This is a genomic window from Shewanella aestuarii, from assembly GCF_011765625.1.
Classification (GTDB): Bacteria; Pseudomonadota; Gammaproteobacteria; order Enterobacterales; family Shewanellaceae; genus Shewanella; species Shewanella aestuarii_A.
The window spans coordinates 3,008,403-3,066,073 of the sequence record NZ_CP050313.1 but is presented as its reverse complement, the minus strand read 5'-3'; the positions used below and the strand labels follow the sequence as shown (position 1 = coordinate 3,066,073).

Sequence of the window (57,671 nt, the reverse complement as noted above, 5' to 3'; positions counted from 1 at the left end):
ACAGCAGCAGGTGGTTTTGGTATTGCTGCTAAATCTTTTTTACGTAACTCAACACGTTTATCAAATTCTGTGGTCACTTCACCAATTTCTGATTTGGCTATATCCATTGCATTGATAAGTTCATCAAATATCTTTAAGTAACCTTCATATTTAATTTCAATTGAGTTGATGTTATTTCTAACTTCATCACTTAACTTGTTGGTTAGGCGTTTATAGATATTGATTTCTTGTTCTAATTCGTAAAGGTATGTTTTGGTATATTTTACGCTTTCATCCATATTCATGATGGTTGCGTGTAGCTCTTTACGTTTTTGAGTAAAGTCGGTGATTAACTCTAGTGGAATTTGCGCAGGGGACTCAGGTGGCGGCACTAAAGCTGCAAATTCACTGATATGGCTGACGGGTAACCATTGAGTAAACGATGGATGCCAACCGTAACAATTGGGCTCGTCTTGAAGAAAGTTCCTTGCCTCTACTTCTGATAATGGTCCAGTTACATCGCCATTATGTGAAAAATACCATTTTTTCATAGTCGTTATTCTTATCTAGTGGTTATCAACAGTGGAAATTAATTTTTTACTAACCGTTACGAGGTTGCCGCTCCTGCAAGTTTACGTTGCAGTGCTTCATATTGTTCATTAACACTTCGGATGGTTGTTTTAACTTCTTGGTTTAAGTTCTGAGTAACCGTTTTGGTTCTATTTGTGTCACGATCTAAATCTGACAATGAGTTACTAATTGCTTTAAAGGTACTTTCAATGCGGCCTAATGCTGTATTTAACTCTTTCTCTTTTGCAATAAAACGCTCAATCAATTTCTTAGGAATTTCTTGAGGCGGGGGTGGAGGTGTTACTGTTATGCTGAATTCTTCAACATGACTTACTGGGATCCATTGTGCGTAGGAAGGATGCCATGCGTAACTATTGGGGTTTTGTTCGATAAATTTGTTTGATTCTGTCAGCCCTAGTGGGCCACTAACTTCACCATTATTTGAGAAATACCACTCTTTCATAGTTCCACTCTTATCCTTAATAGTGTGTTGGATGTTATACAACGTCAGGGTTTTAGGTGCATTTTTGCGGTTTTTATCAATTTTTGCTTCTAGAACGCCAGAATCACAATTCGCACCCTTTACAACCTGTTACATTAACTCATATTTTTTAACATGACTAGTGTTGTGAGCGATCGTTTTGTTTTTAGTGTACTTTACACAAAATTTGCTCGGCAATTATTGCGCTTGCGCTTTAGCCTTATCGGTATTTTTTAACATTTTGCTGGTGGGCTTTTACTACTCAAAATCAGCTTGGCTTGAAAACTCAATCCATTGGTTGGTTTCTGGGTGGTGGAAACCTAAAAATTCAGCATGAAGATGTAATCGGTCAGCTTGGGTGCCATATAAATCATCTCCGACTATGGGCATTCCTAATCCTAGATGATGAGCACAATGCATGCGTAATTGATGTGTTCGGCCTGTTTTGGGGTATAAGTGCAGCAACGTTTTAGATGTATATTTTTTATAAATACACCAGTCTGTTTGCGCATGTTTACCATGTTCATAACAGACAACTTGTTTTGGTCGATCGTTTAAATCAACCCTTAATGGTAGGTTTATTGTGCCGCTGTCTTGTGCGGGGCAACCATCAATTAAGGCAATATATCGCTTGGTTACGGTACGATTGATAAATTGTTGCACCAGGGCTTTATTGGCTTGCTGATTAAGTGCGATCACCATTAATCCCGACGTTGACATATCTAGTCGATGAACAATCAATGGACCGGTTGCCTTTGGGAATAGGGTTTTCATGCGAGTCTGCACCGAGTCGGTGATATTTTTACCTGCCACAGATAGCATTTCGGCTGGCTTATTAATAATGGCAATGTGCTGATCTTGATAGATGATGTCGATTGTTTTGTTTGCCGCAGGATTAACAAGTAGAGGATCGGGATCCACCGTCATGCCTTTTAGCATATGGCTTAATATCGGGCGGCACTTACTATGACAGGCCGGATAGAAGTTTTGGTGTTGTTTGATTTCTGATTTAGGTGAGGCACCCCACCAAAATTCGGCCATAGCAATCGGCTGGTAATCATGATTAAACGCATAATTAAGCAATTTGGGCGCAGCACATTCTCCAGCACCAGCGGGCGGTAAATGGTTAGGCGTCTCATTGAAAATATCATTGAGATCGCGTTTGTCGCCTAAAATGTTAGTAAATTGATATTGGCCAAATAGTTTGTGCTGCAAGGCGTTTGATAAGGCCTTACGTTGTGATTTTACCGTATCGATTTGTTGAGTCAGTTGTGCCAGTTGTTCCTTTATTTCTGTGATGCGGTTTTGCCAAGTTTGTTTCAGTGTTGCTAAGGCATTTTTTTGTTGCACGCTTTGGCGGCTTAGCTCTATGGATAAGGCTTTAAAAGCTGATCCATCTAAAGTGGTTTCACCTTGCAGGCGAGCTAATTTTCTTTGTTTACGACTACTGACAATGAGTTGCCTTTGTGCTTCGAGTTGTTGGTCTGCAACTTGTTGTTGCTGCGCTAATGTCAACGTGAGTTCGGCAAGTTTTGGGTTCGTTTCAAGTGCGGTTAATTTTTGGTTCAACGCATTGATTTGTTGGTTTTCAATACTAAAAAAACTGTCTTGGGTTAGCATGTCAAACACAGGCGGTACAAAGGGCGGTAAGATATTTTGTTCCGCTAATTTGCCCGAAAACGCCGCTAAAAAGCCCACTTCGCCTTGTTTATTCTTAACAATTAACACGCCAAACATCTTACCAATAATCATGCCTGAATCGCTGGCTGGGTTTAAACCAAAATTATGTTGCCAAGTATTCGGGATTAACCAGTCATGTTGCAATTGCTCTGCTGCTTGTCGGCAAAGGGCATGTGGCTGGTAGTAAAACGGAAACGTGAAGCTGTTGGGTAAGCTTTTAGTGTCAAAATTGTCTTTAAAAGTAATAAAACAAGGGTCGGTCACTGACATAGCGCTTACTCAAAAATCAAAGGGCGCTTATTTTACCTTGTCGACACCTGAACTGCATCTATCATTGCGCGCTTTTTCAAAAGCAGGTCTTATTGGCGAGCAACAAAAAGCTGGCTTGCGCCAGCTTGAGGTTGACATAAATGATACGATTAAGTGCTTAGCCGCGATGCATTGCGCAGATCTTGTTGCCTGTTGGGTCGCGTAAATAAGCCAGATATAAAGGACCAAATGGGCTATGACGAACACCTGGTGCATCTTCACAGCCCACGCCACCATTAGCCACTCCTGCTGCGTACCAAGCATCTGCTTGTTCAGGGCTTGAGGCTGTAAAGCCAATGGTTCCGCCGTTAGCGTAAGTGGCTGCTTCACCATTAATAGGTTTTGTAAGAGCAAAAATTCCGCTAGATGTCATATAAAAACAGCGACCGTGTTCATCAATTTTCCCTGGGGCATAGCCTAAAGCGCCTAAAATAGCGTCGTAAAATTTTTTTGAAGCGGCAATATCGTTAGCGCCAATCATGATGTGACTAAACATGTAACTCTCCTTGTGAAACTCACTTTGGTTCAGATGAACTCAATATGATGTTTTATTGATTATTATGGGTTTTTATTAACTTTATACTGTGATCAACCAATGTCATGTCACCTGGGGTACCATGACCGGGTACAAGTATTTTTGCTTGATTAAATTGTCTTTTAAGCTGTTCAAGTGTCAGTGGCCATTGGGTCAAATCTGATTCTTTTATATAACCCATTGATTGATTATCTAGACTTTTTACTAAGCAGCCTGCAAAAAGGATCTGTTGTTTAGGTAACCAGACCACTAGATTGTCTTTGGTATGTCCTGGGCCAATAAAATCGACTTCAATCAAGCCAGTTTTTAATTCATAGTGATTAGTGTTAAATGTGCTTGTTGCTGTGGTTTGGCCTGACAGGGCAAGTAATTGCTGGGTTGTTTCAGAAACGACGGTTTTTATGCCAATGCCATTAAGGTAACCAATACCGCCGGATGTGTCTTGATGGGAATGGGTGGAGATACTGGCAATAAGGGTATAGCCTTGTTTTTTAATCCAGCTTACCAGTTGTGCTGTGTCGGTATCTGTCCATGGGGTATCAATAATATAAGCTTGGTTGTTATCTACAACCACTAGACCATTAGCGACAACTAACCCCCAACTGCCAATATTTAGATATGATTTATGCAAATAAACCCCATCACCGATGGCAGTGATTTCTAATTGCCCTTGTTGGTGAGGGTGTTCAAGTGTGTTATCGACTTGAGTTAAGTCTATTGCTTCTTGGGCATTGGCTGAAAATATGCCAAGAGTGAACGGCAATATTAATCCGCAACAAATACGCAGTAAATTTGAAATAAACATGCCTGAGCCCAAAGTTAGTTTAAGTGATGACTTGAAAACAGTGCCCGAACATCAACATTCGCTTTGATTTTTGCCGCTAATAAATAAATGCCCGCAAGTTTTCTGTGAACGAAAATAGCATCCATTGGCGGAGTATGCCATTTATCTTGTTGGGTACTCATGGCTTTTGCTGCCGTGGTGACTCGTTTTGCCAGTTGGCTGCCTGCAAAATCATATTTCCCATCACACCTTAATGGTTCACAGGCTTGATGAAAAATATCAACGATAAGTTTTTGTTGGGCTTCAGTTATGTCTGTTTCAAAGAAACCAATTTGCTTTGCTGCTTGAGTCATTAAATTGTAATCACTGCTCATGGCACCTTGCATCAGCTTTTTGTAACCTGCTGATAAGTTATTGCTAATTGGTCTAGTGGCGCCAAAATCGAGTAAGACAATTTTATTGGTATCAATTTGATAAAGAAAGTTGCCAAAGTTAGGGTCGGTTTGTACTAACTTGAAGGTGAATAATTCGTCTAAAAATAATTTGAGTAAATTGGTCGCCAGTTCATCGCGCACTTCTTGGCTTAGATTGGCTACTGACTCAATCGTTTGGCCTTCGACAAATTCCATACACAAGATGCTATGGTTGCTTAGCTTTGAATAAACTTTTGGCACCACAAAATGAGGGTCTTGGCTCACCCATGTTTGATATTGGGTTAATAATTTGGCTTCGTAAATATAGTCGGCTTCATGGTGTAATTGTCGTTTGGCTTCATTGAGTAGTAAATCCAGTTTGACGTTGTCTGGTACTAAGCCTGACATTTTCAGCAGCGAGGCTACATTATCAATATCGCTGTCGATACTGTCTCTAATGCCGGGGTATTGAATTTTTACCGCGAGTTTTTCACCTGTGGCAAGATAAGCAAGATGCACTTGGCCAATGGATGCAGCAGCAAAAGGGCGTAATTCGAATTGACCAAAGGCGTCTATCCAATCGTTACCCCAGTGGCTTTTTAATACTGAAATTAGCTGTTTGTGAGGCATAAAATTGGCATCGTTTCTAAGTTTTGCCAGTACTTGTGATAATTCCTCTGGTAATAATTCACCCGCGTCCATTGATAGCATTTGGCCTACTTTCATGGCTGCGCCGCGAAGTTGCGCGAGTTTATCTGCAACATGGCCAATGTTAGTCGGGGTTAATACCAGTTGTTGAAGTTTTGGCGTTTGGCCTTGGCTGTATTGCTTAACACCTTCTTTAATCACATTTCCAGCAAGACGAGTGGCTAGGCTACCAAAAGCTGACAACCTGGATAATCGACTACTAGGAACTTTGGTGACATTTTTGCTATCAAGTGATTTATTCATGCTATCTCAAGCTGGTGATTGGCCAATGAAACTATGGACAAGGATACGCCAGTTTAGCAGCATAAGATCATTTAATTAGCTTGAGCAGCGCTTTAAATCTATCGCCTTGAGCTTGGTGTTGTAATTCAAACAGCAGCGATTCTACATTGGTCAACTGAGCGCCTAAATTGAGCATCATTTGAATCCCAAGCACCTTGTTATCGAGTTGTCTTGAAGACATGGCATCAGCAACTATGTGGACGTCAAAGTCATTTTCGAGCAGGTCTTTACAGGTTTGATATACACATACATGCGTTTCAATTCCACACAAGATAACCTGTTTACGCCCTTGTTGTGCGAGAGTGGTTTGCACTTGCACAGATTGCCAGCTACTAAAGTGCTGTTTGGCAATGGGTTGGCAAACTGGACTTAATAGTTGTGCCAACTCTTCTGAGGTGCTGCCGAGTTTATCTGGCAATTGCTCTAACCAAATAATCGGCATATCAAACAGTTTTGCGCCCTCAATGAGCGTGGCTACCCTATGATGAAGCATTGACGATTGCTGCATAACTTGAGCGAGTTTTCCTTGTATATCAACAACCATTAACAGGCAATCTGCTGGATTAATCATTTCGGCTAATTCTCATGTCATTTATATTCAGTTTTAATAGTAGATGATTTTTTAAACAATATGACTATGGGGCTTTAGTCGATACTGAGGAAGATAAAAATGAGCAAAAGGATTGTGATTTGTGCCGATGGCACCTGGAATCGACCTGAACAAGATTTAGCAACCGATTATGCAACAAACGTACTAAAAATAGCTCGAGCGATTGAGCCCATTGCTGTGGATGGTAAGTTGCAGCAGGTTTTTTATGATTGGGGTATTGGTTCTTATCACGATGCTTTTGTGGCTGGCGCAACCGGGCGGGGCTTACACAAAAACATTATGGATGGCTATCGCTATATCGTACAAAACTATGCACCCGGTGATGAAATATGGCTATTTGGCTTTAGCCGTGGTGCTTATACTGTGCGGTGTTTATCAGGATTGATTTATAATTGCGGAATTATTAAACGCCCTGAAGCTAAGTATATTCAGCAAGCGTTTGAGCATTACAAAACGCAAGATAGTAAATACGCACCTGATGGCACTAAATCTGTGGCGTTTAGAGCCAAATATTCCCATCCTTCTAGTGATATCGCATTCATTGGTGTGTGGGATACGGTTGGCGCAATGGGGATCCCGATTTCATTTTTAGGGCTGTTTGAAGATAAAGATGAGTTTTATGATACCAAAATCGGCCCTAACGTTAATGTTGCTCGTCATGCGTTAGCCATTGATGAGCATCGCCAAGACTTTGCTCCGACGATATGGTCACCTCGAAATTCCACCGATATTCAACAAGTTTGGTTTGCAGGCTCCCACAGTAATGTCGGAGGCAGTTATCCACCCGATGAGGATGGCAGTTCATTATCAGACATCCCTTTGCAGTGGATGATGGAGCAAGCAAGATTATTTGGATTAAGTATTGAAAACCATTTGTTGAGTGGTATTGTGCCTAACCCGTTGGCTAAGCTGGTTAACTCACGGCGTAAGTTTTATCGGATCAAAACGAAAACTTATAGGCAATTAACAGCCGTTGAATCTATTTTAGTTCACCCTTCTGTTAAGCTGCGTTGGCAGCAAGATAGTGAATATCGACCTAAAAACTTAGTCGATTATGCTAAACAGCATCATTGGTAATAAATCAGGAGTTTGTGTATTAATGGAGAAGATTATGCGCCATATTGGCATTTTGGGTTTATTAAGTGTGATGCTTTGGCTATTTACGCCTTTAGCGCAGGCTTCAAATAAACAGCCGCTAAAAATTATTGCTTTATCTCCTCATGCGGTTGAAATGCTTTATGCCATTGGCGCTGGCGAGTTGATAGTTGCAACTACAGATCATGCCGATTTTCCCCAAGCGGCTAAACACATCCCGCGGATTGGCGGCTATTATGGCATTCAGATTGAACGTATTATTGAGCTGGAGCCAGATTTAATTGTCGTGTGGCAAAGTGGTAATAAGCTAGAAGATATAAATCAAATCAAACGATTAGGGTTTAATGTATTTAACAGCGACCCCAAGAACCTTGACGACGTGGCCAGTGAATTAGAGGCACTCGGTGAACTTACTGGCAATCAAGATAAAGCCGCTAAAGTCGCAGCAAACTATCGTCACCAGCTAGCGGATATCCGTGCTGAAAATCAATTAAAGTCGCCAGTAAAGGTGTTTTATCAGTTATGGTCAACGCCGTTAATGACGGTCGCTAAAGGCAGTTGGATCCAATATATAATTGAGGCTTGTCATGGTGATAATGTATTTTATGATGCCGCCAGTGACTATCCGCAAGTCAGTGTTGAAAATGTATTGCTCACCATGCCTGAGGTGATTTTACAAAGTCAGGATGAAGGAAATGTGTTAGGCGTGGATTGGTCTAAATGGCCTGAATTACCCGCGGTTAAGGAAAAGCATATTTATCAGCTCAATGCAGATTTACTGCACCGAGCATCTCCAAGAGCAATTCAAGGGGTTCAGCTTGTTTGTGACACCTTGAACAGGGCGCGAAAAGCTTAGTTTGTGCTTTCAGACTCAATTTGAGTTGAGGTCATCGAGCTCTTTGTTTCGAGACCCCGTGAGCTTGGCATGGATGCCAAGCTAGCTTTCGTTAGGCCACGGTCACTCTTTGGTATCCCTGCAATCGTGACATTTGTAAATCAATTTATTTCAGACGCAAATCGGAAGCGTTAGGGAGATTTTGTATTAGGCGACAATGACCGAAGTTAGCAACAACCGAGGTCAGAAGCTGGATAAAACCCCATCGAAAATATTGAACAGACCCCCAATAGTTGGACACCAATTATTGGGGGTCTTTTTATGTATAAGCATAAACGAGAATTCAAATTAACTGTTTCAAAACGTCATTTATCTGGTGAGTCACCTATTCAACTAGCTAAAGAGTTTAAAATACATCCTAGGCTGGTCAAATACTGGAGTCAGGTATACTCCATTCATCAATTTGAGGCCTTTCGTGACGGGCATGAATATCAGACTGCAGATGCAAAGCTCTCTGCATTAAATCTGATGTGGACAAATCAATGGTCAATCAGCCACACTAGCGCTGTCTTAAATTTGTCTAGCCCAGGCATCTTATATATGTGGGAAAAACACTATATCTCTGATGGCATAAACGGCTTGCGCTCAAAAACTAAAGGTCGGCCAAAAATGAAACTTCGCTCAAATTCACAAGCCCAAAAATCTGATGACCAGAAGAGCATTGAAGAGTTAAAAGAAGAGCTTGCCTACCTTCGAGCGGAGAACGCTGTTTTAAAAAAGTTAGAGGAGCTGGAACAGCAAAAACGTCAACAAACAAAGAGAAAGCGTTGATAGTTCTGGCTCTAAAAAATGAGTATTCCCTTAAGCACTTACTTAACGCTGTAGAGCTACCTAGAAGCGTGTTCTATTACCAAAAAAAGTCATTAGGTAAACCGGTCCCTTATCAAGAGGAGCGGAAGCTCATTAGTGATATTTACCATGAACATAAAGGGCGATATGGCTACCGTAGAGTGCACTTAGAGTTGCGTAAAACGTACAAAATGAATAAGAAAACAGTACAGAGATTAATGCTTGAGCTAGGCTTGAAATCCATGGTTAGGCCTAAAAAGTATAGCTCTTACAAAGGTGAGCAAGGCCAAGTAGCACCTAACGTTTTAAAGCGTGACTTCAACGCTGACAAGCCCGATGAAAAATGGGTAACCGATGTTACAGAGTTCAAAGTAAAGGGGCAAAAAGTCTATTTGTCACCTGTAATAGATACGTTCAATCAAGAAGTTGTCGCTTATCGAGTTGAAAAGCATGTTCGTTTAACATTGGTCACTGGCATGTTAGAAGATTCATTGGCAAAGCTTGATAGTCGGTCAAAGCCAATCGTTCATAGTGATCAAGGTTGGCAATATCGCCATAGCAAATACAAGAAAATGTTGAAAGATGCAGGATTAACTCAAAGCATGTCGAGAAAAGGGAACTGTCTAGACAATGCAGTAGCAGAGAACTTCTTCGCTTTACTTAAAACAGAAATGTATCATGGACGTAAATTTGAAAGCGCAAATGAGCTAATTAGCGCAATCAAAGAATACATAACGTATTACAACCAAAAGAGAATTAAGGTCAAACTAAAAGGCCTAACTCCGGTTGAGTACCGAAATCAGGCCTTAAAAGAAGCCGCTTAACTAGAAATGTCCAACTTTATGGGGTCACTTCATATGCGCTTTCAGCATTTTTCGTTTGGGGCGCAGAGGTTTTCCAAAGGGCTTCTTTTGTAAAAAGCGTGCGTTTTGCCCCTTTGGTCTGGTGTGGGCGAAGCGCCACGACGTTAGTGGCCGCAGGCAATATTCCAAAGATACTTTGGGGCAAAAATACGTTACGACCACTAACTTTATACTTCATTTTAATTGACTCAGTTACAGCAGGCCATTACTTCAATCTAACCAATTGCCTGCCGCTGGGATGTTCAGGATGACTACATCACACTGACATTTCCCATATCCCTATGGGTCAGATGTGAAAGAGCGACCTTATGTGCAAGCACGACTGTGACACGCTGCACTCTTTATATAAATCAAAAGGTCCCTGAAATTTTCGCCTCTTCGATTTGACCTTGTTTGTAACCAATAGAAAAACTTCAAAATTCAATTTAATCAAATTCTAAGTATCTCTTACGCTTTTAATTTGGGGTTCAAATAAAGCCAAATCGAAGAGATAAATAACCCTGTGCAGATACGGCTGAGGGTATCGAAAACAGGACGTTTTCGTTAAGCGGCCATGGATGGCGTACAGCGTCCCGAAGCAGTATCTGTAAAGGGGTTATTGTCAATTCAATTTGAATTGAGGTCATTAATACTCTTTAATTCGAGAGTCAGCTTCCCTTGGTAATCACACTTAATTCAAATCACACTTATTCAAATAAACAATAAGCCTAGGCATGATGCTTAGGCTTATTGGTTTTAGGTTTGGCGGGCAAAGTTTAACCCTGATGTGATCTATAAATACTCAACATCCAAAGATATCAGCATGGCATCATCATCTTCTGATGTGAACTCTGCTTTTAACACAAAGCCATCACGAGAGACGCTGATTTTTTCTAACCAAGTCGTCACATTACCATTGAAGTGATCTAGCATGGCTTTTCGCGTTGCGGGAATTTTTAACTTGTTTAAAAAACGCATAAATTCTGCATCAGACTCAACAGGGTAGTTGATACTTTCTGACAGTTTTACCTGCTTGATAATATTGTTTTTATGCTTCACTTGAATGTTTTTTGACAATACTTCCCACATACCTGAATCGGAAAAATTGATTATATTGGGTACATAGCGCGTCACTAAGGTATCAAGTTTTTGCGGTTGCGGATCATTGGATGGAATCAGCAGGTCATACAATTTTTCATGTTTGATGTCAGAGAATAAAATGTCAACTTTACCTTGATCAAAATCTCTAGATTGGAAGTTAAAGCCCGTTAAGAGTAATTCCGAGGCGTCATCGTAATAGGATGAAAACTCATTGAAATCTAAAGTAAGGATATTACTTTGATTAGAGACAATATATTGATCTTTCGTTTGACGCTTTAGATAGTTTAATTGTCTGTTCACTTTGGCAACATCATCACGATAAGTGGCTTTATCATCAATACGCCAATTGTTATCAAACTTTTCATCATAACTGATCAGATTTTTACCGGTAAAATTCAACACAGACCGTTCTTTATAAGTGATTTTTTTTACGGTTTCATTTTTAACGATAAACCACAATTCACGACCGTATAACCAAGCATTTGTTTGATCGTTTAGGGTGAAAATTGCGCTAGCGGGACCAAGTGTATTAATTAGTTGATTGGTTGAATCGTCAATGCTGACGCCATAAGCACTGCTTAAAGTCACGTTTGATGATTTTAAAGAGACTTGAGAGGCAAGATCAGCCAGTTGCTTTTCAGTATATCTTGGTATCGTACTGCTGACACTTGCGCTGGTCCTGCGGTTTGGCTCAGTGCGGGTTATCTCAGTACGGGTTGTTGCTGGAAGATCAATCGAGTTAATTGATTTTTTAACTGGTTGTGATTGACTGGCTTTTGCGATTTGAGTTTGCGGCTGCGTGGTTGTTCTTTGTAAGCTTATCGGCTTTCGACTAAGTCGATTATAAGCTGTGCTAACCGAAGATAAGCTATCGTCTTCATCACAATAGTCGATTAAATCGGCAGTAACAATAATCTTATTGGTCTCAATAAGGTTGGTAATAATAACTGCGTCTACGCGTTTCTCTTTGGCTTTTTGACGAACAAGATGGAAAGCACTTTCAACTAACTTATCGTTTGAGCTGCCATTATATTTTGTCTCAATATAAATACCTTCAATTAAGTTAGGTGTACAGTTTGGCAAATATTCTAAGATAGGGGGCAGTGATTTAGCTGAAACTTGCATGCTGATAAGGAGCGCTGATAGCACGAGCAGTTTTTTCATTTCTTATAGCATCCTTGTTGTTGGTTATTATCGGCTAAAATTCCATATTGGTTAAAGCATCAACATCGTGGTCGAAAATTGGTTGTATTCTCAACAAAGCTCTTACCTAAAAAAGTGTCAGTAAATTGAAACTTTAGTACGGCTAAGTGCGTGAAAATTGAGTAGCGGCTCTAAGTTAACAATTTTGCAACACATGTGTCAAAGATAATTAAAACATTTGGTTACAAAAGTGGAAAAAGTCTTGTTAATTTTTTTAGGGCGTTTTTAGTCGATTTTATAAACGAAATTAATTTTGCGTGAGGCTAGTATAAAAGTAGTGGTTTTAAGTACTTTCAGTTCAGTCTGTTTGGGTTATAAGTAATTTAAGAGCATTCACATGAGTTGATTAAGATGAAGGCATTTGACTCCCGACATGCTATAACTTTGCGAGAATGATACACATCACCTTGGTAGGTTTTACATGAATACGCTTTTAATCTGTTTACTCATCGCCATACTTTTACCTTATTTGGCTAAAGCGCCAGTGGCTTTTGCTATGGCTAAATTGGGCGGCTACGATAATGCGCACCCAAGGGAGCAACAAGCTAAATTAACGGGATTTGGTGCAAGGGCTTTGGCGGGGCATCAAAATGCTTTCGAGTCATTATTGGTGTTTGGTTTGTGCGTTGTCAGCGTGATTGCAGCCAATAGTGTGAATGATACAGCGATCATGCTGGCAATAATTCATGTGGTGGCACGAGTGATTTATCATGTTTTTTATTTGATAAATTACAGCACCTTGCGCTCATTAAGTTGGTTTGTCGCTATTGGCGCGTCAATCGGTATTTTTGTACAGGCTTTATAGAGCCCATCAGCCAATGACTAATAGGGCATCCTTTGGTGAGTAAGGTTAATTGCTGGGGTAAATCGACTAAAGCGGGTCATTTTCTTCGGTTGCAAGCGTCGAATCAACCTTGCCATCAATCGACTCGATACGTTGATAACCGCTTTCGGTCAGTTGGTCGTTGACGCAATCAAGTAAAAATTGTGCTAGCTCGTTATCTGGGATGGAATCTTCTTGGGCAATTTGAGTGCAAGCCGCTTTTAAGGAGATGATTTGTTGCTCGGGAGCCTGAGGTTGAGCCATTGTTGCCGCTGGTGATAATGCTAATGCAATTGAGGTCAGCATAAAAACTAAATGTGTGATTTTCATTTCAGGATCCGATTAAGCAGAACGTTGTTATTGAAACAAATCTTAATCTAAGTTGTTTCAATAACAAATAGCTAACAGGTAATTAATGCATTTTGTTGCGAATAAAGCTTAATGCTTCATCGCTGAGGCCCCGTTTTGATAAATAGTTTTGTTGCTTGCCTAAATGAATTAAAAATCCGTTATCAGATTCAGTGATTCGATAAACCTCAGTCCATAAAATAGTGTGGCTGACAAATTTGGATAGGGTATTAATACCTTGGTCATTCAGGGTAATATTTGCGGTATTGTTAGCTGCTTTGCTCATCATTTGGCGCCATAGCCACCAAGTACGTTTAAATTTAATACTTAAGCCTTCCACAACGCTTAAACCAATAAAGAAAAAGCCAAGGTAATAGACATTTTTATTGGCTAATTGATTGTCCCCATGCTGCTAGATAACAAAATAGCAAAACCAATTAAGGCAAAAATTCCAGTTTTAATAAAATCTTTGGCGGTTAACTTTGGGTTGACTGAGGCGTCATAAGTTTCGCTGAAATAGTTTTTATCTAGTGTGATGTCGTAGCTATAGCTAAAAGGTTTGTTCATAGGGGTCAGTCAATGTGATTATCAAATTAGCTGAATTATCGCATAGGCTTATTCAGGAGCAAATCATTGATAGCGATTTGCCCTGAATAACACGCTATTGGTTAACCATCATTGATTGTTTGTTTTAATTGCTCTGTTAATTGCTGTTGTTCTTGATCTGATAATTGTTGACCTTGTTCATTTGACAGTAAAAACACGTTATCAGCCCGCTCACCAACAGTACTAATATTTGCTGAGTGGATTGTTAGATTTTGTTTTCTAAATACGCTGGCGATTTGTTCCATAAACTCACTGGTATCTAGCGCTGACACATTGAGTAAAGTGCGGGTTGATTGACGTGAATATAAAAACGCAATGCTTAACTGATTTTCAAAGCTTTGATGCATTCTCGGCTGACGTTTTTTGGGTAATTGAATGTCATGATCTAGCACCTTATACAGTTTATCAATTACTTGCTTTCGTCTAGAGGCATTCAAAATAGGCTTGTCATCAAAGTCGAGTACTTTTAATGACTCAATGACATAGCCATCTTTGGTTTTGGATATTTGTGCTTGTTTGACCGAAATGCGCAATGTGGCTAATGCGTTGAATAGCTTTACAAATAATCCGGGACGATCTTTGGTGTAAACAAACACATCACTGCCGCCTTTTACAACGGTTTCATCAAGCAATATGAGGGTTTCATACGGGCTTGGGTGTTCAGCTTGCTGACAGGGTGATTGATGTGTTAATAAAGCTTGGCTGTACCTGACGATATCTTCTGCCTCAGAGTGGCTGAAAAATGATAAAGGAAGTCGTTTCCACAAGGTTTTTAGTTTGCTTTCGTCAATGCCACTTTGGCACAAAGTGCGCATGGCATCTAACTTATGATCGCGCACGACAACACGTAACTGCAAAACGTTTTCAAAACCACTGTGCAGGGCTTTGCGGGTGGCAAAGTAAAGCTCTTTTAATAGAGAAGCTTTCCAATCATTCCATAAGTCATCATTAGTGGCTTGAATATCGGCAATGGTTAAACAATATAATGCATCTAATCGCGTTTGACTGCCTACCGACTGGGCAAAACGGTTAATAACATCAGGGTCGTGAATATCCATACGCTGCGAGGTAATCGACATCAATAAGTGGTTTTCAACTAACCAGCAAATTAATCGTTCATGGGACAGTTTTAAACCATGAAATTTAGCAAATAAGCTAGCATCAACGGCCCCTAATTCACTGTGATCACCGCCTCGACCTTTTGCAAGATCATGAAATAGTGCGGCAAACAGCAATGCGGATTTGTGAGACATTTTCTGATATAAATCAGCTGCAAGTTGGCGATCTTTGGTTAACGTACCATTTTGACTGTCAACGCTGTATTGGTAGATGTTTTTCAGTACCTTGTGGGTGTGCTCGTCAACAGTGTAAGCATGAAACAGGTCAAACTGCATTTGCCCAACCACTTCGCGCCATTGTGGCAAATAAGAAGCTAAAATACCGTGTTGATGCATCAAGGTAATGGCGAGCCCCATACCTTGAGGATGGGCAAAAATGGCTTTAAAGGTTTCTCGACAGGCTTGAAAATCTTGTAGGTCGCCCATCAAACGGCGGCGAACTTGACGCAATAGCCTTAACGTTTCTGGGCTAATACCAATAATTTGATTGTGATGTGTGGCAATCAATAAAAACAGCGACATAATTTGGCTGCGGTCAATAAACACATCTTCATGACGAGCGTGAATATGCTCTTCAATAATTTCAAAATTATCATTGATGACAATTGTTTTTCTGCGTTTACTGGGCGCGATTTCACGGGAAAAATAGGCCATTAAGAGTTGATTGAGTTCTCTAATGCGTTTCATTGCACGAAAGAGTTGTCGCATCATTTTTTCAATGGCAATGTTACCGCCTTCACCGAGCGGGCTGCCTTCACCAAACCCCATTAATTTGGCTACTTCAGCTTGATATTGTAATAAAAGACGGTTTTCTGAGCGTTTTGCCGCTTGATGAAGCGCAAAGCGAACTCTAAAAATGAAGTTCTGACATTCTAATAATTCGGCGTATTCATCATTGGTGAAAAAACCGTGTTTTCTTAGTGCTTGCATATCACCAACGCCAAGATGCTTACGCGCAACCCAAGTAAGGGTTTGTAAGTCGCGCATACCTCCTGGGCTGGTCTTTAAGTTGGGTTCAATGTTGTAAGCTGTGCCTTGCGCTTTTGCGTGCCGTTGTAATTGTTCTTCAAGTTTAGCGCTAAAAAATGCTTTACTGCTCCACAGTTTGTCACTGTAGAGGGCTGCTAATACTTGGTTTTCATGTTGTTTGTTGCCAGTAATATTGCGAATTTCTAATAAGCTAGTGGCAATGGTGACGTCTTCTTTACAGGCTTTGTAGGTATCTTTTAACGAGCGAACTCCGTGACCAAGGTCTAGCCCTAAATCCCACAATTGAGTTAAAAAGGTGCTGATACTGGTAGATTCTTCACGATTTAATGGTCCATCATGAATGATACAAATATCAATATCTGAAAAGGGGTGTAGGGTGCTTCGGCCATAACCACCAACCGCATTAAGAGAGAATTTATCGCTGCAAAACTGATGAGACTGCCATAAAAGGCCAAGTAGTTGATCAAAAAAGTTCGCTCGGGTGGTGAGCGTTTCATTGATTGGGCAATGTAAAATATTGTCTTCTAAAAAAGTATCCAGTGATGCAATAGCTTGTTTCAGTTCTGTTGTATTCATCCCCGGGCGCAATTCTGTGCTGACAGGTTGCGAAATCATGTGACTCCTTGTTTGTTTTTTCCGTATACAGGGTAAGGTATTATGTAAGCTAACTCAACGTTGAAAAAATATATCTTATGGCATCTAAACGCGGCAGAATTGATACCTTTATTGCCAAGCATCAACAAATTCCTAAAAAATCAGTACGAAATATGATCGTGCAAGGTGAAATAATGATTGATGGTCAATTGGTTATGTCTCCTGATGAGCAAATAGATGAGTTTAGCTTTATTGTTTGCCAGGGACAGGTATTACAGCAAAGACAAGCTGTTTATTGGATGTTGCATAAACCCCAAGGCGTGGTGAGTGCCACAATGGATAAACAGCATCAAACCGCTGTTGATTTACTTGTTGGTATTGATAAAGACTTACTGCATATCGCGGGGCGTTTGGATTTAAACTCGACCGGTTTATTGCTAATTACCAATGATGCGAAATGGTCTCAAGCTCTGATGTCACCTGATAATAAAGTGACAAAGCGTTACTTAGTTACCTTAGCTAACCCTATTGATGAAGATTACATTAAGGTCTTTGCTGAAGGCATGTGGTTTGAATATGAAGGTATTACAACCGCACCAGCAAAGCTGGAGATTTTATCGCCAATTCAAGCTATGGTTGAGTTAAATGAGGGTAAATATCATCAAATTAAAAGAATGTTCGGCCGCTTTCAAAACCCTGTGATTGGTTTACATAGAATCGCGATAGGTGACATCAAGTTAGATACTGATTTACAACCGGGTCAATATCGTCAATTAACAAAAACCGAAGTGCTGAGCATTATTCAGCGCTAGATCAACTTTTTGCTCAATATCTTATGCTAGCTTGTTACAATTGGTTAACAGTGCAGGGTGGCATGTGGATATTCAAGCGTTACAAAAAATCAGTGAGTTAGATGTTTTTAGTTTATTGGTTTTTAAACTGACATATGAAACTGGTTTTGCCAATTTTGCTGCAAAAGAGTTATCCGTTTCCCCAGCCAAAATAAGTCGTTGTTTGACCTCGCTAAGAAGTATTTTTAATGACGAATTATTCTATCGTCGTCAGCAAGGTTTAAAGCCCACTCCGTTAGCTGAAATTTTATATCAACCTATTTGTCAGTTGTGTGAAATGACCTGTCAAATCGAGCGCCTAGCGAGCCAGCATGCGACTCAAAATAAAAAAACAACTTTACAAGTGGCTGTTTCACCGAACATTATTTCAAGCGTGGCGATGGCGATTAGTCATTCTGCTAATTTGGTTGGCAAGATCAAATTGCACAGTTGGCAATCAGATACTGAAGAGCAAATTTATCAAGGTGAATTAGATTTTGGCATCGGTTTTATGGGGCAAGACACCCATGATTTAGCTGTGACTCCTATCGCTAAAGTAGGGGCCTTATGTGTTGTTGGCGCGAAGCAACATGCTTTTTGGAATACGGCTCAAGCGTTTAAATTAGAAGATATTATTCAGCATCGAGTGGTTTATTTATGTTGTAGTGGCTTTAATAATCGCATTGATCCGCTAGAACTCTATTGTCAAACCCATGGCTTACCTTTAGATGACATTGACTGCGTTAAAACAATCGAAGAGTGGTATTGGCATATTCTCACCATGAATAGCTTGTCGTTGACGCTTTTTAATGAAGGTGCATTTGCTAATAATATTCCGCAGTTACGGGTTGAAAAACTGCCTGCTTCAGAGTTTGCAAAACTTGATGCTGTGATGGCAATGCCTCATTACTGTCTTATTGAGCGAGATGAAGCGTATCGACGTTATTCTTTAAATATCAAACAACAAGTTATTCAAATTACTCAGTCGGTTATCTTGTAAATTTCGATTCACTTATGGGACTTTTGTAAGCAATATCGTTTTCCTGCGCGTGGGACCTGCTATCCACTCCAATGTCACTTTATTTAAGCGAGCGTTTATCGGCGTTTTAAATGCAAAACAATAGTCATCTCATCTTGAAAAAAATTGATTTAAATCAAGCTCTGAATATCAAAAACTAAAATTGCAAATTTCTGTTAACGATTGTTTAACCGCGATTCACATATTTGCAATCTTCATCGGGTGTTTTTTCTAATTTCCTTATATTTTGTATGTGTATTGTCTACAAATCTAAATCGGGGGATTTATGATTAGAAAATATAATAAAACACTGCTTACCGCAGCACTTCTTGTAGCACTCAGTATCGCTGGATGTGGTTCTGACGGAAAAGACGGTCAAGATGGAGCACCTGGCGCACCAGGGACTCCTGGAACTCCGGGCACACCAGGTACGCCTGCTGGTTCAGTGGTTGATTCTGTAGTGAGTGCGAACGCCGCAGACTTCAAGATAACGTTAGCGCCTGAAGATATCGTTGTTGTTGGAAGTGAGCCTTTTAGCATTAAGTTCACTGCCACAGCTAAAAATACTAAAGGAGAATATGTTCCATTCACAGGGCTTGAAAGAATTGCACTTTATGTGATTAACCAAGTTGAAAATGACTCTGGTACTGGTGCGCCAATGTTGTGGTCCAGTAACTCAATCGCCAATGAGTTTGGCTCTAGTATGTATTGTAATCTAACGGGGGAAACAACGGATCGCCAAGGTAATGTTGTTAATGCATGTACACTTGTAGAAGATACTGAAAACTTGGGTACTTACTCAGGAAGTTGGACACATGAAGGCAATGCGCCAGTGGTCTCTGCCGATGGGGACCCTAATAGCTTATTCAGAGTGATGGTTCGTACTTATGATGTAACGGATGCATCAGGGGAAGGCATTAGCGACAAGTTACTTTCTACTCCGCTTGATTTTATTCCTGCAACAGGTGAGCTAGCCGTTTCTGCTAAAGATTCTGTTTCTAATGCCGCCTGTATTCAATGTCACAGTGAGTTAACTGGGTATGCTGAAGGTGATATGCGTATTGCCAATATCGGTGCTCACCATAACTACCAGAAAGTTGAAAACTGTGTCACTTGTCATAACCCAGCTTATGCAGCTGATCAAACCGATCCCGATAAAGGTTTTAATCCTAATTGGAATGCGATGATCCATACCATTCATGCTGGTGGAGTGCTTGCCGAAGATGGTTTACTTCAAGGTGATGCAAAAGAGTTTGCGGGTGTTCATTTTCCTGCGGAATTGAGCGAATGTACAACTTGTCATGATAATGGCACTCAGTGGAACGACAACATTTATGCTGAAGCTTGTCTTTCTTGTCATATGAATGTTGATTTGACTACAGGTGAAAATCACCGAGGTATCATTCCAAGTGGCGATGCAGCTTGTGCTGGTTGTCATGGTGCAGGTAGCTTAAGCCCAATCTTGGCTCATAACGTAGGCGATAGAGCAACCGCCGCAGAAGGGTTAACATTCGACTTTACTTCAGCGACTGTTACACCAACAGCAGATCCTGCAAAGTCTACTTTAACCGTGGTTGCTAATGTCACGCTTAACGGCGCAGCCATTGCCGATGGTACTGACTTAACTCCGTATATGACCAGCACTCGTCGTGGTTTGTTAATTGGTAATTTAGAAGCTGATGGTACGCCTTTACGTGGACTTGGTATGGCGATAGGCGATCTTGCTAGTTTAAGCGGCGGTGTGATGACTTTCGCTAAAGATTTTGACGCAAGCCGTTTAGTTGGTCCTATCTATGTGACGGCTGAAATACAGGTTTGTGCTGAAAGCGGATTAGTGGTGAAATGTACCACTAATGATGATGGTGACGTTGAGCAAATTGGCGTCGCTAATAATGCACCCATTAAGTACTTCAACTTATCTGATCCAAACGCAGAAACTGTCATTGCTCGTATGGATGATCCAGACCGCATTACAGTCAGCGAAGCTCAGTGTAATACCTGCCATGGTAACTTAACCCATGTTAAAGGAACTCATGGCGCAACTGACTTTACCCAATGTATGGATTGTCATAACAATCGCTACCCAGGTTCTTACCATGGTGGTGTTGTTTATGATACCGGTGAAGTGGATACTGAAGGCAAGCCTGTATTTGCAGAAGTTCCAGGTATTACCTTTAGTAACCGTGACTTAGTTACTGTTGCTCACCGTTTCCACAGTGGTTCATGGGATGGTGGCGGGATCTACTTTAACAAAGATATGGAAACGGTTGGTTATCCTGCAATAGCCACAGATTGCCAAGCTTGTCATAAAGAAGGTGCTGTCATGTTTGCCGCTGATGGTGGATTAACATCAGGTAAACGCTCTATCCAAGTTAGCGCAACAGAATTTATTTCGCCTGTTGCTGAGTCATGTCGCTCTTGTCACATTAGTGGTTCAGCGCTATCTCACTTCAAGAGTAATGGTGCTGTCGTTCAAGGTGATGCTATGACGGATGCTGATTTACCTATTGAATCATGTGCAACATGTCATGCTGAAGGTAAAGCTTACGGTATTGATAAAGCTCATAGTGGCGTCGCTCACTAAGCTATCAGATATGTTGTGAGTTGATGATTAGCTAGATAAAACAAAGGGAGACTATCCAGTCTCCCTTTTTGTTATTCTGATTTCATCACAGTTGCTCAGAATAGCCTTTAATTATTTGAGTCGTATTGAGTCAATTAGCTCGCTTGTTGGCGCTGCATTGTCAGTAACCATTTACCGTATATAAAAATACCGACCGCAGAGATAATGCCAATGGCTGCAATAATGTACCAAGCCATACCAATATTATTCGCTTCATACAGCATGTGCGTTAATGGTTGCGCTTCGATTCCAGTAAACTCCACCAAGCGTGTAAAAGCTTCCCCTTGTGGAATCGCATTAACATCCGCTTGGCTCATGCCCCGGGCAACTAATTCATCACGAGAAATAATTTCTTTTGAGGCATACATTTGATAAAGCTTAGGCGCAAAGTAGCCTTCTAAAGTCCAACCAATGCCTTGCGGTAGCATGACAAAACCGAGATACATGGCTTTTTTACCTTCAGGGGCAATGTTGCCCATAAACTCATTCTTTTTAGGGCTGATCATCATTTCCCCTAACGAGAACATTGCAATGGCTAACACTATCATCCACGCGGCATTAAATACCCCAACCAACATAATGGCGGCAATACTTAAAATACAGCCAACTAACATGGCAGTGGTAATGCGATATTTAGCGGTAAAAGCGGCCACTAAAAAACAGGTGGTCATGATCATACCTGCGTTTAAGTTCAGCATACCCTCAGGCATGACCTTAGTGCCTTCATTATTTAAGCCTAACCAGAATTGTAAAATACCGCTGCTGGTTCCTTCTGGGCCAAATAAAGAGGTAACAATAATGCTGGTATCAACCCATTCAGCAATATGAATAGGTAGCACATCAAACAGTGAGTTATACAAAAACCAGAAGCCAGCAAACACTAACATATAGTATATAACTACAGGTTTTTTTAGTTCATGTAGGGCATCTTTCCATAGGGCTTCTTGTTGAATTTCACCAGACTTAACCTTGCGAGCGCGCTCAATACGTTCATCTTTTCCGGGCTCTTTATAGGCTAATAAAAATAGGAAGTTAAGCGAAATAATGGCAGCACAGGCATAAAACACGTTATCCCAAGATAACTGACGCATATGCACCGCAACTAAGGGGCCTAAAAAACCGCCAATGTTGACCACTTGGTAAAATATACCCCAAGCCATAGAGGTGTTTTCACGTCTTGTTGAGAGTACTAATGTCCCTTGAATACCGGGTTTAAATATTCCAGTACCGGCAGCGAGCAGCATAGCACCGCCTAAAAAGCCCCAGAAGTTAGGGAACAAAGCCATGGTGAGATAACCCATGATTTTGATAATAGTTGAGGCAAATATAGTTTCTTTGTAGCCAACGCGATCAGATATGCCACCAGTAAAAACTGGAATAAAGGTTTGCAGCAATGCCCAAGCGGCAAGAATAATACCGTAATCGTGTAAATCAATGCCTAAACCACCTTCCGATACCGGTGATTTTGCATATAACCCCGCACTGGCTTTTACACCGTAATAAGCAATACGCTCAACCAATTCCATTCCGCCAACTATCCAGAATATGTATCCTAAACTGGTAATTGACGCCCACATGCCTAATTGTTTCACTTCACTGAGGTCGTTACCTGAGTGTGAATTAGCGCTCATATGTCACCCTTTTGTTATGATTATTTAGCGAAATTGGCAGACACTTTACCTAAATTAACGCTAATTACAAAACAACTCTGGCTTAATTGCCCTATCACGTGATGGTTGAGTATTTCTTAAACAAAAAAAGCGAGCTAAATGCTCGCTTGATTTTGAGTGTTAGGGACGTATTATCCACAACACTTTTTGTATTTTTTGCCACTACCGCAAGTACATGGGTCATTGCGATTGATTTTTGCTTCAGCCACAACGGCTTTAGGTTTATTTAATATACCTTCAAGTTCAACAATGTTTTCTTCAACGTCACTATTTACGCTAATAACCGCAAATAAGTGTTGTTCATCAACCATGATTTGTACAGCTTGCTTACGCTCTTCCGTTTGAACGGATAACTGAAGCGGGCTTGCTTTGGTGCCAATTTTTGTCTGGCGTTTGGTGTTATAGCCACTTTCGCCATAGGCCGGTTTTGGGGTTCTGCGACCTTTAAAAAAGAATTTATCTGACATAGTGGTGTACCGTTTAATTGGATGATGATTTTGGCTGAAGCTTTTACAGTAATTAGCACTATTTGACCAGTATAATTGATAAATTATGCTGATTTATACGGGAGGCGCTTGTTGATAAACTCACTTGCAAAAGTGCGATTAAAAGCCCGAGTTGATGAGTATGATCTCAAGGAGAATAAAAATCAGAGGGATAATGTAATTAACCCTCTGATTTTATTGGTTGGTAGTTTGCTTCGCTAGTTTAAAGGCCAAGGGTGAATGCCATCAATAGCCACGGTTGGCATATCTAAACCGTAGCAATAACCGTCTTTTTCAAATGCGAAAACTTGTTTGATGGTGGCTGCATAGCCAAATTGGTTCACTTGTAACTTGGCTTTATCAGAAACCGTTAATCCCCACATATCAAACAGCGGTAAATAATTAAGTTTAGTGGCATGGCTCATGGCAATGACCAGAAAATCATTATTGCTGATTGATTTAGCCTCGGTTTGTTCAAAAAGACTGAAGCCAAGCTGAGCTTTAATCGCATCCCACTTACTGACATCATTTTTAGCATTTTCAAACTCGCGCAAAATAATATGCAGCCTAGGCAGTAAATGCCAGCCATTAGATAAGGCTCCTTGCTTTTGGGCTGTGGCATACATTTGCACCATAATGGACATGCCTTGGTTCCAACCGCTCAAGTTGGCGGCTTTCATAAAGGCCGATGGATCCGCTGTTTGCACGCTTTGCTGCAGTAAATCAAACTCATTTTTTATCGGTAATGATTGACAGTTTGGTAGCTCACCTAAAGATAAGTAGTTCATATACTTAGTGTAATAAGAATATGGATTGGTAGACGCATGACTATCAACGCCATCGAAACGCAGTTTTGAATGTTCTAATCCGTGGCCGAGCTCATGAATATCGCCATGACCTAGTGGGTTGAAACTCCAAAATGCATCATAAGGATTACCTGAACAGCCTGAACCACAGGTTGCTTGGTCTGCATTCATGTGTTTTACCTTGTTCAATTGCGCGATTGCTAAATTATGGTTATTAGCAAAATCTACAATTTCAGCCACGGTATCGATATTCGGGCCTTGATAACCGGCTAAAACATGCGGCAAATTATGTAAGTTATTGTTCATGGCCTCAGCCATGGTATCTGCACTATTCCAACGAGGATAAAGCGCCATCGTTTTCTGCATTTTATCGATTTGCGAATGCACTTCAAAATGTGGGCTGGCGATTTCTGCCCAATCGTAATCGGCCTGAGCAAGTGAGGTGGCAAAGGTATTGGCATCCATTCCATCACGCCAATACGGGTGCTCCCCAATATTGCTAAAGCTGAATTGAGTGTTGATATCGGACTCTTCAAATCGTATTTGCACCGGGCCACCATAAGCGCTTGTTAGGGTGATTGTTTCACCGTTTTTAAGCTCAATTTGAGGTGACTGCAGATATTTAGGTCTGTTGTAAGTATTATCGCCAAACTCTTTGGTGGAGCCTGAACGCTGAGTATTAACAAATACCCATGTACGGACTGCACTATTGTCCAAGCGCTTGATACTCATTGGTTGACCGGGAATGTGATAAACCCCTGTCGAGCGGAATCCACTTTTACTGGTCAGGTTAATTTGCTTATCTTTAGGTGAAACATGGCTAAAGTCAGTGCGGCTAAAGTTACCCAGTGAGTTAGGTACCATGCTAAATGAGCGGGTATAAAACATACTGTGATCAGCAAAGTAGGCTTTGGCGAAACTTAAGTTATCTATACTGGCGACATTCATTGGATACTGAATATCCTGACGATAAACATCGCCAAGTAGTACTATCTTTTTATAAATAGCATGGCTATTTTCTTGTTCGAAAAGCGCTATTTTATTTTGATCTAACTGATTAATACGTTGCTTTATTGCGAGTAAACTTGGGCGGTAACTGTCGTTATAAACGGCATCACAATCTGTTTGGCACTGGCTAAAATTAAACGGAAATTCTTGGTTTAAGAATCCGTTAACCCATTTTTGCTCATCATTGAATAAAGGTGAGGCTTGTTGCATATCAGCAACGTTATTCCAATTAGCTTTATCTGCACTGAAAAAATTGCCCGGGCCGCCTGGACCTTGCATTGAAAAGTGAATTTTTCCCAGCACAATTGCAGTTTGTGGTTTGCTATTCCAAGAATGTCTGTGGGTATAGAGCAGTGGTTTTTTTTGAGTTAGCGCGGAATCCAATACGCTATTCAGTTGAAGATCGGTAAAGACTTCATCTGAGGCAACAACCACTAAATCACTATCATTAACGCAACTTGTTAATGTGTCATTCGTTGCTGCACTATCGGCACAATGAGTGACGATCATATTTGGGTAGTGACTTGCAAACCAAGTTTTTACCCGACTTGCACCAGATTCATTTAGACCAAATAGGCTAATGTGGTTAGTCGATGCATCAGTTAATGTTTGCTGCATTTGCCAAGCTAATAACCGCTTAAAGCTGGCTTCAAATTCAGGGAAGTGTCCTGCATTAAGACGATTAAAAATATCGGTTCCAAATGCAGCGTGATTAACCCCTTGTTGAGTTGTTGCGGCAGCGAAAATACGCCCTTGATTCCCTTTCAGTAATTCAAAGGTTGGATTATTGGGATAACCATGAATCGCATTATTAATTCCAATTAATTGTGAATGCTGACCGGGTTCAAATACGATGGCGTCAGTACTAAAAATGGTGTTCAAAAAATCAGTTTGTAACAGCTTAGTCTGCAGAAAATCTTGATTAAGGCGTTTAACCAAAGACGTGACAAGTGGGCCAGTGATATCACTGGCATTGCCCGTTTTCATGGCTGCTGTAATGCGGTCGTTCAAGCTGATATTAACCAGAGTTGAAGCGCTTTTGTTGTTACTGTCAGTCACTGTTAACTGAAGGGTGACAACCGTGTCATCTTCTAATTGTGACCCATCAATTATCACAGTCTGTTTATCCGCATCACTGATAATTACTTCTGCACCCGCAGTTTGTTGCCATAGATAAGTCGCGGTCACAGTGGGATCTAGAGTCACATTTGCGCTAATGCTAATGGCCTCATTATTCCATTCGGTTAATGGGGGAATAGCGGCAATAGTTGGTGCAGCAGTTTCAACTGGCGGTGGCGTTACTGGCGGCGTCACTGTGGGCGGTGTTACGGGGGCTCAGATGATTCTCCTCCGCCGCCACATGCCGTTAATAGCAACAAAAGAGCGGGGGTGATGAATGAGTATTTTTGTTTCATATCGCCATCTTATTTAACATGTTTACAGCATTATGCTGCTTGATGTGATGAAGTGCAAAGTTAAAGAGCTTATTAACTTCTCGGGTTTCTGAAATAAACAGTCTTGATGAGATCAATTTAAATTGAATTGGTAATAACCCCTTTGCAGATACTACTTCGGGACGCTGTACGCCATATATGGCCGCTTAACGAAAACATCTTGTTTTCGATACCCTCAGCCGTTGCTGCCCCTGCTTGGGAGTTATGTTTCAAAAGGAGAATAGAATGTTAAAGCAAGTATATGATGCCAGTGGAGCGAACACAGGAACATTCGACGGTGAGTACGTCTACAACTTATCTGGGCAGATGGTTCTGCGGAACGATGAAGATGAGGTCTACCACATGGAAATGCCGTGCAAATATGTTGGTGTCTTCGAAGGTCAGCAGGCTACAGACCGTAGCGGATCGCTTCTTTTTCGTTTAGAAGACTAATTCTGAATTGTTTTCGGTATAAAAAACATAACAAGGTCAAGCACAAGCGCCCAATGTAAAAAACGTATTGGGCTGGTTCTCGCTGTCGCTTGGCCTGTGTAGGCGGCATTAGGCATACAACTATGGTGAACAAAAATGGAAAAAGACGATTAAGAATATATTTGAGATCACTCTTTTTGTGGGTGTCATCGTTCTTGCTATATTACAGATAACTCGTGCAGAAAATGTTACCAATACAACCTTCCCACTTCTGTTAAGCAAATAAAAAAGCCAGTACAAATGTACTGGCTTTAAGGTTTTGATTAACTGTATGTTATTATTAACCTTCTAGTTTAGCTAATTCAGATTTTTGTTCGGTTAACTTGTCAATATCACGAGTTAAATCACCCATTTTTGCACGTTCTTTTTCAATCACGGCAGCAGGGGCTTTGGCCACAAAACCTTGATTAGATAATTTGCCTTCAAGGCGGCTAATTTCTTGGCCTAATTTTTCAAGCTGCTTATCAATACGTGCCATTTCAGCAGCAACGTCAATTAACCCTGCCATTGGGATTAATAGCTCCATTTCGCCCACAAGTTGGGTGGTCGACATAGGGGCTGTTTCACCGTCGGCTAAAATGGTCATTGACTCAAGTTTGGCTAGGGTTGTAAAGAAGGTTTGGTTGGCTTCAATACGGGCTTTATCTTGTGCGCTAACTCCACGTAGTAATGCATTTAATGGCTTAGATGGGGCAATGTTAAGTTCGGCACGAATGTTACGCACCGCAACAATGACTTGCTTAACCCATTCAAGATCTGCCATTGCCTGCGCATCGACCATTTCAGCTTGATAACGAGGGAACTCGGCTAACATTAGGGTTTCACCAGTCACATTGGTTAGCGGTTTAACGCGCTGCCAAATGGTTTCAGTGATATAAGGCATAATTGGGTGCATTAAACGCTGCATTTTTTCTAGCACTGTCACTAATGTGTGACGTGTACCACGTTGCTCGGCTTCGCTACCATTTTGCAATACAGGCTTAGTTAACTCTAAATACCAGTCACAGAATTGGTTCCATGTGAACTCGTACAAGGTGTTTGCCGCTAAGTCAAAACGGTAAGCTGCCATGTGATCATCAAAGGTTTTCACTGTTTGGTTGAATAAACCAATAATCCAACGGTCAGCAAGTGAAAGTTGCATTTCACCCGGCTTGCCATCAACAAGAATTTGGCCGCAATCTAAAGGTTCGCCTGCTTCATTGCTGTCAGGATCCGCTTGCACTTCGGTATTCATTAATACGTAACGTGATGCGTTCCATAACTTATTACAGAAGCTGCGGTAGCCATCAAGACGCTTCATATCCCAGTTGATATCACGACCGGTTGATGCCATTGCTGCTAGGGTAAAGCGCAGTGCATCAGTACCGTGGGCCTCAATGCCTTCGGCAAATTCTTTGCGGGTACTTTTTTCAATTTTGGCAGCCAATTGAGGTTGCATCATATTGCCAGTACGTTTGGTTACTAGGCTTTCAAGATCGATACCGTCAATCATGTCTAATGGGTCAAGCACGTTACCTTTTGACTTAGACATTTTGTTACCGGCTTCATCACGAATAAGGCCCGTGACATAAACGGTTTTGAAAGGCACTTGTGGTTTGCCATCTTCATCTTTAATGAAGTGCATGGTCATCATGATCATACGGGCAACCCAGAAGAAAATAATATCAAAACCTGTTACCAACACGTCAGTTGGGTGGAAGGTTTTTAAATCTTCTAAGTTGTCAGGCCAACCTAAGGTGGAGAACGTCCATAGTGCAGAACTAAACCAAGTATCTAATACGTCTTCGTCTTGGCGTAATACCACTGAGTCCGCAAGCTTATGTTTAGCACGTACTTCAGCTTCATTACGGCCAACATAAACTTTGCCGTTTTCATCGTACCAAGCTGGAATACGGTGTCCCCACCAGAGTTGGCGTGAAATACACCAATCTTGAATGTCACGCATCCAAGAGAAGTACATGTTTTCGTACTGCTGTGGCACAAACTTAATGTCACCATTTTCAACTGCTTCAATAGCGGTTTTGGCCATTGGTGCAACCGCTACATACCATTGGTCTGTAAGTAGTGGTTCAATGACTACGCCACTGCGATCTCCATAAGGAACTTTTAATCCGTGTGGGGCGATTTTTTCAAGTAAACCTAAGGTTTCAAACTCTTCGACAATTGCTGTGCGCGCTTTGAATCGATCAAGGCCAACATAACGCTCAGGTATAGCCAGTTCGATATCTTTGTTGGGTGTGCCGTCAGTGTTAATCACTTCAGCAAAAGCACGTACTGCGGCATCTAAAGTGAAGATGTTGTACATAGGTAATGCATGACGTTTGCCAACTTCGTAGTCGTTAAAGTCATGAGCTGGGGTGATTTTTACACAGCCAGTACCAAATTCCATATCGACATAATCGTCAGCAACGATAGGGATCAAACGGTTTACGATTGGCAATAAGATAAATTTGCCAATTAATGACTGATAGCGTTCATCATCAGGATGCACAGCAACAGCACTGTCGCCTAACATGGTTTCAGGACGAGTAGTGGCAACTTCTAAATAGTCTTTACCATCAGCCGTTAATGCACCTTCTGCTAATGGGTAGCGGAAGTGCCACATGTGGCCTTGTTTTTCTTTGTTTTCAACTTCTAGATCTGAAATTGCCGTATGCAGTTTAGGATCCCAGTTAACTAATCGTTTGCCGCGATATATTAATTCATCGTCATATAAACGAACAAAGACTTCTTGAACGGCTTTAGACAAGCCTTCGTCCATGGTAAAACGTTCACGGTCCCAATCAACAGAGGCACCCATACGACGAAGCTGTTTGGTAATGGTACCGCCAGACTGCGCTTTCCATTCCCACACTTTGTCCATAAAGGCGTCACGGCCTAAGTCGTGGCGAGTTTTGCCTTCTTCTGCTTCAAGCTTACGTTCAACCAACATTTGAGTTGCAATACCAGCGTGGTCAGTGCCCACTTGCCATAAGGTATTTTTACCTTTCATGCGTTGGTAGCGGGTCAAGGTGTCCATGATAGTATCTTGGAAAGCATGGCCCATGTGCAGGCTACCTGTCACATTTGGCGGCGGGATCATGATGCAGTAATTGCCTTGTGATTCATCACCGTGTGGCTTGAAGTAACCTTGCTCTTCCCAGTTTTGGTATAGAGCTTGTTCAATAGACTTAGGATCGTATGTTTTTTCCATGGGATCGTTTTATCTCAATCTAAATTAAGTGTTTATTCGGCTAATGCTTGGGTGGCAACTTGGCAACCCAGAGTCTGATATTGACGATAGCGTTGTCTGGCGACTCGCTTAAGCGTTTCATCATTAGCCACAAAATCGATAATATGAGGCAAGTTTACCGCAAATTGAGGCACTTGGTCTGCAAGATTAATCAGAACTTGGCGACTTTTATTGGGGCCAAGGGTATCAAAGCCAATTTCAACAGGGGCTCCTGTGGTCGGGCCTTCACCTTTAAGATTGTGCGGCACAAATAATCTTGGCTCGAATTGCCATAATAATTCGTCAATCTGGTAGGCATGTTGCTTGCTTTGACAATGAATATACACCTGCTTTTGTTCTCTATAATGCTGCTCTGCTAGTCGGCAAGCAGCCAGATTGACGGCATCTAATGCGCTTATTTGATTATGATTATCAGGCATAAGGTAAAACAAAGTTTGCGGCATTTTATTGATGCTTATACAGGTGAGTAAGGTATTGGCGAGTTTACACTAAAACGGCGGTGGGGTTAATGGGGGATTTTGTGAGTAGGTTGACTATAGCCAAATAAAAAAGGTGAAGAATTGCTTCTTCACCTTTGATTCATTCAATAATGAATTATTCGCTGATTTCAACACCAGAACGATTAATTAAGAATTGGGTTAAAATTGGCACAGGACGACCTGTTGAGCCTTTATTCGCTCCGCTATTCCAAGCTGTGCCTGCCACATCTAAGTGGGCCCAGTTGTACTTTTTCGCAAAGCGAGACAAGAAACACGCAGCAGTGATAGAGCCCGCGGGACGACCACCTAAGTTGGTCATGTCAGCAAATGGGCTTTCAAGTAAGTCTTGATACTCATCCCATAAAGGCATGCGCCATGCTCGGTCACCACTTTGCTCACCGGCATTTAAAATTTCATGGGCAAGTGGATTATGTGAGCTGAACAAACCTGAGGCGTGCTTACCTAATGCAATCACACAAGCACCGGTTAAGGTTGCGGTATCAATTACCAACTCAGGGTCAAAACGCTCAACATAGGTTAATACGTCACATAGAACTAAACGTCCTTCCGCATCAGTATTTAATACTTCAACGGTTTGGCCTGACATGGTGGTTAAAATGTCACCGGGGCGATAAGCACTGCCCGATACCATATTTTCACAACCGGCTAATACGCCAATAACGTTGATTGGTAGCTTCATTTCACATAGCGCTTTCATGGTGCCAAGCACGCCTGCAGCGCCACCCATGTCATATTTCATTTCATCCATGGCTTCGCCTGGTTTTAATGAAATTCCGCCTGAGTCAAAGGTTAAGCCTTTGCCAACAAGTACGATTGGTTTTTGAGTGGTGTCGACTGCGCCTTGATATTCCATAATGGTCATAATGGATTCGTTAGCACTTGCACGACCAACAGCAAGGTATGAGTTCATCCCTAGCTTAGCCATTTGCTCTTCGCCAACAGTAGAAACTTTTAGGTTTTCATAAGTTTCAGCCATTTGACGCGCTTGAGAAGCAAGGTAAGCCGGGTTGCAAATGTTAGGTGGCATGTTCGCAACATCACGGCATAAAGACATCCCCTGTGAAACCGCTGAACCATGTTCAATTGCACTTTCGCCAATGGTCAATTCACGACGTGTTGGCACATTAAAGACGATTTTACGTAATGGTCGACGTGTTTCACCTTTACGGGTTTTTAGTACGTCAAAGGTATATAAGCTTTGCTGTGTTGTTTCAACGGCTTGACGTACTTTCCAATAAGTGTCGCGGCCTTTAACGTGTAACTCAGTTAAAAAACACACAGCTTCCATTGAACCGGTTTCATTTAAAGTATTGATGGTTTTTGTGATGATTTGTTTGTATTGGCGCTCGTCTAACTCACGCTCTTTGCCACAACCAACCAATAATACTCTTTCGCTTAGTACGTTAGGCACATGATGTAATAATAGCATTTGTCCTGGCTTACCTTCTAAATCGCCACGACGTAATAGGTTACTAATATAACCTTCACTAATTTTATCCAACTGCTCTGCGATACCAGATAATCGGCGAGGTTCGTAGACACCAACAACGATGCAAGCTGAACGTTGTTTTTCAGGGCTGCCGCTCTTTACGCTAAACTCCATGAGCACTCCTAGATTCTTAAAGACAAATTTTTATATTTATAAGATAATGTTCTTCATTCGGCCATTATTGGCCACAGAACAACTTTGAGGTGATAAGCTATTGGCTTAGTTGGTAAAATAAGCGTTTAAGTTGACGCTAAATATTTGCCGTAAACCAGAGCTTTTTAGCACCTTACGAGCTGGTCAGAAAACTATCAAAACTGCTAAAAGTAAACAGTTTACATGAAAGTTACTCTGATACCAGTAAAAAGATAAGTTTACCTGCCGGATCCTATTTGTGATTGTATTTAGATACTTGTTTGGCGAAGTTTTAAAAGCGCAATTTGCAGTACTGCTAGTATTGCTAACTATTTTTGTAAGCCAACAATTTGTTCGTGTTCTCGCTGACGCTTCCGATGGCGATTTTCCTGCTTCGTTAGTGATGACTTTGTTAGGGCTTAATTTACCTCAGCTCACGGTTTTAATTTTACCCTTGAGTTTCTTTTTAGGTATTTTGCTGGCTCACGGCCGGATGTATGCTGAGAACGAAATGGTGGTGCTGCATGGCGTTGGAGTGAGCGAGTGGTATGTGACTCGAGTTACCTTAACGCTAGCCCTTATTAATATGATATTCACCGGATATTTGTCTTTGTATGTCGCGCCTTGGGCAGAGGAAAAGCAAAATCAAGTGTTAGAACAAGCTCAGTCCGAAGCGGGTTTAGCGGCATTAGTGCAAGGACGTTTTCAAACTAGCCCGAATGGTAGGGCTGTACTGTATGTTGAGAAAATAAGTAAAGATAACAAGTTAGATAAGGTTTTTGTTGCTCAGCTTCCAAATATCAAAGAGCAGGGTGGTGAAACGAATGTGATTGTGGCAAAGGGCGGCAAGGTGATTGAAAGTGACTTTGGCAGCCAACAATTACAACTGTCTGACGGTCTTCGCTATCAAGGATCTTCTGAGGCTGTTAATTATCAAATTATTGAGTTTGGTGGCTACAAAATGGAGATTAAAGAGCAGGAAGTTGATCAACGTCGCCGAAAACTATCTGCGCTTGGGGTTGATGATTTATTGGCAACACCGGGCCCTGAGGCCATTGCCGAATTCCAATGGCGTTTAGCGCTACCCATTGCCATTCCATTAATGACACTTATTGCGGTTCCTTTGGCTAGAGTCAATGTACGCCAAGGCAAATTTGCCAAAATGTTTCCTGCCATTTTATTGTACCTAGGTTATTTTGGGTTAATGGTTGCCGGTCGAAAAGCGTTAGAAGATGAAGTGGTTCCATTATATTTAGGTATGTGGTGGATCCATGCCAGCGCATTATTTATGGGCATATTCTTACTCAGTAAAGAGCGTCCTGTTGGGGCAAGATTATTTAACTTATTTAAACGTAATAAGTCGGTGGCCGCATGAATATTATCGATTTATATATTTCTCGAGTCATCCTTAGTACCTCAGCATTATGCCTACTTATTTTAACGGGCTTATCAGGCATCATTAAGTGGGTTGATCAATTACGTCTTGTGGGGCGTGGCACTTATAGCATGATGGATGCAGTTGTTTATGTGTTGTATTTAATTCCTCGTGATATTGAAATGTTTTTCCCTATGGCCGTGTTATTGGGGGCATTAATTGGCATGGGGATGCTGGCATCAAATTCAGAATTAGTGGTGATGCAAGCATCAGGAATGTCTCGCTTACAAATTACCCTATCAGCAATGAAAACCGCTATACCGTTAATGATTCTGGTGATGGTGTTAGGGGAGTGGGGGGCGCCAATTGCTGAAAAAACAGCAAAAGAATTGCAAGCGACGAAATTATCAGGCGGTAGCTTAATTAAATCTAAAAGTGGCGTTTGGGCAAAAGATGGAGATTTGTTTGTTAATATTGGTGAGGTGGAAGATATTGATAAACTTAATAATATTACTCTATATCAGTTTGATGAAGATTTAAAGCTGGTTAAGTTAACCCAAGCACAGAAAGCAGTATTTCAACAAGATGAGTGGCAGTTAAGGGAAGTCAAAACCACGCAGTTAACTGATGACAGAATTGAATTAGTCGAGACCCCGTCAGAGCAGTGGCGTTCAACGCTAACGCCAGATAAGTTAAGTGTGGTTTCGGTTAAACCTGAGGCGCTATCTATTCAAGGGCTATTGGGCTATTTAGATTACCTAGAAGCTAACCAGCAAGATGCGAGTCGTTACGAATTGGCTTTGTGGCGTAAAATTATGCAGCCTGTAACCGTTGCGGTAATGATGTTAGTGGCATTATCTTTTGTATTTGGCCCTTTACGCACTGTGACAATGGGGGCCAGAGTGTTGTTTGGTGTGGTGGCGGGGTTTGGTTTCTACATCAGTAATCAAATTTTTGGCCCAATGAGTATGGTTTATGAACTCCCAGCAATTATCGGTGCTATCACTCCCAGTTTATTATTTACTGCTGGCGCAGTGTATTTTATTCGTAAATAGTCTACATTTATCTTAAGTTAACTACAGATATTCAGCAGAGGTGAATAGTGAGATTTTTTAAAATAGGTTTAATTATAGCTATTAGTAGTTGCATGGTGGCGAATCCTGCTTTTTCTAAAAATGATAAGGATAAAGAACAAAACATTGGAAAGAGTAAAGAATATCAAAGTAGTAAAACCAAAGACATTGATAAAAAAACTCGTGACAATGATAAGACTAAAGATTATTACGATGGAAGGGATAAAGATCGTAACAATGATAAGACTAAAGATTATTATGACGGTAGGGATAAAGATCGTAACAATGATAGAACCAAAGATTATTACGATGGAAGGGATAAAGATCGTAACAATGATAGGACTAAAGATTATTACGATGGCAGGGATAAAGACCGTTATGACTCCAAGGGGAAAGGGCTTCCTCCTGGATTACAGAAAAAAGTAGACCAAGGTAAACCTTTGCCACCAGGCTGGCAGAAGAAGTTAGCCAAAGGGGATATTCTATCTAGAGATATTTACGATCGTGGTCGAGTTGTTGTGCCTGTTGGTAAAGATGGTTCTGTGTCGGTTGATGTGGATGGCACGGTTATTCGGTTATATGAAAATACCCGTGAAATCATTGATATTCTTAAAAGGTAACAACCTTAGGTCACAAAAAACGCGCTAGATGCGCGTTTTTTGTGTCTGTTGTTTATGCACCGTGCCAATTACGCATTTGGTTTGCTTCGACCGATAAAACAACAACTTCAGAGCGTGTGAGTTTATCTTGTAGGGCTAGTTTTTCGCTGTTCAGTAAAATGTAGATATTACCTATTCCACACAGTGACCAAACTACACGGGCACATGCGGTAATAAAACTGAGGTTTTGACCATTAGGGTGTTGTACCTTTAAGCGCCACGCTCGCATACCTAAGGTTTGTCCCCCTTTACTCCAAAACAGGGCGTAGAACCCAGCAACACATAACAGTAACCATAATTGGTAAATGCCTTTATATAAAGGTGTATTGTGCAGTGCATCTGAAATATGCTCGTGGCCCGCCATCGGGATTAAGCCTATGCTGGTTAAGCCAAAGAAAAAACCAAAGCCAATAGCACCGGCAAGCATATACACAGCGACCGCCAGCAATAAATCGTAAATCATTGCCCCTAAACGACGAAAAAATCCCGCTCGAGGAAAATTAGCGTGATCAGAATTTAACATGGTGAACCCTTAAGCTAATACTAAATGTAATGAAATTAAACGTCGTCTTCTTCACGGACAAACTTTATGCTGCTAAAACCAAAGCGGGCAAACTCAGTTTTACGAAAATCTTTCTCAGCTTTGGCGCCTTTTTTTGATGTCATCGCAATTTGCTGCTCCATTGCTAAAAAGCGGGTTAAATCTATGCCTTCTGCTTCTGCTGCGGCTTCATATAAGTCATGGTGTTTGTCATAACTAAATGCAATTGTTTTTGTTTTACCTTTAAAGGTATAAATTACTTGGCGTGCCATTGAACATCCTCTAGCGATTAGATTTCGCTTCTAAAAATAAAATAAACTGCGCCGAGTATGCACAGCCCTGCCCATAGATAATCAAGCTTGAGCGGTTCTTTCAAATACCATACTGCAAAAGGAACAAATAAGCTGAGGGTGATGACCTCTTGTAGTATCTTTAATTGTCCCACGTTCATTACGGTATAACCAATCCGATTTGCTGGTACTTGCAATAAATATTCAAAAAATGCGATTCCCCAGCTCACCAGTGCCGCAATGATCCACGGTTTACTATTGAGGGTTTTTAAGTGGCCATACCATGCAAATGTCATAAAAATATTGCTTAAACACAATAATCCAATGGTAGTGAGTGTCGGGTTTATCATGATGGTGTATTGGCAGGTTCAGAAAAATATAAATAATGAGCATCTGCACCATAACTGGCTAATGAGTCAGTTAATACTGATGGTAGTGACTCTAGCGGACTAAACTGGTGTTTGCGCCAAAAAGCGCAGGCGCCCTGAATGGCGATGAGTCCAATGCCATTAAAATTTAATAATGTCATCGCGTTTTTTACTTCAGCAACGAGCTTATTGGCAATACCTAATCCCTGTGCTTTTGGTGATACCGCCATGTCATGAATATATAAACAATCTGCTTGTTTAATGCTCGGTAAAACCATATCAAGCTTCGGTGCCTTTGCTTGATACCAAGGGTGTGCTAATACATACGCTATCACTTGGTTTTTGTACTCAACCACAAAACAGCTTTGGGGTGAACGATGCCATTTGCTTTGCATAACCGAAAGTGGCTCAGGAGTGATTTGCTGATAGCAATCGTGTTGAATAGCCATAATTTGTGGCCAGTCCTGCGGGTTGATGGATCTTATTTTCATTTAACGCTGTCAAAGTGCAAAAGGGAGCATATTATACACTCAGTCAGGTATTGACTCATAATATTTATGTTTAAGCTTAGTTTGACAATATCAAGGAATAATTATGTCTGCTTGTTTATCTGGTTTACTAAAAATAGTGCTTATTAGTTGTTATATATTTAGCTATGGCGCGAGTGCGGCTGAAGTCACTTCAGCTTCGGTCTCTTCTGGTTTTGCTGCATTTTCAGCGGGTCCCGTCATTAAAGATTTTGGTAAAATTGCTAAGGTGGATTCTAATTTAGCGATTCCGGCCAAGATGAAATTTAAGGTGGCTTTTGATTTAGGTAAGGCGAGCGATGTTGGTAAGGTAAATCGCCAAATTGATACTTTAGCGCGGTTTATTAATATGCATGTTGATGCGGGCGTCAAGCTTGAAGATATTGAATTAGCCATGGTGGTTCATGGAAAAGCAGCAATCGATATGACAAAGAATGCATTTTACAAACAGGCGAATAGCTCTGATGCTAATGTAACAGCGGGTAATGCCAATGCTACCTTGATTCACGAATTAACAAAGTATCAAGTGAAGTTTTATGTTTGTGGCCAAACTGCGGCATATTACGGAATTAGTCCGGCAGATTTGTTACCGGGAGTGGATATGGCTTTATCGGCATTAACAGCACATGCTATTTTGTCTCAACAAGGGTTTAGTTCAAATCCATTTTAATACCAATCACAGTAAATAAGTGGCCAGAAATAGCGTAGGAAAAATGCGTAATAATAAGGCAGTTTTTGGTAAGTAGTTATTCTACAATCAAAAAATCTAACGCAGTTATCAGGTGTTTTCACAAGCTAGAATAAACAGTTATTACGATTACTATAATTGCCACTATCAGCCGTTATCAATGGATACCGGCTAGCATGGTTTGTGAGCTATTTTTACTTTAATTCATGCCGCTTAATTATTATTGGCTAACAAACACAATGCATTATGTTGATTGTTAGGCATCAACAAATAGGTTTTATGGTGTTTAATTAAACTGGTTTTTTTATTGGCTTGGCTAAGCAATAAGCCATGATGATATGCGGCCTTTGCAAGCAGGTTTTCATCACCACGCACATACAGCGCGACAGGTTTAATTATTTCCCCTTCGTGGCGATGTTGCGTCAATTGAGTTTGACAAATAACCACGCTAGATTGACCGTCAGCGTCTAATTTAAGCTTAGTGGTAATAGGCGTATCTGTTACGACTAACCAATCTTGTTGTGTTAATTCGGCTAACATGTCTTCTAACGCTTGACTTAACTGCTGCGTTTTTGCGTTTTGATAATGGTTGACGATGTTTTCAAGCAGCACTTTTAATTGCGCGCCTGCGCCTTGGCTACGAGCTAAACGGATCCATTGAGTTAAATCGTCAGCAACCAATTTTGAAAATCGTTTTTTCTTGAGAGACTCCACCATCCAGTTACATAAAAAATGACTTTCTTGGGCTGCCGTTCTTTGACCTTTTTGCTGGCTATTTGACATGGTCAGGTCATTTATGCCGGCAATTGCAAGCGCTAATAAGGCCTCGTTATAAGTTTCTGTTATGGTCATATCTATTTAGTCCAAAATGTCATTAGGGCTATTTTACTTGCAGTTAATCACTATCCCTAAGCCTTTATTAATTATATCCAAGTGGCATGAATGATAATGGATAGGTGTAACTGCAAAGGCTGTTGTAGGCACTTTTATCATGTTGATGGCATAGCCATAAAAATGGGTATAACCTGAGTTATACCCAAACATGAGCAGTCCTGATTTGTCGCTAATACAAATTGCTTATTTAATTTTTTTGTACTTCACGCCGTCTTTTGATTTGCCAACAGTCACCCTGCGACCTGTCATGCTTTTTTCGGCAATCATTTGTGCACTGGCATTGTCGTCACGCTGCTTGTTTTTAGCAAAACTGCGGCGTTTTTGAATTTGTTTTAGCAATAATTCACGGTTACTCACTTCATAACCTGGCACTGAAATTCGACGGATTTTTTGCCCAATCAGTTTTTCAATATCGGCTAAAGTGCGTTCTTCTTCTCGGCTAACAAAGGAAATAGCTACGCCTGATTTACCCGCTCGGCCGGTACGACCAATGCGGTGAACATAATCTTCAGCTAAAAATGGTAAGTCGTAGTTAACTACGTATTCTAAGTCAGGAATATCAAGGCCACGGGCCGCCACTTCAGTGGATACTAATACTCGCACTTTGCCTTCCATAAATTCACGTAATGCACGGCGACGGCTGCCTTGGCCTTTTTCACCATGCACCACTGCGGCTGGAATACCATCTAGAATAAGCTCTTTAACGAGATTGTCAGTGTCTTCACGGGTGGCACTGAACACTAATACTTTATGCCAGTTTTTCGTGCCGATAAGTTCAGATAACAGTTCGCGTTTGCGACGCTGCTCAACGGGGTAAACCACTTGGCTGATGGTGTCAGCAGTACTGTTTTGATCATTCACCGCAATCAATTTTGGCTTGTCCATCATATCATTGGCAAGCTTTTTAACGGCGCTAGAGAAAGTGGCTGAGAATAATAAGTTTTGACGGTTTTTATTTACAGCTTGCATGATTTTGGCAATATCTGCGCTAAAGCCCATATCGAGCATACGGTCGGCTTCATCCAGTACTAAAAAGTCTACGTGCGATAAGCTTAAGTTACACGCAAGGATATGCTCAAGTAGACGTCCTGGGGTTGCCACGATGACATCCGCCCCGCGCTTTAGTTTTACCGCTTGGCTATCCATTTTAACGCCACCATAGATAGTTAATACATTGATGTTCATGTATTTACCATAGGCTTGAATGTTGTCTGCAACTTGCGCAGCTAATTCACGGGTTGGGGTTAAAATCAGCGTGCGGGTATTGGATGCCAATACCGTTTTTGGCTGTTCGATCATTTTTTGCAAAATAGGCAAAGCAAATGCAGCGGTTTTACCTGTACCGGTTTGAGCACTGGCTAATACGTCGTGACCACGACGAATTGCAGGAATCGCTTGGCGCTGAATTGGTGTCATCACCTGATAACCGCATTCAGCGATCGCGCGTAAAATTTCGGGTGCGAAGCTAAAAGATTCAAATTTCATGGTTTCAGTTCCTGTAATGCAGCAAGTCAACGTTGGTTAAAGGCTATTTTAGCAAATCGTAGCTGCCTACACTTGCTATCTCAAACTCAGTAACCATTTTAAGGGCGCGGAGTATAACAAACTTTTGTTTAAATCCTGAACTTTATCTTTGGTTCAGGCATAAAAAATGGCAATCAATTTAATTGCCATTTTATCCGTTGGTTTAAATATCGTTAACCTAAATAGCGGCAGTTACTTTATTCAGCCATGTAAGCTCATCGCCTTGCATCAAGGGCGCTAAGGTTTGACGAACTTTGGCATGATATTGGTTAACCCAATTAACTTCAGTGTCGGTTAATAAGGTTTTATCTATTAATCGTACATCCATTGGGATCATCGTCAGAGCATCAAACTCAAGCATTTCTCTTTCTGCGCCAGCAAGCGCTGAGCAGGGCTGAACTACAACGAGGTTTTCGAGGCGTATGCCAAAGCCATCTGTGCGGTAGTACCCCGGTTCGTTGGATAACACCATACCTGGCATCAATGCCACGTTATTGACATTTTTGCCAATACGTTGCGGACCTTCATGAACACTTAAAAAATGGCCAACACCATGACCAGTACCATGATCATAATCAAATCCATGTTGCCACAGGTATTGACGAGCAAAGGCATCTAGCTGTTGCCCTGAGGTGCCTTTAGGGAAACGGGCTAAATCGAGCGCAATATGTCCTTTAAGTACTAAAGTCACCATTTTCTTTTGTTCATCGGTTACATGGCCAATGGCGATTGTGCGGGTGACATCTGTGGTGCCGTCAAGATACTGCGCACCAGAATCAACAAGATAAATACTATCCATTGTCATGGTCGCTGGGGTGCCATTATTGTGGTTGTAATGGCACATTGCCGCATTAGCACCAGTTGCTGAAATAGTGTCAAAGCTGGGTTCGCGGTAAAGCGGATCGGTTAAACGATAGCTTTCTAATTGTGTGGCCAGCGCAGCCTCATCATGCATTATGTTTTGTTCGACTTGACGGTCTAACCATGCCAAAAATTTTGATACGGCAACGCCATCACGAATGTGGCAGGCTTTCATGCCTTGAAGTTCAGCATGGTTTTTTTGTGCTTTTGGTAGAGCAACTGGATCTAGCCCTGCAATGAGTTTTGCCCCAGCTTGCTGTGCTTGCAGCTGACAAAAAGCATTAGCAGCGTTTGGATCGGCTAATAGTTTTACGCCTGCAAGATTAGATAAGGCTTCTTTTAGTTCACTTTCATCTTTAACAATAACCCCATTGCCGACATGTTCACTAAAGCCTGCTGGCACTTTGTTAAGATCGGTAAATAGGGTCATATCACCGTTTGCAGCTAATAGGGCGTTACCTAAAATGACCGGTAAGCGGGGCACATCATTGCCACGAATGTTCAGTAGCCAACAAAATGAATCTAACGCCGCAATAAGCGCGACATCTGCGCCTTGTTTTGCCACTAATGCGCCTATTTGCTGACGCTTTTCAAGGCTGGTTTTACCTGCCGATTCGTTGCTAAATAAGCTAAAAGGGGCCGTTGGCAATGTGGGTCTGTCTTGCCAGTGCACATCAATTGGGTTTTGTTTGACATCAACTAACGCAATTTGTGCTTTATCTAAACGGCTTATGGCTTGTTGATACCAAGCAAAAGTATGCAAACGGCTATCAAAACCAACTTTGCTACCGGTGGGTAAGGTGTCGGCTAGCCATTCAATTTGTGGGTCGTCAGTTAAACTGAGGTACTGAAACAAAGCGCCATCGACTTGTTGGCGAACCTGCACGGTATAACGGCCGTCGGTAAAAATAGCCGCAGTATCTTTGAGAATGATGGCCATCCCCGCTGAACCGGTAAAACCGCTAGCCCAGTGTAACCGTTCATTTCTTGCTGGAACGTATTCGCCCAAGTACTCATCAGCACGAGGAATAATAAAGGCGTCAATTTGTTCGATTTCAAGTTGTTGACGAATAGCGGTAAGGCGTGAGGCAATAGCAGGTGAATAAGGCATAAATAAAGTCGACTCCAATAGCGAGATTGAGCGAGAAAGTGAGCCTGATTATCTCAGGCTCTGCGAATGAGTTGCAAGTTAAGCTTATTTAAACTTGACCTAATATATAGTCAATTTATATTGTATACAATAATTGAAGGCGACAGTGGTTTCTATCGCTAATCCTAGTAATGAAAAATGACAAAACGGAGTTGCAATGACAATTGGCGTCGGCACACAAACTCAGCAACAAGCGCTAGATGGCTTAACAAATATGACTCAGGGAGTTGAGGCAATTAGCCTTGCTGAGTATCAAATGCGAATAGCTAAGGCGCAAGGTTTGATGCAAAAGGCGGGGATTGACGCACTGTATCTTAATGCGGGTACTAATTTATATTATTTTACTGGCACTAAATGGTATGCCAGTGAACGCATGGTAGGCGCTATTTTACCTGCCAAAGGCGAGTTGCAATACATAGCTCCTGCATTTGAGTTAGATACTTTACAAGGTTTTATGGTGATAAAAGGCCATGTGAATACTTGGCATGAAGATGAAAGCCCTTATGCCTTATTTGCCGAAGTTATTAATAAAATGGGACTTTCTGCTAAAGATGTCACCATTGGGATTGATGAGTCGAGTGCTTTTTTTATCAGCAATGGCATTGCCAATGCGCTAAGTGCCTCAAATAGCGTAAATATTAACAAGTTAGTTGATGCTAAGCCCATCACCGCTGGTTGCCGGATGCAAAAGTCTGCTACTGAATTAGCACTTATTCAACGAGCAATGGATATGACGCTAGAGGTGCATAAAGCGGCGGCAAGTATTTTATATGAAGGTATTACTACCGATGAGGTGACGCGCTTTATTGATGCGGCTCATCGCAAAGTAGGTGCGGCAAATGGCTCATATTTCTGTATTGTGTTATTTGGTGAAGACAGTGCTTACCCGCATGGGGTGGTGTCACCTAAAGCCTTGTCAAAAAATGATACGGTGTTAATTGATACTGGCTGTCAATTACATGGATATAACTCAGATATTACTCGTACTTATGTGTTTGGTGAGCCCAGTGCTCGTCAACGTGAATTATGGCAAATTGAACAAGATGCTCAGTTTGCGGCTTTTGCTGCTGCTCAGCTTGGTACGCCATGTGGTGATGTGGATGTTGCTGCCAGAGCGGTTATCGAACAAGCTGGCTTTGGCCCAGGTTACGCTGTTCCGGGGTTACCACACCGCACAGGACATGGTATTGGGTTAGATATTCATGAATGGCCATATTTGGTCAAAAACGATCGTACACCTCTTGCTGTTGGGATGTGCTTTAGTAACGAGCCAATGCTATGTGTGCCGGGGGAATTTGGTGTTCGTCATGAAGATCATTTTTATATGACCGAACAAGGACCAAAGTGGTTTACCTTACCAGCCAAATCAATTGATGATCCGTTTTATCTTGGATAACCATCGATACTATATTACTGTGATACAAACCTCCATCAACCTAAATTGATGGAGGTTTTTATGTCTTGCGTTGTTTCAGTATCAGTATGAGTTAGTTGTCCTTAGTTACGTCTGATAAAGGATTCTATATAAGCTGCAGAGCGAGCATTTAATATAGGATCTGCCGATGGTGATATACCTTTGGGTAATTGTAACGGATTAAAAATACCCTTATCGCACTCTAAAGTGGCTTTGGAATCGTCATGCTGACCGTTGATAATCACTTGGCCGATTAACAGTCGTTTTCGAGAGGTCGGCCAAACAATCGTTGGATCATTCACTTTATCTTGTTCTTCGGCAAGTTGAACAAACAGATCCCAAGTGGCGGGGGTGCTGGCAATGCGTTCAGTTAATTCTTGTTGTAAAAAATGATCCGGCTTTTGAGCTAGCTCATTTGCTGATACGGCTCTCACGCCATTTACTGGCTCAAAAATCCATCTCCCCGCAACGGATTCACCATTTTTTGAGGTGAATATAAAGCTATTAACACCAAAGTAGCGGTTATCAGCATAACTGATTGTAGATGGCAGTTTTTTTACATAATCAAAAAAAGCCTTAGTATCAGGTTTATTGTCAATCAACCATTGCTTACCTTCATTACCTTGTTTTATTTTGGTTTGAAACGTAAAGAAATCATCAAGATTACTGGCAAAAAATACCTCGGCATTTGAGGTTACAAAATGCAAACTTTCATTGTCACCATTTAGCTTTAGCGACATAAAACGGCCAGTGGTTTTATCTGATGACAGTGGATTAATCCCACCTAAAGAAAAGCGGGCAATAATATCAATATTAGCTTGGGTGAAAAACGGAATAGCAAATGCATCAGTGGCTTGGGGATTGGGCTTAAATACACCTGAAGTACAAAATCCATTTGCATGATTGCGTAACTTTACTTTTTTACCCGCATCGCGGCTAAGTTCATCAGGGGTACCATTAACGGCATCTACTAATTCAGAGATAGTTTTTTGTGCGGCTTCGGTGGGTAACGTCAACATTGGTAAAGCGGTAAATAGACTTGCTTTGATTAGCATAGAGAGTGTGCGAGTTTGCATAGTCATCCTATTGATTCGTTTACGTGGTATTGGGTAAAGAAAGGCAAAAGCTGATATTTATTGCACTATGACAAAAATAAAATGCTTGAAGATAAACTAGCTTAGCTCACAATGATGATAAAAGATGTTGGTTTGATATAGTAATTTTATGTTTGAGATGCATTTAGCTATGTGGATATTGGTTATATGTATTTTGAATAGGGGCAGATGAGCCTGCAAGTATCCCAAATAGGTATATTTTGGTTAAGACGACATAGACTTACAGCAATGTCTAGCTTGCTCATCTGTACTAAAGGGTATTCTTACAAATCTGACTAAAAGTAATGTCGGAAATTTCAGTGTCATACTGGTGATATCTGTGACTATGGGCGTACAATGCCGTAAATCCTAAATATCCCAGACACGGGCAAAAATATCCAAGAAGTGTTGGGCTAGTTACACCAAACAGAGCAATAGCTAAGATAGAACATTTCTAGATAAGCAGTAAGCAAGATGTGGATAGTGTTTGACGCTTATATAACGGGCTTTGAATAAGCAGTTATATAAGCGTTTGCAGTTCTTAGTTAATTTCAAATAATTCAACATCAAAAATCAGCACTGAGCCGCCTTGGATTTTACCGGTTGAGCGGTTGCCATAAGCCAGTTGGCTTGGAATGTAAAAGCGGAACTTGTCGCCAACTGTCATTAACTGCACACCTTCGGTCCAGCCTTTAATTACTTGATTTAAAGAAAAGGCAATGGTTTGTCCGCGATCAACTGAGCTATCAAACACGGTACCGTCTATTAATGTGCCATGATAATGCACGGTCACATTACTTTGAGCTGTAGGGTGTTCAGTATTGTCACTTTTTGTCAGCACTTCATATTGTAGGCCTGATAAGGTTTGCACTACGCCTTCGCGCTTGGCATTTTCAGCTAAGAAAATATTACCCTTTTCAATGTTTTCTTTGGCGGCTTTTTGATTATTCATTTGGCTAAAAAAATAAAATACCACTAAGGCAATAACAACAACGGCTAACATCATGCGCATGTAAAATTCTCTTCGGTAATTAAAAAATTAGCTACCAAGTGTAGCCTAGTTTTCTATGGCAATATAGGTTTTGTCGGCGTTTAAAGCTTGCTTTAGGCTAAAGAGTTAATTGGTAATATTGATAGCTAATCAAAGCACTCAACACCACATTGACGATAATGCAGCCCCAATAAATTGCTTTAAAGGGCTGCTTTTGGGTTTTATGTCGAAAGTGCTGTTGGGCTAAAATGCCTGCTGGCCAGCCGCCTAATATGGCATAGCTGTAGAGTGTTTTCTCGCTAATGCGTGTTTTGGTTTGCTGGGCAACACGGTTTTTGGTCGCGATTCGTTTATCGTGCCAAGTTATGGCATAGCTAAGTATATTTATTACGATAAATGCAGCAGGTAGTAGTGGACTAAGTTGATAAACAAAGTAACCCAATGTCATAGCGCCAAGTATTAGCGCAATAATTAACCAAGCAAATGACTTCATAGTAAACAATACTCCTATTTTTACTTAGTTAGATTATGACCACAGCGTGGTCTTTGATTTATGATTGCGTTGACTTAACCATACTAACAGTTTTTCAAGCGGCCCTTGGTTAAAATATCGCAAATAGAGTGCGGCCAAGCCAAGTTGGAATAAACTAAAAATGATCGCAAAGAGCATATAATCAATTCGGTCAAAGCTAGATTGCCATTGTGGATATAAATGACGAAAAGTGATGGTGCCTACAATGGACTGCAAAATATAAAAGCTTAACGATAGTTTTCCCAAATTTTGTAGCAAGGTGAGCTTTAGTGGATTGTTTTGGCAAAGTTTTACTATGATGTGTAAATAAATTAGCGCCACAGGGAGCGCGCTAATCATCATAAACAAATTTGATAATTCGTTGAGTATTAATGAGTCAGTTAAGCTTAATCCGCTATCTATGATGGAAAAAGCGACTCCTGATATTGCCATTATTGATAATTGTGAGCGACTAAAACCACTTTCAAAATAACCTTGTTTAATTAATGCCATGCCAATTAGCATTAATCCCGTCCCGTACCAAAGCAGCGTTAATGGTGTTATTACTAACATGTAGCCGACCATCAGACCTTGCATTAATAATTGCTGAAAATAACTCCCAGTCCAAACGCTAAGTTGCTCATTAAATAAGGCTGAACCTCGATAATATGGTTCATCTTCGATAGTGAGCGTTATTAGCGAAATCATCAACAGTGCAATAGCGATAAACCAGCAAGCCTTTTGAATTAATGCGTTTGTTGAGAGTTCGTAATAATAATATGCCAGTAAACCGCATAACCCATAGGCTAATAAAATATCACCAGAAAAAATAACAATGCCATGCACTAAGCCAATGCCTATTAGCCAGTGTAATCGACTTTTTATTGGGTCAGTTGCAGCCATTGGTAAGGATGAGTATTTTTGTCGATGAATATAAATACCTGCACCAAACAGCATGGCAAATAGACTCAGAAACCGGCCTTCAAGAAACACATTACTCAGTAGCTCAATGACAATATCGGTACAGAGTTGTGGAGAATGAGGTGCATAGCCATAAAAGCTATTACCCATATAGTAGATATTTAGAAAAAAATCCCCAGTAATGCAAATCCGCGTATAGCATCAAGATTGGCTAAGCGCTGCTTTCCTATCACCCTGTTGTGCATCACATTCCTTGTTTGTTATCTGTAAAAAAGGCTATTAACTAAACTATAGCTGACCGTTGAATCATTAACTCAGTCAATAGCCTTTAGGCAGATTTTAGACGGACTACTTCTGGGGTTTTTCTGAGATCCACAGCTTGATATGTCCTTGCACAACCACAACTCCGTTGCTGTCGTATGCTTTTACATCAACTAGCATATCGCCTATTTGCCATTGTTCAGGGGTTACTTGGGCGACACATAAAATATCAGTACCAGCTTTAGCTGTGTAATCAACACTCATGCCTTTAGGGATCCAACGTAAATGAGCAGGTATGGACGCCTCCGCCATTGTGCCCATTGCCATTTCAAGGCCATTACAAATCGCAATCACGTGCACCGTACCAATGTGGTTTTGAACAATTTTGCGTTTTTTAATGAGCACTTCGCAGCGATTAGTCTCTAAGGATTTTATATGTGGATGAACAGTGCTGAAATAGGGTGCCATGCGAGACACCATTTTAGAGAATATTTTATGACCAAAAGGGTAGCCGGTTACCTTTTTGTATAACGCCATGACTTTGTTGGGTTTGTTGTTATTCATTTTTCATTGTAAGGTGTAAGTGTTCTGGTCGGATGAGATTAACACTCTGGCAACACTGATGCCAGTAGTTTGCTTACAGACATCTGGGTATAATTGCCCTAATTACCAGTTTAAAGGAATCATTTTGAAGGCGTTTATCACCTATTTAAAGGGCATGGCAATGGGAGCTGCTGATGTTGTTCCTGGTGTTTCAGGCGGTACTATTGCGTTTATTACCGGTATTTTAGACCCACTATTGGATGGGATTAAAAAAATCAATCCATCGCTTTGGAGCGTGGTTAAGTCTCAAGGAATTAAAGCCGCCTTTATGCATATCAATGGCCCGTTTTTAGCCTGTGTATTTGGCGGTATTTTGACCAGTATTTTTACCTTAGCTAAATTAATCTCTTGGCTTTTGGCAACGCATCCTATTCCGGTGTGGTCATTTTTCTTTGGCCTGATTTTATTCTCTGTTGTTCATATGTTGAAGCAGGTTAGCCATTATTCGCTGATTAAAATCTTGTTATTTGTTGCTGGTGTTGCTTTTGCTTGGGGATTACGGTACTCAATCCGATCGCTATGGACGCGACTTATATTAACTTTTTCTTTGCAGGAACCATCGCTATTTGCGCGATGATTTTACCGGGTATTTCAGGTAGTTTTATTTTGTTGTTATTGGGCATGTACCCTGCGGTACTTGCTGCGGCAAAAGGATTTGATATTGCTTATCTGATTTGCTTTGCCAGCGGTTGCGCAGTGGGCTTATTAAGCTTTAGCCATGTGTTATCGGCATTATTGCGTAAGTTTCATGATGCCACCTTGATGTTTTTAATTGGCTTAATGCTGGGTACCCTTGGCAAAATTTGGCCATGGAAACAGGTATTAACTTGGCGTGAAAATTCTAAAGGTGAACAAGTGCCTTTATTGGAGCAAAACCTGACTCCATTTGATTTTCAATCCATTACCGGCGAGTCGCATCAAATTGGTTTGGCGATTGCTTGCGCCATATTTGGTGTAGCTTTAGTGTGGGGACTTGAATTAGTCGGTAAGCAGCATACGGGAAAATCCAGTTAATTGATTGACGTTACAATATAATCCACTGACAATGAAGCAGAGCCTTGGCTCTGTTTTTTTGTATCTATCCATTCGTCATTTTTCGGTTTTTTTCTTTAAATTGAACTATTGTCATCACTAGCACGTAATTTTTTATTAGTAGTTATTTTCCGCCACAGGAGTGCGTAAATATGAATGAGCCTCAAGAATTTGTTCCTCAAAAAATCCAAATCGGTATTAGCAGTTGTTTATTAGGTAGCGAGGTTCGCTTTGATGGTGGTCATAAAAACTCTTATTACTGTGCCAAAGAAATCGCTCCTTTTTTCGAATACACCAGTATTTGCCCAGAAATGGCAATCGGTATGGGAGCACCTCGTAAAAGCATTCGCCAAATTAAAGATGGTGACATATTGTTAATTCAAAGTGCTGACGGCACCTTAGATGTGACTGCTGAGCTGCATGAATATAGCCGTAATAAAGTGCAAGAGTTAGGTTATCTAGGAGGCTATATTTTTTGTGCCAAATCGCCTACTTGCGGTATGGAACGGGTTTTAGAATACAAAAAAGGCACCAATAACAGCACAAAAACCGGTGTAGGCGTGTTTGCTAAAGCCTTGATGGATAAATACCCCTATCTGCCTGTTGAAGAAGAGGGCAGGTTGAATGATATGGTGATAAAAGAGAACTTTTTTACTCGGGTTTATGCCTATCATGATTGGCGTAATATGATCGCCTCGGGATTAACCAAGCATAAGTTAATTCAATTTCATTCACGCTATAAGTATCTTTTAATGGCACATAGCCCTAAATTGTATCGAGAACTTGGGCCGATATTGGCTAATCTTGAAGACCTAGAAGCTTCGGCTGATAGTTATTTTAAAGGATTAATGACAGCACTAAAAATTAAGGCTACCCGCAAAAACCATACAAGCACCTTGCAGCATATTCAGGGCTACTTCAAAAAGCATTTAAATGCTCGTCAAAAAGAAGAGTTGACTGATGCCATTATGAAATACCGTGAAGGCTTGCTGCCATTATTAGTGCCAATTACCTTGATTAATCACTATTTGAAAGAGTTTCCAACTGAATATATTGAAAACCAAGTGTACTTAAATCCACACCCTGAAGCCCTTAAATTACGCTATGCCTACTAAAGCGGAGCCGTATTAATGCAGCAAAATGTTAACAGTGTGGTGTGGTTTAGACAGGATCTTCGAACAAGTGATCATCCAGCGTTGGCGATGGCATGTACTTTTGCTAAACAGTACGGCAGTCAAGTTAAAGCCTTATATTTTGTTACTCCACAACAATGGGCTGAGCATGATGTTGCTCCGATACAAATCGACTTTATTGAAAGGCACGTTAATTTATTAGCTCAGTCATTGGCAAACATAGGTATTGAATTAACCGTGGTGCATTTACCTCGGTTTGCAGACATTTCTCCTTGGCTCAGCCAATTTTGTGCACAGCATCAAATAGGCGTGATTTACGCTGCCAATGAGCCAGAGTTTAATGAACGTCAACGTGATGTGGCCATCATTGAAGCAGGATTACCGTTGCATTTGCTTGACCAAGATTGCTTGTTAGCACCGGGTAGTGTGCAAAATCAAGCTGGGCAAATGTATAAGGTGTTTACTCCATTTTCAAAAGAGTGGAAAAAACAGGCGGCAAGCATTCACATTAAGCCGCTTAAGGCGGCGATTTTTGAAGCGTCGTTGCCCAAGCCAAAACCAATACATTTTGAATTGGGTGAGTTTTACCCTCATCCTGTGAGTAGCCAAATCTGGGATTGCGGTGAAGATGTTGCCAGAAACATATTAATCCGTTTTCTAAAACAAGATGTAGCCGATTATCAACTGCAACGTGACTTTCCTGCTTTAGAAGGCACCAGTCGATTATCGCCTTATTTAGCCATTGGGGCGATAAGTGCCCGTCAATGCATTACCGCAATTTTATACTATTACCCAGATGCGTTAACCAATGAGGCAAGCCCTGCCAAAACATGGTTAAACGAGCTAATTTGGCGAGAGTTTTATCGTCATCTACTGGTGGCATTTCCGCGCTTATCTCGTGGGCAAAACTTCAATGTGTTGGGTAAAAACATTCAGTGGCGCAATAATGTTGATGAATTTAATGCATGGTGCAAAGGGCAAACAGGATATCCCATTGTTGATGCTGCTATGCGACAACTTAATCAAACTGGTTGGATGCATAATCGTTTGCGTATGGTTGTGGCGAGTTTTTTAACTAAGCACTTGTTAATTGATTGGCGCTGGGGCGAAAAATATTTCAGGCAGCATTTAATTGATGGTGATCTAGCAGCCAACAACGGTGGTTGGCAGTGGTCTGCAGGAACGGGCTGCGATGCTCAGCCGTATTTTCGGGTTTTTAACCCGATGGCGCAAAGCAGCAAGTTTGATCCTGATGCGAGCTTTATCAAGCAATATGTCCCTGAAGTAGCAAATTGGTCGTTAAAGAATATCCATGAGCCACAATTTGAATCGCAGCCTTATTCATCGCCTAGTTTGTTTGAGCAAACTCAGGCGGCTTACCCTAGGCCAATTGTTGAGCATGCTATGGCACGTAAAAGGGCAATAGAAGTGCTCAGTTCACTCAAAAAGGGCGCTTAGCCCTTTTTTAATACCGATCATCATTTGCTCAAGTTCACACTTTGTAGAGACATCTTCTATATTCAAGGAATAGTCATTGATGCAAAGGTGACTTAGGCCTACACTAAAACAAGTATTTTATATGCAGCTTTTGGTGGTTATTGCTAAGAGGTGCTGTAATGAACTCTTATCAGGTGTCATTCCATGTTAAATATTGATGATCCAAGCGATGTAGATCAAATGCCAGCCATTTGGCGTTTGGGATTTAGGCCGTTTTTTCTGGGTGGGGCAATTGTTGCCGCGTTATACATTCCCATTTGGTTAATGGGTTGGTTCACACCCCAGTACAGTTTATTTAATGGCGAGTTTTGGGCGAATGTGCTTCCGCTTTGGTGGCACCCACATGAAATGTTATTTGGTTTTGCATTAGCAATTGTGTGCGGCTTTTTACTCACAGCTGCGCAAACCTGGACCAATCAACCGACCATGAAAGGCAAGTTGCTGGCGCTGACTTTTGGTTGTTGGCTAGCGGCTAGATTATTGCTGTTATTACCGATGAATATTCCGATTTGGTTGCCTGCAATATTTGATAGTCTTTTCTTAGGCATTAGCGCTGCAACCCTATGGCGCTGTATTTATAAGGTAAAACAGTGGCGTAATATTGGCTTCCCTATCATGCTGATGGTGGCGTTAATTGTTAACTTAGTGAGTTATTACGCTTTGTATCAGCGTAACTTTTCACTCTCAACTCAACTTTGGCAAGCCATGATTTGGTGGTTGGCAATGGTGATTTCCATTATGGGTGGGCGAGTGATTCCAGCGTTTACGGCAATGCGATTAAAGCTTACTAAGCCAGAACCCATTAAGGCGATTGAATGGTCATTGCTGTTGTTAATGGCTGTGTTGTTCGTGCAAGCTCTGCTGCATTGGTTACCGCGTGGACTAGAGCAGGCTGTATTGGTAATCGCTGGTGGGCTTCAGTTGATTAGGATATTGAGGTGGCAAGGCCATAAAACCTTAAAAGAGCCTATGCTGTGGTCGCTACATGTTTCCTATTGGGCATTACCTATTACCTTGCTTGCAATGGCTTGGCAAATTGACAATGAATTTGCTTATCGTACTTTATTGCATTTATTTGCGGTGGGCGGTATTGCCTCACTCTGTTTAGCGATGATTTCTCGTGTATCCCTTGGTCATACCAGTCGCAATATTTATCAAGGCCCTAATATGGCATTGGCGTTTGCTTGTATCCCAATTGCAGCATTTTTACGGGCAATTATGCCTTTGTTGATCCCTCAGTACACGGCTTCTTGGATATGGTTGGCTGGCGGTTTTTGGTTTGTGGGTTTTGGCATGTTTGTTTGGTATTACGCACCCATTTTAACCCGTCCTCGCATTGATGGTAGACCGGGTTAATACTCACTGTACGGTAAGGTTCAGTATGAATATTCAGTTTGATAAAATACATAAAAGTCACTTGTTTGCTGTTGTCGTTGGAGCCTTTTGCCTGCCTGTGTGGGCTGAAAGCGGCCTAGATCAGCAAAATCAGCAGCAGTTTCCTTCGCAGTATAATTCGTGGTTAGCCACATCCGAGCAAACCGAGAAACAAGATTTACTGGCGGCTTATCCGGCCAGCATCATCTTGTGGGCTGGTTCTTCTTTTGCTAAAGAATATAACAGCCCAAGAGGGCATCATTTTGCAGTAGCAGATGTGAGCCATATTTTGCGAACTGGGGTGTCGGTTGAGCAAGGTAAGAAGGGCTTATCGGCCAGTTGCTGGACATGTAAAACCCCTGATGCACCAAGGTTGATGCAAAAGATGGGAGTTGAAGGCTTTTCAGCGGCTAACTTTACTGATTTAGGTCCTGAAATTAAGTCAGTTGTGTACTGCAGTGATTGCCATGTTAACGGCAGTGAAAAGCTAGCCTTACCCAGACCCCATGCCCAAAATGCGATGGCTAAAATTAAACTGCCTTTTGATAAGCAAACCACCAGTATGCAAGGGGCACAAGTCTGTGGCCAATGCCATGTGACTTATTACTTTCAGCCAGAGGCGAGTAACAAGGTAAATATTCCGTGGATATTTGGTAGTACTGCTGATGATATTGAAAAGTATTATGACACCAGACGCTTTTATGAGTGGATCCATCCGATTTCACAAACGCCTATTTTAAAAGCGCGTCATCCTGAGTTTGAGCATTGGAGCCGAAGTAAGCATGCTGCACAAGGGGTAACCTGTATCACTTGTCATATGCCGCCAGCAAAAGATGACAAGGGCAATGATTTTACTAATCATAAAGTTGGCAATGCATTAGCTAGTTTTGATGATACTTGCGCAGCGTGTCATTCAAGCAAAAAAGCGATTACGGCTTCCCTTGAACGTGATAAGCAGCAGATTGACGCCAAAGCGCGTGAAGTAGAAGGTCTGTTAGTCAAAGCGCACTTTGAAGCCAAAGCCGCTTGGGATGGTGGTGCCACATGGGCATTAATGAACGACCCTATTATGGGAATTCGTCACTCACAGTGGCGTTGGGATTTTGCAATGGCGTCACACGGTTTATATGCTCACAACCCAGAAGAAGGTCATGCCTTATTAGATAAAGCCATTGAGCAGGTGACCTTATCACGCACCTTATTAGCGCTGATCTTAAAACAAGTGGGTGTTGATAAAGTGGACTACCCAGATATCAGCACTAAAGAGAAAGCCCATGCTGTTATTGGGTTTGATAAGGATGGCGCCCAAAAAGCTAAAGATGACTTTATCAAACAGCAAGTCGATAAACACTGGCAACCGGTTGCCCTGCATGGTTATGAGCAATAACGCAGTTTCATTCCACAGTAAAACATCGACGTGAATCAAACAAAAAGCGCTTAACCTTAGTTAAGCGCTTTTTGTTTGATCTGAACTTATCAAGCTGGCGTATTCTAATGTAACAATTTTCTACTACTATCTTATTGTCATATAAGGCATTGTATTAGCTACGTTGCAAATGTATGTCGACAAGTTTGTTACTTACGGAGTCCTTATGGCTGGTGTGTCTACCTCAAGCACAAAGATTGAGTTTGACCAATCTAATTCATCTAACAACGCAGAGTTGTCGCCAGCTCAGTTTAGTACAGCGGAGAGCTCACACTCTGAGCAATCAACTACTATTCCGTTGATCATTGAACAGTTTATCGCCTTATATCAAAAGCTAAATAAAGATAACTTACATTTATTATCAGACATTTACGCTGTAAATATTACTTTCCGTGACCCCTTGCATCAAGTGCAAGGCCTTGAGGCATTAACTGATTACTTTGCTAACCTTTACAGTAACATTAGCTTTATTGAGTTTGATATTACCGAGGTATTTCATAGCCCATCTCAGCAGCAGGTATCGCTATTTTGGACCATGCGCTACGCCCATCCTAAACTGAATAAAGGCCAAGCTATTCATGTCGATGGCATGAGTAAGTTACAGTATAACGATAAGATTTTTTACCATCGCGATTACTTTGATGTGGGCCAAATGTTGTATGAAAAAATACCATTTTTGGGTGGTTTAATCAGCATGATAAAAAAGCGGATAGGATAATGGCGACGATAACTCAAGCGGTGTTAATCACCGGAGCGACATCCGGCATTGGTTTAGCGACAGCTAAATATTATCTCACCCAAGGCTATCATGTTATTGCTTGTGGGCGTAATCAACAGGCACTGGATGAGCTAAGCGGTTGTTACGGACTGGTATTTGATGTCACAAAAGTCGATGAAATTAAGCAAGCTAGTGTCACCTTGCAGCAATATTTACAGCGCCATCAATTACCTTTAACTCAAGTCATTTTAAATGCTGGTAGTTGTGAATACATTGATGATGTGATCCAGTTTGATGCCGATTTATTCGCAAGGGTTATCAACACTAATTTAATTTCCATTGGCTACTGTATCGAAGCATTTTTACCTTTAATGGCCGCAAACAGCCAACTTGGATTAATGAGTTCAAGTGCCACCTATTTACCCTTTCCCCGAGCGCAAGCCTATGGCGCATCAAAAGCGGGGTTAAGTTATCTAGGACGTAGTTTACGTGTCGATTTAGCATCAAACTCGGCCCGCACATCAGGTATTGGCGTGAGTGTGATTTGTCCGGGTTTTGTGAAAACACCTCTTACAGACAAGAATGATTTTGCCATGCCCATGCGTATAACAAGCGAACAAGCTGCAATAAGAATTTTCAATGGTATGGCTAGCCGAAAGTTTGAGATTCACTTCCCAAGACGTTTTACCTGGCTACTTAAACTTGTGTCGTTACTACCCGAAAAATGGTTAGTTTCCATGCTGAAAAATAGCAATAAGTAATGGTCTTTAATAAGCATAACCATACTAAAAAGAATGATAAATAGGATTCAATATGAAGAAGATAGCAGTAATCGGTACCGGTATTTCAGGCTTAACTTGTGCGCATTTATTGAGTCAAGAGCATCAGGTAACGGTATTTGAGGCCAATGATTACATCGGAGGCCACACTGCTACTGTTGATGTGGAGGTCGCGGGTAAAAGTTATGCGATTGATACAGGCTTTATTGTGTTCAATGACCGCACCTATCCTCGATTTGAAAAGCTGATGGATAAACTAAACATTGAGTCAATTCCCACTGAAATGAGCTTTAGTGTTCATAATGCGTTTAGCGGGCTGGAATATAATGGCCATAACTTGTGGAGTTTATTTGCACAACGCCGAAACATATTTAAGCCCAGTTTTTATCTGTTTTTAGCGGAAATTGTGCGTTTTAATAACGCTTGTAAAGCGATTTATGAAGCAGACGATTACCCACAATTAACCTTGGGACAATATTTGGACGAAAATAAATTTAGTCCATTTTTCTGCGAACATTATATTTTGCCAATGGGCGCTGCTATTTGGTCTGCAAGTATTAATGATATGCGTGCGTTTTCATTACGTTTTTTCATTCGTTTTTTTCAGCATCATGGTTTATTAAACATTAACGACAGACCACAATGGTATGTGCTTAAAGGTGGTTCACGTAGTTATATTCCAAATTTAACCGCGCCATTTAAAGATAATATTTTGCTAAATAGTCCAGTGACCGCTATTACCCGTGAAGATGAGGGGGTAAAGGTCCAAATTGCTAATGGCGAATGGCAATTTTTTGATGAGGTGATTTTGGCCTGTCACAGTGACCAAGCCCTAGCGATGCTTAGCGATGCAAGCCAAGATGAACAAGAGATACTATCAGCGATGGAATATCAAAATAATGAAGTGGTATTGCATACCGACATTAATTTATTACCTAAAAGACCTGCTGCATGGGCTAGTTGGAATTACCGCCTTGATGGTGATAACGAGTCGGATATGGCTAATCGTCCCGCTAGCGTGACCTACAATATGAACATTTTGCAATGTTTACCTAAAGATGCGCCAACCTTTTGCGTGACCTTGAATCAAACAGATTTGATTGACCCAGCTAAAATTTTACGCAGCTTTAATTATGCTCACCCCGTATTTAATGAGGCCAGTATGGCGGCGCAAGGGAAACGCGATGTAATCTGTGGCAAGCGCCATACGTATTTTGCCGGCGCATATTGGTATAACGGCTTTCATGAAGACGGTGTTCACAGCGCAGTGGATGTATGTAATAAATTTGGTATCAACCTATGACCGAATTGGCGAGCTTAAACAGTGGTATTTACCAAGGAAAAGTAAGCCATAGACGTCATGTGCCCAAAAGACATAGCTTTGGTTATGACATTGCGATGATGGCTTTGGACTTAGATGAAGTTCCGCAGTTATTACAGCTAAGCCCATTATTTAAAGCTAACAATGCGCTGCTTACCTTCAAAGCTCAAGAT

At 41.2% G+C, this 57,671-nt stretch carries 53 protein-coding genes and 1 pseudogene (2 of these 54 cut by a window edge); 23 read left to right on the top strand and 31 right to left on the bottom strand.

The genetic code is table 11. The features are described 5' to 3' along the window. The 7 genes from HBH39_RS13490 to HBH39_RS13460 all read right to left on the bottom strand — a co-directional run. Nucleotides 1-530, bottom strand: partial view of a DUF4339 domain-containing protein gene (locus tag HBH39_RS13490; RefSeq protein ID WP_167679112.1) — the 5' end (the start) only. Its footprint begins 562 nt before the window's first position; only the first 530 of its 1,092 coding nucleotides appear in the window; its start codon is at nt 528-530; the stop codon falls past the left edge of the window. Nucleotides 531-586: 56 nt separating this feature from the next. Continuing rightward, nucleotides 587-1,012, bottom strand: coding sequence for a DUF4339 domain-containing protein (locus tag HBH39_RS13485; RefSeq protein ID WP_167679110.1), 426 nt, complete (start codon nt 1,010-1,012; stop codon nt 587-589). A gap of 276 nt (nt 1,013-1,288) precedes the next feature. After that, the gene (locus tag HBH39_RS13480; protein WP_167679108.1) at nt 1,289-2,980 is read right to left on the bottom strand and encodes an RluA family pseudouridine synthase; all 1,692 of its coding nucleotides are present in this window, start codon (nt 2,978-2,980) and stop codon (nt 1,289-1,291) included. Between the two features lie 157 nt (nt 2,981-3,137). Further along, nucleotides 3,138-3,515: a VOC family protein gene (locus tag HBH39_RS13475; RefSeq protein WP_167679107.1), complete on the bottom strand. Its 378-nt coding sequence runs from the start codon at nt 3,513-3,515 to the stop codon at nt 3,138-3,140. 52 nt (nt 3,516-3,567) lie between these two features. Continuing rightward, nucleotides 3,568-4,359, bottom strand: coding sequence for a subclass B1 metallo-beta-lactamase (bla, locus tag HBH39_RS13470; protein WP_167679105.1), 792 nt, complete (start codon nt 4,357-4,359; stop codon nt 3,568-3,570). Between the two features lie 14 nt (nt 4,360-4,373). After that, entirely contained in the window at nt 4,374-5,702 is a 1,329-nt protein-coding gene (locus tag HBH39_RS13465; RefSeq protein ID WP_167679103.1) for an ABC1 kinase family protein, read from the bottom strand. 67 nt (nt 5,703-5,769) lie between these two features. After that, entirely contained in the window at nt 5,770-6,312 is a 543-nt protein-coding gene (locus HBH39_RS13460; RefSeq protein ID WP_167679101.1) for a hydrolase, read from the bottom strand. 99 nt (nt 6,313-6,411) lie between these two features. On the opposite strand from HBH39_RS13460, the gene HBH39_RS13455 reads away from it, so the two are divergent. The 4 genes from HBH39_RS13455 to HBH39_RS13440 all read left to right on the top strand — a co-directional run bounded on the left by HBH39_RS13455 (nt 6,412) and on the right by HBH39_RS13440 (nt 9,954). Beyond that, on the top strand, nt 6,412-7,428 hold the full coding sequence (locus HBH39_RS13455; RefSeq protein WP_167679099.1) for a DUF2235 domain-containing protein: 1,017 nt from the start codon (nt 6,412-6,414) through the stop codon (nt 7,426-7,428). Between the two features lie 70 nt (nt 7,429-7,498). Next, a complete protein-coding gene (locus HBH39_RS13450) occupies nt 7,499-8,302 on the top strand; it encodes a cobalamin-binding protein (RefSeq protein WP_244325807.1) in 804 nt (267 codons plus the stop codon). Between the two features lie 300 nt (nt 8,303-8,602). Further along, a complete protein-coding gene (locus HBH39_RS13445; protein WP_167679095.1) occupies nt 8,603-9,112 on the top strand; it encodes a helix-turn-helix domain-containing protein in 510 nt (169 codons plus the stop codon). After that, a complete protein-coding gene (locus HBH39_RS13440) occupies nt 9,109-9,954 on the top strand; it encodes an IS3 family transposase (RefSeq protein ID WP_167679093.1) in 846 nt (281 codons plus the stop codon). The genes HBH39_RS13445 and HBH39_RS13440 overlap by 4 nt, the downstream gene beginning before the upstream one ends. Nucleotides 9,955-9,970: 16 nt before the next feature. On the opposite strand, the gene HBH39_RS13435 is transcribed toward HBH39_RS13440, so the two are convergent. Both HBH39_RS13435 and HBH39_RS13430 read right to left on the bottom strand, forming a co-directional pair. After that, nucleotides 9,971-10,171, bottom strand: coding sequence for a hypothetical protein (locus tag HBH39_RS13435; protein WP_167679091.1), 201 nt, complete (start codon nt 10,169-10,171; stop codon nt 9,971-9,973). Between the two features lie 593 nt (nt 10,172-10,764). After that, nucleotides 10,765-12,237, bottom strand: coding sequence for a hypothetical protein (locus tag HBH39_RS13430; protein ID WP_167679089.1), 1,473 nt, complete (start codon nt 12,235-12,237; stop codon nt 10,765-10,767). 460 nt (nt 12,238-12,697) lie between these two features. Here HBH39_RS13430 and HBH39_RS13425 point away from each other — a divergent pair, with 460 nt between their 5' ends. After that, on the top strand, nt 12,698-13,081 hold the full coding sequence (locus HBH39_RS13425) for an MAPEG family protein (protein ID WP_167679087.1): 384 nt from the start codon (nt 12,698-12,700) through the stop codon (nt 13,079-13,081). A 66-nt stretch (nt 13,082-13,147) separates the two neighbouring features. Here HBH39_RS13425 and HBH39_RS13420 read toward each other — a convergent pair whose 3' ends face one another. The 4 genes from HBH39_RS13420 to glnD all read right to left on the bottom strand — a co-directional run bounded on the left by HBH39_RS13420 (nt 13,148) and on the right by glnD (nt 16,776). Then, nucleotides 13,148-13,429 carry a hypothetical protein gene (locus HBH39_RS13420; protein WP_167679085.1) on the bottom strand — a complete coding sequence of 94 codons (282 nt, stop codon included), beginning with the start codon at nt 13,427-13,429 and terminating at the stop codon, nt 13,148-13,150. 82 nt (nt 13,430-13,511) lie between these two features. Then, entirely contained in the window at nt 13,512-13,736 is a 225-nt protein-coding gene (locus tag HBH39_RS13415; RefSeq protein ID WP_167679083.1) for a YcxB family protein, read from the bottom strand. Nucleotides 13,737-13,837: 101 nt separating this feature from the next. Next, complete coding sequence (locus tag HBH39_RS13410; RefSeq protein ID WP_167679081.1) at nt 13,838-14,014, bottom strand: hypothetical protein; 177 nt, start codon at nt 14,012-14,014, stop codon at nt 13,838-13,840. Nucleotides 14,015-14,115: 101 nt separating this feature from the next. After that, nucleotides 14,116-16,776: a [protein-PII] uridylyltransferase gene (glnD, locus tag HBH39_RS13405; RefSeq protein WP_167679079.1), complete on the bottom strand. Its 2,661-nt coding sequence runs from the start codon at nt 16,774-16,776 to the stop codon at nt 14,116-14,118. Between the two features lie 77 nt (nt 16,777-16,853). Between glnD and HBH39_RS13400 the strand changes: the two genes are divergently transcribed. The 3 genes from HBH39_RS13400 (at nt 16,854) to HBH39_RS13390 (ending at nt 21,187) form a co-directional block, all read left to right on the top strand. After that, nucleotides 16,854-17,567, top strand: coding sequence for a 16S rRNA pseudouridine(516) synthase (locus tag HBH39_RS13400; protein ID WP_167679077.1), 714 nt, complete (start codon nt 16,854-16,856; stop codon nt 17,565-17,567). Nucleotides 17,568-17,631: 64 nt separating this feature from the next. Further along, a complete protein-coding gene (locus HBH39_RS13395) occupies nt 17,632-18,585 on the top strand; it encodes a LysR family transcriptional regulator (RefSeq protein ID WP_167679075.1) in 954 nt (317 codons plus the stop codon). Between the two features lie 304 nt (nt 18,586-18,889). After that, entirely contained in the window at nt 18,890-21,187 is a 2,298-nt protein-coding gene (locus HBH39_RS13390; RefSeq protein ID WP_167679073.1) for an OmcA/MtrC family decaheme c-type cytochrome, read from the top strand. A 134-nt stretch (nt 21,188-21,321) separates the two neighbouring features. Here HBH39_RS13390 and HBH39_RS13385 read toward each other — a convergent pair whose 3' ends face one another. The 3 genes from HBH39_RS13385 to HBH39_RS13375 all read right to left on the bottom strand — a co-directional run bounded on the left by HBH39_RS13385 (nt 21,322) and on the right by HBH39_RS13375 (nt 26,509). Next, entirely contained in the window at nt 21,322-22,857 is a 1,536-nt protein-coding gene (locus HBH39_RS13385; RefSeq protein WP_167679071.1) for an MFS transporter, read from the bottom strand. 170 nt (nt 22,858-23,027) lie between these two features. Next, complete coding sequence (locus HBH39_RS13380; protein WP_167679069.1) at nt 23,028-23,363, bottom strand: PBPRA1643 family SWIM/SEC-C metal-binding motif protein; 336 nt, start codon at nt 23,361-23,363, stop codon at nt 23,028-23,030. A gap of 236 nt (nt 23,364-23,599) precedes the next feature. Then, nucleotides 23,600-26,509 (bottom strand): ImpA family metalloprotease, encoded by a 2,910-nt coding sequence (locus tag HBH39_RS13375; RefSeq protein WP_167679067.1) that lies wholly within the window; start codon nt 26,507-26,509, stop codon nt 23,600-23,602. Between the two features lie 365 nt (nt 26,510-26,874). On the opposite strand from HBH39_RS13375, the gene HBH39_RS13370 reads away from it, so the two are divergent. Further along, the gene (locus HBH39_RS13370) at nt 26,875-27,081 is read left to right on the top strand and encodes a hypothetical protein (protein WP_167679065.1); all 207 of its coding nucleotides are present in this window, start codon (nt 26,875-26,877) and stop codon (nt 27,079-27,081) included. A 319-nt stretch (nt 27,082-27,400) separates the two neighbouring features. On the opposite strand, the gene HBH39_RS13365 is transcribed toward HBH39_RS13370, so the two are convergent. From HBH39_RS13365 to pepA, 3 genes are all read right to left on the bottom strand, one after another. Continuing rightward, nucleotides 27,401-30,313: a valine--tRNA ligase gene (locus tag HBH39_RS13365; RefSeq protein ID WP_167679063.1), complete on the bottom strand. Its 2,913-nt coding sequence runs from the start codon at nt 30,311-30,313 to the stop codon at nt 27,401-27,403. A gap of 32 nt (nt 30,314-30,345) precedes the next feature. Next, on the bottom strand, nt 30,346-30,795 hold the full coding sequence (locus tag HBH39_RS13360; RefSeq protein ID WP_167679061.1) for a DNA polymerase III subunit chi: 450 nt from the start codon (nt 30,793-30,795) through the stop codon (nt 30,346-30,348). A gap of 151 nt (nt 30,796-30,946) precedes the next feature. Beyond that, complete coding sequence (gene pepA, locus HBH39_RS13355; RefSeq protein WP_167679059.1) at nt 30,947-32,455, bottom strand: leucyl aminopeptidase; 1,509 nt, start codon at nt 32,453-32,455, stop codon at nt 30,947-30,949. 277 nt (nt 32,456-32,732) lie between these two features. Here pepA and lptF point away from each other — a divergent pair, with 277 nt between their 5' ends. Genes lptF through HBH39_RS19835 form a run of 3 tightly spaced genes read left to right on the top strand, consistent with a single transcriptional unit; the run spans nt 32,733 to nt 35,541 of the window. Continuing rightward, nucleotides 32,733-33,848 (top strand): LPS export ABC transporter permease LptF, encoded by a 1,116-nt coding sequence (gene lptF / locus HBH39_RS13350; protein ID WP_167679057.1) that lies wholly within the window; start codon nt 32,733-32,735, stop codon nt 33,846-33,848. Continuing rightward, the gene (lptG, locus tag HBH39_RS13345; RefSeq protein WP_167679055.1) at nt 33,845-34,903 is read left to right on the top strand and encodes an LPS export ABC transporter permease LptG; all 1,059 of its coding nucleotides are present in this window, start codon (nt 33,845-33,847) and stop codon (nt 34,901-34,903) included. The genes lptF and lptG overlap by 4 nt, the downstream gene beginning before the upstream one ends. 47 nt (nt 34,904-34,950) lie before the next feature. Beyond that, nucleotides 34,951-35,541 (top strand): hypothetical protein, encoded by a 591-nt coding sequence (locus tag HBH39_RS19835; RefSeq protein WP_244325653.1) that lies wholly within the window; start codon nt 34,951-34,953, stop codon nt 35,539-35,541. A gap of 52 nt (nt 35,542-35,593) precedes the next feature. Here HBH39_RS19835 and HBH39_RS13335 read toward each other — a convergent pair whose 3' ends face one another. Genes HBH39_RS13335 through HBH39_RS13320 form a run of 4 tightly spaced genes read right to left on the bottom strand, consistent with a single transcriptional unit; the run spans nt 35,594 to nt 37,270 of the window. Next, a complete protein-coding gene (locus HBH39_RS13335; protein ID WP_167679053.1) occupies nt 35,594-36,103 on the bottom strand; it encodes an RDD family protein in 510 nt (169 codons plus the stop codon). A gap of 35 nt (nt 36,104-36,138) precedes the next feature. Next, entirely contained in the window at nt 36,139-36,393 is a 255-nt protein-coding gene (locus HBH39_RS13330; RefSeq protein ID WP_167679051.1) for a DUF2960 domain-containing protein, read from the bottom strand. Nucleotides 36,394-36,410: 17 nt separating this feature from the next. Next, nucleotides 36,411-36,761, bottom strand: coding sequence for a DMT family protein (locus HBH39_RS13325; protein ID WP_208764163.1), 351 nt, complete (start codon nt 36,759-36,761; stop codon nt 36,411-36,413). Next, complete coding sequence (locus tag HBH39_RS13320) at nt 36,758-37,270, bottom strand: GNAT family N-acetyltransferase (RefSeq protein WP_432280119.1); 513 nt, start codon at nt 37,268-37,270, stop codon at nt 36,758-36,760. The genes HBH39_RS13325 and HBH39_RS13320 overlap by 4 nt, the downstream gene beginning before the upstream one ends. A 103-nt stretch (nt 37,271-37,373) precedes the next feature. Between HBH39_RS13320 and HBH39_RS13315 the strand changes: the two genes are divergently transcribed. Beyond that, nucleotides 37,374-37,976 carry a DsrE family protein gene (locus HBH39_RS13315; RefSeq protein WP_167679047.1) on the top strand — a complete coding sequence of 201 codons (603 nt, stop codon included), beginning with the start codon at nt 37,374-37,376 and terminating at the stop codon, nt 37,974-37,976. Between the two features lie 231 nt (nt 37,977-38,207). Here HBH39_RS13315 and HBH39_RS13310 read toward each other — a convergent pair whose 3' ends face one another. The 3 genes from HBH39_RS13310 to HBH39_RS13300 all read right to left on the bottom strand — a co-directional run bounded on the left by HBH39_RS13310 (nt 38,208) and on the right by HBH39_RS13300 (nt 42,384). Next, nucleotides 38,208-38,846 (bottom strand): DUF2913 family protein, encoded by a 639-nt coding sequence (locus tag HBH39_RS13310; RefSeq protein ID WP_167679045.1) that lies wholly within the window; start codon nt 38,844-38,846, stop codon nt 38,208-38,210. Between the two features lie 225 nt (nt 38,847-39,071). Then, nucleotides 39,072-40,373: a DEAD/DEAH box helicase gene (locus tag HBH39_RS13305; RefSeq protein WP_167679043.1), complete on the bottom strand. Its 1,302-nt coding sequence runs from the start codon at nt 40,371-40,373 to the stop codon at nt 39,072-39,074. 217 nt (nt 40,374-40,590) lie between these two features. Then, nucleotides 40,591-42,384: an aminopeptidase P family protein gene (locus tag HBH39_RS13300; protein ID WP_167679041.1), complete on the bottom strand. Its 1,794-nt coding sequence runs from the start codon at nt 42,382-42,384 to the stop codon at nt 40,591-40,593. A gap of 196 nt (nt 42,385-42,580) precedes the next feature. Here HBH39_RS13300 and HBH39_RS13295 point away from each other — a divergent pair, with 196 nt between their 5' ends. Continuing rightward, a complete protein-coding gene (locus HBH39_RS13295; RefSeq protein ID WP_167679039.1) occupies nt 42,581-43,819 on the top strand; it encodes a M24 family metallopeptidase in 1,239 nt (412 codons plus the stop codon). Nucleotides 43,820-43,920: 101 nt separating this feature from the next. On the opposite strand, the gene HBH39_RS13290 is transcribed toward HBH39_RS13295, so the two are convergent. The 5 genes from HBH39_RS13290 to HBH39_RS13270 form a co-directional block, all read right to left on the bottom strand. Next, complete coding sequence (locus tag HBH39_RS13290; RefSeq protein WP_167679037.1) at nt 43,921-44,913, bottom strand: catalase family peroxidase; 993 nt, start codon at nt 44,911-44,913, stop codon at nt 43,921-43,923. 559 nt (nt 44,914-45,472) lie between these two features. Continuing rightward, nucleotides 45,473-45,943 carry an FKBP-type peptidyl-prolyl cis-trans isomerase gene (locus tag HBH39_RS13285; protein ID WP_167679035.1) on the bottom strand — a complete coding sequence of 157 codons (471 nt, stop codon included), beginning with the start codon at nt 45,941-45,943 and terminating at the stop codon, nt 45,473-45,475. Between the two features lie 97 nt (nt 45,944-46,040). After that, nucleotides 46,041-46,415, bottom strand: a complete 375-nt coding sequence (locus tag HBH39_RS13280) for a DUF1294 domain-containing protein (protein WP_167679033.1) — start codon at nt 46,413-46,415, stop codon at nt 46,041-46,043. Between the two features lie 33 nt (nt 46,416-46,448). After that, complete coding sequence (locus HBH39_RS13275; RefSeq protein ID WP_167679031.1) at nt 46,449-47,504, bottom strand: DUF418 domain-containing protein; 1,056 nt, start codon at nt 47,502-47,504, stop codon at nt 46,449-46,451. Between the two features lie 198 nt (nt 47,505-47,702). Continuing rightward, a complete protein-coding gene (locus tag HBH39_RS13270) occupies nt 47,703-48,179 on the bottom strand; it encodes a hotdog fold domain-containing protein (RefSeq protein ID WP_167679029.1) in 477 nt (158 codons plus the stop codon). A gap of 124 nt (nt 48,180-48,303) precedes the next feature. On the opposite strand from HBH39_RS13270, the pseudogene HBH39_RS13265 reads away from it, so the two are divergent. The 9 genes and pseudogenes from HBH39_RS13265 to HBH39_RS13225 all read left to right on the top strand — a co-directional run. Next, nucleotides 48,304-49,232 (top strand): annotated as a pseudogene (locus HBH39_RS13265) (DUF368 domain-containing protein). A gap of 170 nt (nt 49,233-49,402) precedes the next feature. Beyond that, nucleotides 49,403-50,365, top strand: coding sequence for a YbgA family protein (locus tag HBH39_RS13260; RefSeq protein ID WP_167679027.1), 963 nt, complete (start codon nt 49,403-49,405; stop codon nt 50,363-50,365). Between the two features lie 15 nt (nt 50,366-50,380). Beyond that, entirely contained in the window at nt 50,381-51,841 is a 1,461-nt protein-coding gene (phrB, locus tag HBH39_RS13255) for a deoxyribodipyrimidine photo-lyase (RefSeq protein WP_167679025.1), read from the top strand. Nucleotides 51,842-52,024: 183 nt separating this feature from the next. Next, nucleotides 52,025-53,236 carry an NnrS family protein gene (locus HBH39_RS13250; RefSeq protein WP_167679023.1) on the top strand — a complete coding sequence of 404 codons (1,212 nt, stop codon included), beginning with the start codon at nt 52,025-52,027 and terminating at the stop codon, nt 53,234-53,236. Nucleotides 53,237-53,261: 25 nt separating this feature from the next. Next, nucleotides 53,262-54,641: an ammonia-forming cytochrome c nitrite reductase subunit c552 gene (locus HBH39_RS13245; protein WP_167679021.1), complete on the top strand. Its 1,380-nt coding sequence runs from the start codon at nt 53,262-53,264 to the stop codon at nt 54,639-54,641. Nucleotides 54,642-54,972: 331 nt separating this feature from the next. Next, a complete protein-coding gene (locus HBH39_RS13240; protein WP_244325806.1) occupies nt 54,973-55,398 on the top strand; it encodes a nuclear transport factor 2 family protein in 426 nt (141 codons plus the stop codon). Next, nucleotides 55,398-56,159, top strand: coding sequence for an SDR family NAD(P)-dependent oxidoreductase (locus tag HBH39_RS13235; RefSeq protein ID WP_167679017.1), 762 nt, complete (start codon nt 55,398-55,400; stop codon nt 56,157-56,159). Before HBH39_RS13240 ends, HBH39_RS13235 begins: the two co-directional genes overlap by 1 nt. A 52-nt stretch (nt 56,160-56,211) precedes the next feature. Beyond that, nucleotides 56,212-57,480, top strand: coding sequence for an NAD(P)/FAD-dependent oxidoreductase (locus HBH39_RS13230; RefSeq protein WP_167679015.1), 1,269 nt, complete (start codon nt 56,212-56,214; stop codon nt 57,478-57,480). Beyond that, on the top strand, nt 57,477-57,671 hold the 5' end (the start) of the coding sequence (locus HBH39_RS13225; RefSeq protein WP_167679013.1) for a DUF1365 domain-containing protein. The gene runs 624 nt beyond the window's last position; the window shows 195 of its 819 coding nt (coding positions 1-195); it begins with the start codon at nt 57,477-57,479; its stop codon lies off the right edge, out of view. Before HBH39_RS13230 ends, HBH39_RS13225 begins: the two co-directional genes overlap by 4 nt.

Coding starts and splice junctions, on each gene's coding strand:
- HBH39_RS13400 (WP_167679077.1), top strand. CDS start 16,854: ATGGCATCTAAACGCGGCAGAATTGATACCTTTATTGCCAAGCATCAA.
- HBH39_RS13360 (WP_167679061.1), bottom strand. CDS start 30,795: ATGCCGCAAACTTTGTTTTACCTTATGCCTGATAATCATAATCAAATA.
- HBH39_RS13415 (WP_167679083.1), bottom strand. CDS start 13,736: ATGATGAGCAAAGCAGCTAACAATACCGCAAATATTACCCTGAATGAC.
- HBH39_RS13335 (WP_167679053.1), bottom strand. CDS start 36,103: ATGTTAAATTCTGATCACGCTAATTTTCCTCGAGCGGGATTTTTTCGT.
- HBH39_RS13370 (WP_167679065.1), top strand. CDS start 26,875: ATGTTAAAGCAAGTATATGATGCCAGTGGAGCGAACACAGGAACATTC.
- HBH39_RS13475 (WP_167679107.1), bottom strand. CDS start 3,515: ATGTTTAGTCACATCATGATTGGCGCTAACGATATTGCCGCTTCAAAA.
- HBH39_RS13445 (WP_167679095.1), top strand. CDS start 8,603: ATGTATAAGCATAAACGAGAATTCAAATTAACTGTTTCAAAACGTCAT.
- HBH39_RS13320 (WP_432280119.1), bottom strand. CDS start 37,270: ATGAAAATAAGATCCATCAACCCGCAGGACTGGCCACAAATTATGGCT.
- HBH39_RS13385 (WP_167679071.1), bottom strand. CDS start 22,857: ATGAGCGCTAATTCACACTCAGGTAACGACCTCAGTGAAGTGAAACAA.
- glnD (WP_167679079.1), bottom strand. CDS start 16,776: ATGATTTCGCAACCTGTCAGCACAGAATTGCGCCCGGGGATGAATACA.
- HBH39_RS13460 (WP_167679101.1), bottom strand. CDS start 6,312: ATGATTAATCCAGCAGATTGCCTGTTAATGGTTGTTGATATACAAGGA.
- HBH39_RS13280 (WP_167679033.1), bottom strand. CDS start 46,415: ATGAAGTCATTTGCTTGGTTAATTATTGCGCTAATACTTGGCGCTATG.
- HBH39_RS13430 (WP_167679089.1), bottom strand. CDS start 12,237: ATGAAAAAACTGCTCGTGCTATCAGCGCTCCTTATCAGCATGCAAGTT.
- HBH39_RS13310 (WP_167679045.1), bottom strand. CDS start 38,846: ATGACCATAACAGAAACTTATAACGAGGCCTTATTAGCGCTTGCAATT.
- lptG (WP_167679055.1), top strand. CDS start 33,845: ATGAATATTATCGATTTATATATTTCTCGAGTCATCCTTAGTACCTCA.
- HBH39_RS13330 (WP_167679051.1), bottom strand. CDS start 36,393: ATGGCACGCCAAGTAATTTATACCTTTAAAGGTAAAACAAAAACAATT.
- HBH39_RS13260 (WP_167679027.1), top strand. CDS start 49,403: ATGAATGAGCCTCAAGAATTTGTTCCTCAAAAAATCCAAATCGGTATT.
- HBH39_RS13420 (WP_167679085.1), bottom strand. CDS start 13,429: ATGAAAATCACACATTTAGTTTTTATGCTGACCTCAATTGCATTAGCA.
- HBH39_RS13305 (WP_167679043.1), bottom strand. CDS start 40,373: ATGAAATTTGAATCTTTTAGCTTCGCACCCGAAATTTTACGCGCGATC.
- HBH39_RS13235 (WP_167679017.1), top strand. CDS start 55,398: ATGGCGACGATAACTCAAGCGGTGTTAATCACCGGAGCGACATCCGGC.
- HBH39_RS13480 (WP_167679108.1), bottom strand. CDS start 2,980: ATGTCAGTGACCGACCCTTGTTTTATTACTTTTAAAGACAATTTTGAC.
- HBH39_RS13410 (WP_167679081.1), bottom strand. CDS start 14,014: ATGAACAAACCTTTTAGCTATAGCTACGACATCACACTAGATAAAAAC.
- phrB (WP_167679025.1), top strand. CDS start 50,381: ATGCAGCAAAATGTTAACAGTGTGGTGTGGTTTAGACAGGATCTTCGA.
- HBH39_RS13300 (WP_167679041.1), bottom strand. CDS start 42,384: ATGCCTTATTCACCTGCTATTGCCTCACGCCTTACCGCTATTCGTCAA.
- HBH39_RS13270 (WP_167679029.1), bottom strand. CDS start 48,179: ATGAATAACAACAAACCCAACAAAGTCATGGCGTTATACAAAAAGGTA.
- HBH39_RS13275 (WP_167679031.1), bottom strand. CDS start 47,504: ATGGGTAATAGCTTTTATGGCTATGCACCTCATTCTCCACAACTCTGT.
- HBH39_RS13295 (WP_167679039.1), top strand. CDS start 42,581: ATGACAATTGGCGTCGGCACACAAACTCAGCAACAAGCGCTAGATGGC.
- bla (WP_167679105.1), bottom strand. CDS start 4,359: ATGTTTATTTCAAATTTACTGCGTATTTGTTGCGGATTAATATTGCCG.
- HBH39_RS13450 (WP_244325807.1), top strand. CDS start 7,499: ATGCTTTGGCTATTTACGCCTTTAGCGCAGGCTTCAAATAAACAGCCG.
- HBH39_RS13285 (WP_167679035.1), bottom strand. CDS start 45,943: ATGCGCATGATGTTAGCCGTTGTTGTTATTGCCTTAGTGGTATTTTAT.
- HBH39_RS13380 (WP_167679069.1), bottom strand. CDS start 23,363: ATGTCAGATAAATTCTTTTTTAAAGGTCGCAGAACCCCAAAACCGGCC.
- HBH39_RS13230 (WP_167679015.1), top strand. CDS start 56,212: ATGAAGAAGATAGCAGTAATCGGTACCGGTATTTCAGGCTTAACTTGT.
- HBH39_RS13365 (WP_167679063.1), bottom strand. CDS start 30,313: ATGGAAAAAACATACGATCCTAAGTCTATTGAACAAGCTCTATACCAA.
- HBH39_RS13325 (WP_208764163.1), bottom strand. CDS start 36,761: ATGATAAACCCGACACTCACTACCATTGGATTATTGTGTTTAAGCAAT.
- HBH39_RS13425 (WP_167679087.1), top strand. CDS start 12,698: ATGAATACGCTTTTAATCTGTTTACTCATCGCCATACTTTTACCTTAT.
- HBH39_RS13455 (WP_167679099.1), top strand. CDS start 6,412: ATGAGCAAAAGGATTGTGATTTGTGCCGATGGCACCTGGAATCGACCT.
- HBH39_RS13435 (WP_167679091.1), bottom strand. CDS start 10,171: ATGAAGTATAAAGTTAGTGGTCGTAACGTATTTTTGCCCCAAAGTATC.
- HBH39_RS13290 (WP_167679037.1), bottom strand. CDS start 44,913: ATGCAAACTCGCACACTCTCTATGCTAATCAAAGCAAGTCTATTTACC.
- pepA (WP_167679059.1), bottom strand. CDS start 32,455: ATGGAGTTTAGCGTAAAGAGCGGCAGCCCTGAAAAACAACGTTCAGCT.
- HBH39_RS13390 (WP_167679073.1), top strand. CDS start 18,890: ATGATTAGAAAATATAATAAAACACTGCTTACCGCAGCACTTCTTGTA.
- HBH39_RS13465 (WP_167679103.1), bottom strand. CDS start 5,702: ATGAATAAATCACTTGATAGCAAAAATGTCACCAAAGTTCCTAGTAGT.
- HBH39_RS13315 (WP_167679047.1), top strand. CDS start 37,374: ATGTCTGCTTGTTTATCTGGTTTACTAAAAATAGTGCTTATTAGTTGT.
- HBH39_RS13485 (WP_167679110.1), bottom strand. CDS start 1,012: ATGAAAGAGTGGTATTTCTCAAATAATGGTGAAGTTAGTGGCCCACTA.
- HBH39_RS13245 (WP_167679021.1), top strand. CDS start 53,262: ATGAATATTCAGTTTGATAAAATACATAAAAGTCACTTGTTTGCTGTT.
- HBH39_RS13250 (WP_167679023.1), top strand. CDS start 52,025: ATGTTAAATATTGATGATCCAAGCGATGTAGATCAAATGCCAGCCATT.